Source organism: Allobosea sp. 05T439 (assembly GCF_056396005.1).
The window spans coordinates 1-57,671 of the sequence record NZ_JBFTKP010000030.1 but is presented as its reverse complement, the minus strand read 5'-3'; the positions used below and the strand labels follow the sequence as shown (position 1 = coordinate 57,671).

The window sequence follows — 57,671 nt, the reverse complement described above, 5'->3', positions numbered from 1 at the left end:
CAGACATATCAATGACGAGGGACGGGCGGTCGCCCAAGCGCGGTTTAATATAGTAGTCGAAAGTCGGATTCGGGCCAGATACCAACACAACGATTCGCGTTGCGCAGCCGGATCGAGGGTGTATCGGGCGAATTTCCGGATATTGAAATCCAATAACGTCCGGAAGGCTGCCGAACACAATGATCATTCCGCCGTTGAGCAACAAAAAAGAGAGCGCTAAACCTCACAACTCTGAGACTTCTCCCCCAATTTCCTCTTAATCGAGGAAGACATGGTGGTCCAGAGGCTCCATAGATTGTAGGTCTGGTTGGAAGGAAAGCGTGTGTGCGGGCCGGCACTTGGTCTAGCAATCGTGACTGGCGGATCGAGTGGAATCGGCAAGGCCTGCGCGGCTCGGCTGATTGATATCGGCCATCCTGTGGCCTTGCTGGCGCGCGATGCGGATCGGCTGGCCGTGGCCCAGGCTGAACTGCTATCGCGGCGTCCGAAGGCAGTTGTCGTTACGATATCGGTCGATGTCGGCGACCATGAAGCGTGTCAGCGGGCGATCGAGCAACTGATCGAGTCTTACGGCGCGCCGGATTGGGTAATTTGTAGCGCGGGGATCGCCAAGCCTGGATTGTTCCTCGAACAACCGCTTGAGGATCATACTTCTCAACTCAGAACCAACTATCTCGGATCGGTTCATGTGGTCAGGGCGGCCGCGCCAGCAATGGCAGCCGCGAGGAGGGGGCGAATCGTTCTTGTTTCCTCCGGTGCAGCCTTCTTGGGCATCTACGGCTACTCCGCCTACGCTCCTTCCAAATTCGCGGTTCGGGCTCTGGCCGAGGTCCTTCGCGTTGAACTTGCGGAGTGTGGTGTATCGGTAACGGTCGCCTGTCCTCCCGATACCCTCACGCCACAACTCGAAATGGAAACCCACAGTAAACCGGAGATTACCCGAAAAATAACGTCCGGAGGCGGGGTTTGGGCGGCTCAAGATGTTGCCAAGGCTATCATTGATGCTGCATCGCGCGGGCGCTTTTTCGTGGGGCCGGGGTGGTCAATTCGGGCACTTTGCAGCTTTCACAGCTTACTTGCGTCATTTTTTCGTTTGCGTCAGGTGCGCTTGATAAGGCATGAGCTGAAAAGCCGGTCTGCAGGCGATCGTCGTAAAAGAAAATAAACTCGAAGTCTTCTTGACGTGTCGCTGAGGTAAGGCTGAGGGGCTACGGAGCGTTTCAATACGCACCGGCGATTCAAGCGGGTTCGGGGAATACATTTCAATCATGCCTTCGGCGATTATTGGTTTGGCATCGCGCTTGCCGGGTGCGCGTGATCTAAACGAATTCTGGCAAATCCTAATTGACGGCAGGTGCACCGTCCAGGACGGGCCCGTTGGTCGTTGGTCGGTTGAGCGATTTCTGCATCCCAATCCGGCTGCGCTCGGATACAGCTACAGTTTCGCGGGCGGCTATCTGGACGACCCGCTCGCGTTTGATCCTCTCGCTTTTGGAATCTCTCCGCGCGAAGCCGCGCAGATCGATCCGCAGCAGCGCCTCCTGCTCGAGCTCGTATGGGAAGCCCTAGAGGATGCCGGCATCCCGCCCTCGAGTGTCGCGGGCGAAAAGATCGGTGTCTATGTCGGCGCCTCGAACGTCGATTACCAAGGTGCTGCGTCGATCGATCAGGCAGTGATGGAGAGCCATTTCATTACTGGCATTTCGCTGGCGATTGCGTCCAACCGCATTTCCTACACCTTCGACTGGAAGGGGCCGAGCATGACCGTCGACACGGCATGCTCATCCTCGATTGTTGCTCTCGACAAGGCGATTCAGGCGATTGATGCGGGCATCATCGACACGGCCGTCGTCGCCGGCGTCAACATGCTGCTGTCGCCCATCCCATTCATTGGCTTCTCGCGCGCTCGCATGCTCTCGCCAACTGGTCGAAGCAGGCCGTTCTCAGCCAAAGCGGATGGGTACGTCCGGTCGGAAGGCGGGGCTGCGCTCGTCCTGCGTCGCCTGGACGTCGCGCGACGGTCGGGAGATCGTGTCCGCTCCGTCGTAGTCGCGACTGGCGTGAATTCGGACGGGCGGACAGTCGGAGTCTCGCTGCCTTCGGTCGACGGTCAAGCATCACTCCTGAGGGAGGTGTATGCGCGTTCAGGCGTACCGCCCGACCGGCTGGCCTTTGTCGAGGCCCACGGCACCGGAACGCCCGTCGGGGATCCGATCGAGGCGCGTGCCATTGGCCAGGCACTCGGTGTCGGGCGGCGTGAGCCGCTGACGATCGGTTCGGTGAAGTCAAATATCGGCCATCTCGAATCGGCGTCCGGAGCGGCCGCCTTGGCCAAAGTAGTGCTGTCGCTCGAACAGGGAATCTATCCGCGGACGCTCCATCTTGACGAGCCTAGCCCGCATGTTCCCTTCGCGGAGCTCAATCTCCGGCCGGCCGCGCATGATCTCGTCCTCCCCGAAGCAAACGGCGATGTGGCGATCGCGGGCATCTGCAATTATGGCTTCGGCGGCACAAATGCGCATGCCATCCTGCGGGCTCCTACGGCTGAAGAGCGGGGCGAAGTCTCTGCCGCGCCAGCTTCGCGTGCCGAAGTGCTCGTTCTCAGCGCGCACACACGGGACGCCTTGTCGGCGGTCGCTTCGGCCTATCACGCGGCCCTGTTGGACGATGCATCCGAATTCGATCTCGTTGCCCGCGCCAGCGCCCGGCAGCGCGATCTGCTGACGCATCGGCTCGTGATGCCACTGTCTACGCGCGAAGAGGCTCTCTCCGCGCTCTCGCGTGTCGTGGCGAGCGACGATGATCCGAGAGTTAAGATCGCCGTAGCTGCGCCGGCGACACAGCTTGCCCTGGTTTTCCCCGGCAATGGCTGCCAATGGCCGGGAATGGGTGTGGCCGCCTATCGCAGCAATGCTGATTTCGCGCGCGAACTCCAGGCCGTCGATCGGATCTTCCAGCCGCTGGCCGGATGGTCATTGATCGAGGCTCTGCACGCTGACGACATCAAGGAGCAGCTTGCGAGCACCAGTGTGGCGCAGCCTCTTGTCTATGCAATCCAGTCGGCCTTGTTCGCCGTCCTGAAGCTCTATGGGTTGCAGGCCGATTTCGTCCTTGGACACAGCGTTGGCGAGGTCGCCGCAGCCGAGGCCAGCGGCGCGCTGACCCGTGAAGCCGCGGTGCGTCTCGTCATCGAGCGCAGCCAGCATCAGGAAAGCGTGCGCGGCCTCGGCGGCATGATGGCCATCTCGGCCGATGAGGCGACGGCGCGCGATCTGGTCGAGGCGGTCGATCGCGATCTCGAGATCGCTGCGGTAAACAGTCCCAGTTCGGTGACTGTGAGCGGCGACGAACTCGCGCTCAAGGCGCTGGCGATAGAGGCGCGTCGGCGCCGCATTGCGACGCTGAAGCTCGACCTCGACTATCCCTTCCACTCGGCGCTGCTTGAGCCGGTGCGAGAAGGCTTGCTCAAGGGCCTGAGCAGTATCGCGCTCCACAAAACCCGTATCCCCTTCATCTCTTCGGTCACGGGGGGCCCGATTGAGGGGGGGCGGCTCGACATTGCCTATTGGTGGAGCAACGTCAGGCAGAAGGTCCTTTTCAAGGATGCGACCGCTTTCGCAGCCGAGAACGGTGTCACGCTCTTCCTCGAGATTTCGCCACGCCCGATTCTGCTTGGCGCCGTTGCCGATACGTGTCGCAGCCTCGGATCGGCTGCGGCGGCCATAGGCAGCCTGAACGAGAAGGACGGCGAGGGCGAACGCGATCCGGTTCTGGCCCTGGTTTCTACGCTACTTGCGCGGGGCGCGCTCCCCATCCACGACAAGCTCGTTGGCTCGAATCCGAACATCCGGGTGCCGTTGCCGCATTACCCTTGGCAACGCCAACTTTGCGTGCTGCCGAAAACCAAGGAAGGCATTGAGGCCTTCGGCCGGATCGATGGCGGCAAGCATCACCCGCTGATCGGCACGCGCCTAGTGGATGAATCGCCTGAATGGCGGATGCTGCTCGATGCCGAGCTCGTTCCCTATCTGGCCGATCACCGTGTCGGTGGCGAGATCGTCGTGCCTGGTGCCGCGCTAGTGGAAATGGCTCTGGCGGTGGGGCGGGAGGTTTATGGCGACCTGCCGATCGAACTGAACGATGTCGATATCTTCCGCCCCATGATCATCCCCGAGGGCGGGATGCGCGAGATTTCGGTTCGCTTTGAACGCTCGCTGTCTCGCGTCGAAGTCTGGAGCAGGGCGCGTTTCGCGGATGACTGGACGTTCAATGCGGCCGGTCGTGTGGCGCCGGCACAGGGCCAAGCCGATGACCCCTCGAATGGGCTCGACGAGGCCAACATTACGACCCACACGCGCCAGGATGTCTATCGCGCCTCCGAACGGGCCGGGCTGCAATATGGGCCCTCCTTCCAGCGGGTCCGGGCACTCCGGCGCAGCGGTTCTTGGCTGGATGCCGAACTCTCCATCGAGCCGCCACCTCTCGGGCAGTTCCAGGATCGGCATCTCATCGATCCCTCGGCGCTGGATGCCGCGTTTCATGGTCTCTTCGTCGGGTTGACGCAAAAGGCCGGCGAGACCAAAGCTTTCCTGCCCGTGCGGATCCAGCGACTGAATTGCTGGCAGCCGGGTGCGCGGATCGCCCGGGCGCTCATCGAAGTTGTCAAGGAAACACCGCGTTCGCAGAACCTGCGTGGCTGGCTTCTCGATGGAGCCGGCGGAGTGGTGTGCGACTTCGAGGGTGTCTATCTGCGTGCCGCCATCCTGGGGCGGACGGATCATGAAAGCCGGATTTTCCAAACGCGCTTCGAGCCGTTGCACGCCATTGATCGGGCTGCGCTCCCCGCCCTTTCATCTGCCAGTGGACAACGCGACGCCGAGGCGCCGCCGGCCTGGCTCGTCACCCGAGCCGCAGTGATTTCGGCTGCGCACGCCGTTTTGCTGAAGCTCGCGGACGGCAGGCCTTTCGAACCGGGAGCGGCAATCGAGCACGGTCTGGTTCATCCGGATTCTGCCGCACTGCTCGGCGTTGCGCTCCGCTTGCTGGAATCGGCGGAACTCGCGACGGAGCGGGACGGAGTCTGGACGATCGTCGCGGAAAGTCCGTTCCCGCCTCCCGCTCCGCTGATTGCGACGCTCGCCGAACGGTTCCCGGAGGCACAAGCAGAACTGCTGTGCGCCAATTCCGTGGCCACGCGCTTGTCCGATCGGCTGCGCGCTGGAAAGGGTGAGTTGTTGGCCGATGCCGCTGCGCTGTTCTGGCAGTCTGCATCCTTCCTCAGCCAGACGGTGGACGCGATCGAGGACCGCGTTCGCGCGATAATCGCCGCTTCGGCACCGCGGCATCCGCGCATTGCTCTGATCGAGCCCTCGGCCCATGCGCTTTACGAGCGTCTTGAGGCGATGGCCGCGCGTGGGGAGATTCTGCTCCTGACGGCAGGCGATGCGCCGGCGGGAACTCGCCGGCGCATCGATCTTGCCAGACATCTCGACCTTTCGTCGGAGGACCGGGAGGCGAGCGGCACGCTAGCGGTGATCGATGCCGTCATTGCCCTTCCGAGTGGCAGGCTTCCGAGCGCCACCTCGCTTGAACGCTTGCTTCCCTTGCTGGCACCGGCCGCGCCGGCCGTTGTGGCGGCGCTGCCTCAGGACGATGCCCTCGACCTGGTCCTGGGCCTGGGGCAGGGCTGGCTCGAAGCGCAATCCGATCCCTGGTTGACGACGTCTGTCTCAGCCACGGCCGAAGAGATCACTGCCGCGTTGAAGCCGCTAGGTTTCGTGGTGCAGGCCGAGCTTGTCAGCGTCGCCKGGAGCACCCTGGTCGAGGCCGTGCGGCGGACGCCGCCATATAAGGCTGTCGGGACTCGTCCGCAGCTTATCATCTCTGGCAGCGCGCGAGACGCATCTTCGCTTGCCGCTGCGCTTGCCTCTGGCTCAGGGGAGGGCGGCCCCGTCTGGATCGACCTGCCCGCCGATGAAAGAGAAGGTGTCGAACTACAAGCCAGGGCTCTGCGCCTCACCGAGCGKCTGCAGGTCTTTGCGCGGAACAACGAGCAGGGCCCGCTCTGGATCGTCACGCGCGACGCCTTCGGCCTGGGAGGCGTCGCCAACCCCGCTTCCGATGCAATCTGGAGTTTTGGCCGTGTCGCGGTGAACGAGTTCCCGGAGATCGATATCCGGCTCGTCAGCATCGCCTCGTCCCTGCCCGCCGAAACAGCTGCGGAGCATCTGCTGTCCGCGATCGCCGGTGCCGGAAATGAGCGGGAACTTCTGATTACTGATCAGGGCTTCCTGGCTCCTCGAATTGGCGGCGCCTCAGTGACCCGGCACGCTGGAACGAGCGGGCAGCGTAGTCTGCTGAAGGCCGAGCCTGGGGCCGGCTTCGAGAAGTTCGAGTGGGAATGGAGCAATCGGCGTGAGCCCGCCGAGGGCGAAATCGAAGTCGAGGTTGAAGCCGTCGGGCTCAATTTCCGAGATGTCATGGTCGGCATGGGGTTGCTCGACGAGAACCTCTTGGCCGGAGGTATGAGCTCAGGGGTGCTCGGTTTCGAATGCGCCGGGCGGGTGACCCGAATCGGTCCCGGCGTGACGGAGCTTGCGGTCGGCGACCGGGTCATGGGTTTTGCGGCCGCGGCGTTCGCCTCGCATATAACTTCTCGTGCCGAGAGCTTCTGCAAGGTTCCCGGCTCGCTGTCGCTAGAGGCCGCTACGACCATACCAGTGGCGTTCGCGACMGCCCGGTTCGCACTCATGGAGGTCGCGCGCCTGAGGGCTGGTGAAGTCGTACTGATCCACGGGGCGGTCGGTGGCGTCGGCCTGGCGGCGATGCAGATTGCACGCTCGATCGGAGCGCGGGTGATCGCAACCGCCGGCAGCGAGGAGCGCCGGCAGCTCGCCCTCGCCCTCGGCGCGGAGGCTGCCTATGATTCGCGCAGCCTCGATTTCGCCGAGCAGATTCGATTGAACCATGGCGGCATCGACGTCGCACTCAATTCGCTCGCCGGCGAGGCCATGCGGGCAACTCTTCGTCTGCTGCGCCCGTTTGGGCGCTTCATCGAGTTAGGCAAGCGAGACTATCTCGAAAACACCGCGCTCGAACTTCGCCCCTTCGTTCGCAATCTGAGCTATTTCGGCGTCGATCTCGACGAACTGCTAGCCCATGATCCCGCGCTGGTCCGCCGAATGCTTGGCGATCTGGCCGACCGCTTCGAGGACGGCGAATTGAGGCCTTTGCCCTATCGGGTTTTCGACGGAGAGCACGTCTCCGACGCTATGCGGCTCATGCAGCGCTCTGGGCATGTCGGMAAGATCGTGGTCCGGCCGGCAATGAGGGCACGCGATCCCGACGTGATGCAGTCCTTCGTTCCGCGGCCGGGCCCATTCATCGTGCTCGGGGGCACGGGAGGCTTCGGCCTGGAGACCGCCTTCTGGTTGGCGGATCGAGGAGCGACGCGGGTTGTCGTCGCCTCGCGCCGCGGGATCATCGACCCCGCTGCAGCAGACCGTTGGGCCGCCTACGCGGATCGGATCAGCGTGGAGCAGGCTGACGCCACCGATGCATCCTCGGTAGGGTCGCTGATCGCGCGGGTACGCGAGAACTTTGGCGCGATCAGAGGCATCGTCCATACCGCGATGGTGCTGGAGGATGGGTTGCTCGAAGGTCTCACACCGGAGGCCCTCGATGCGGTCGTCGCGCCGAAGGTCAATGGGGTGATGGCGCTCGACGACGAAACCCGGGACGACCCCCTGCAGTGCTTTGTGGTGTACTCGTCGGCAACGACGCTGATCGGCAATCCGGGGCAGGGCGCCTATGTTCTCGCCAATGCCTTCATGGAAGGCGTCATGCGCAAGCGACGGGCCCGGGGTGTTCCGGCGCTGGCCGTCGGCTGGGGTGCGATCTCCGACGCGGGCGTCATCGCGCGTGACCGTCAGCTTGGCGAGCGATTGGCGCGAACCACTGGCGTGACTGGCGTTTCGGTGAAGGACGCTCTGAGCCATCTCGGGCGCCTGCTGGCACAGGGCGATTCCGTCGAGCCCGTCCAAATCTACAGTGCCATGGGCCGGAGTTCGGTCGCCAATAGCCTCGCTGTCCTGACAACGCCAGCCTTTGCGGCAATGCGCCAATCCAGTGATGGCGTTGAGCAGGGTGATACCCTCGACCTGCGCGCGCTCGTCGCGGGCAAGGACGCGATCGAGGCGCTGGAAATCGTGCTGGGTGTCACCAAGGGCGAGATCGGCCGTATTCTGCGCATCGACGTGGCGAGCATCGACGCACGACGCCCGCTCGCCGAGATTGGCATGGATTCGCTGATGGCGCTCGAACTGCGTCTTGGCGTCGAGAAGCGGATCGGCATCGAGCTCCCCCTGATGTCGCTCGGAGACAGAACGGCAGTTCACGTCGCGGAGAAGATCCTGGCCGGTATTCTCGGGGACGCCGAGGACACCGACGAGACGGTGCGCCTGGCTGGAGAAATGGCTGCGGCTCATGGCGCCGATGGTTCAAACCTCACCGAGATCACAGCCGTCGCCGAGGGGATGCAACTGCCTGTGCGGGCAAAGGACGGGGTGCTATGAGTGGGACGAAGCCGGGACCCCTCTCCAGAGCGGAAGTCTCATCGATCATCGATCTATCGCGCGCATCGCTTGGGGCGAGATCGGCTGCGCCGCAGCCTGCCCGCCGGCCAGTAAGCGTTCCTCCTGACTATGACGTTTCGTTCGAAACTTTGCCGGCCTATCAGCAATTGGTGATGCAGCGTGCGGTCGGCGATCAGCTCGGCCTGCACAATCCCTATTATCGCGTGCATGAGGAGCGCGCCGGCGCGGTGACGCAAATCGATCGCCGTGCCATCATCAACTTCGCTTCCTACGATTATCTTGGGCTCAACGGCGACGAGCGTATCACTACCGCGGTGCAGGAGGCCGTGGCACGCTGGGGCACGAGCGTCTCGGCCAGCCGGATCACGGCGGGTGAGCGCGAAGCCCATCGCGAACTTGAGGCCGAGCTCGCTCATCTTTACGGCGTCGAGGATGCGATTGCCTTCGTCAGCGGCCACGCGACGGCTGTATCGACTATCGCGGCCCTGCTCGATCACGGCGACCTCCTGCTTCATGATGGCCTGATCCATAATTGTATCGTCGTGGGGGGCCTCGCTTCGGGCGCATCCCGCCGGGTCTTCGCCCATAACGATCTCGATGCGTTGGAGAGCATGCTCAGGACCGAGCGCGCGCGCTTCCGGCGCGTGATGATCGCGACGGAAGGGCTGTTCTCGATGGACGGCGACGGCCCGGATCTCGCTCGCCTGGTCGAGATCAAGCAGCGTTATGGCTGCTGGTTGCTCGTCGACGACGCGCATGGGCTCGGAGTTCTTGGCGAGACCGGCAAGGGAATCTTCGAGCATGCCGGTGTCGCGCCAGAGTCGGTCGACATTTGGCTCGGCACCCTCTCCAAGAGCATGGTCAGTTGCGGCGGGTATGTCGCTGGCAAGCGGGTTCTAGTCGACCTGCTCAAATGCATCGCGCCCGGTTTCGTCTATAGCGTCGGCATGCCGGTTCCGGCGGCGGTGGCGGCGACCACCGCCCTGCGGCTCATGCTCGCGGAGCCCGAGCGCGTTGCGCGGCTCAAGGCCAATGGCCGGCATTTCCTGACTGGTGCTCAGGCGCTGGGGCTCGATACCGGAGCCAGCTGGGGTTTTGCCATCACGCCGATCATCGTCGGCGATACGCTGCGGACCGTAAAGCTCGCACAGCGCCTGCTCGATCGCGGAATCAATGCCTTCCCGGTCTTGCCGCCCGGCGTGCCCGAACGCACAGCGCGCCTGCGCTTCTTTGTGTCTAGCGAGCACAGTGCCGAGCAGATCGACGCTGCGCTTGTCGCGACGCGTGAAGAACTCGATCGGCTCATCGGCGAGAATTTCGGAATGGATGCGCTGCCGCGCCTGATCGCGTCGGCAGCACCGGGCTGATCGCCAGGCCACTTGTCGACGGTTTGAAAATGGGCGCGATCAACCGCACGGTCCTCATGCTGCAGGGGCCGCCCTCAGGCTTCTGGCGGCAGCTCGGCGATCGTTTTGGTCAGGCCGGCGCGACGGTTCTGAAGGTGAATTTCTGCGCGGGCGACCACGTCTATTGGGGACGGCGCCCGGCGTTTGCCTTTCGCGCGGCACGCGAGTGTTGGCCGGAATACCTGTCACGCCTGATCGAAGGGCACCGCGTAACCGACATCCTCTATTACGGCGACCGTATGCCCTATCATGCGCGTGCTGCAGAGGTCGCTCAACATCTGGGCGTCAGGACCTACGCTGTCGAGTTCGGCTATCTGCGACCGGGCTGGATCACGCTTGAGCGCGGTGGGATGGGCGTCCATTCGCACTTCCCGGCAGATCCAGATCTAATCCGATCCCTCGCAGTGACACTGCCGGCCGTCGACCCGACGCGGCGCCATGCGCATCCGTTCGCTGTCGAGGCCTTCAACGAGGTCGCCTTCAATCTGCTGAACACCTTCGATTGGCTCTGCTATCCGCGCTACGATCCTGACCGCTTTTATGCGCCGTTGCCGGAGTATTTCAGTTCGTTTCTTCGAAGCTGGCGCCGTAGTCGCGCGCGTGACGACGCTGAGCGGGTCTTGGCCGAGGCTGAAGCGCGCGCCTGGCCCTATGCGCTTTACGCGCTGCAACTGCAGAACGACTGGCAGATACGCGCCAATTCGCCGTTCACCGATCAGCGTGAGGTACTGGAGAAGGTGATCGCGTCGCTTGTGCGCGAGGCACCGTCTGCGATGCGGTTGATCGTGAAACTGCACCCAATGGATGTCGGGATGATCGATTGGGGCGCCGAAGTGCGCGCCATCGCGGCTCGCCATAGTGCTGCGAACCGCGTTCATTTTGTCGACGGAGGGAATCTCGATGCCCTGATGGCCGGAGCAGGTTGCGTGCTCGTCGTCAATTCGACGGTCGGGCTTCATGCGTTGCGTGCGGGACGGCCAGTGAAGACATTTGGGATGGCGGTTTACGACATGCCTGGCCTGACTCATCAGGGCGAGCTTGGTCAGATATGGACAGCACCTGAAGCGGTTGACCGCGCTCTGGTCGATGACCTCATCAGGGTCCTTGCCGCCACCATTCAGTCGCGCGGATCATTCTACGGGACCGAGGGCCGTGATGTGGCGGCTCGGGAGATCGCGCGGCGGGTTCTCTCCGATCAGGTCAATGAACCGGGCGCCTTCGTCGATCCGCCGCCGCGCTTTGCCTCCGCCCGGGCCTTGGGGATGAGGCTTTGAGGCGCCGCCGCGCACATTTGGACGCCGGCTCGCGTGCGGCCAGGCTCAGGACTTGTTGATCAGAGCCAGAAGACGACGGCTGCGGCGATACAGATGGCTGAGAAGAATGTGTGGGCGCATCGGTCGTAGGGTGTTGCGATGCGTCGCCAGTCTTTGAGCTTGGCGAAGAGGTTCTCGACCTTGTGGCGCTGGCGATAGAGCGCCTTGTCGTAGGGAAGGGATTTTGCGGCTTCTGCTCGACGCAATGCAGGGCTCGATGCCAGGCACTGAGCGCCCGGCGGAACGTGGCGCTATCATAGCCGCGGTCGGCGATGAGGGTTTGGCTGGCGGCAGGGCAGCGAGCAGCTGCGCCTTTCCGGCAGAAAAGCGCGTAAGGGAACCCTTAAATCCGCTCCAGAAGAAAGGTATTTCGTCACAGCATAAATCAAAATCTTTGTTTCGAAATTAAAGACACAATACACTCGATCCGAGACAATAACTCAATTATCTGATGCCTCATCACTTACTGTTTGCATGGTCATGAGTTCGTAATCTATAATTCGATCTCGTCCAACTCGTGGATATTTTCCGCAACTCACTCGCCGAGATCAAGTCGCATGCAGATTTCCCAGTCTCTCGCTCATCTGCCAACATCGGATCGCGTGACGCTTCTGGATAATGGCCAGACGATCATCCAGCACATTCGCAATCCTGGGCGCAAGAGCGATACGCTGGTCGTCACCTTCGCCGAAATACTGATGAACTATCCGTCGAAGGCGGGGTTCGGAGAGCAATTCTTGCTGAAGGCAGGGTACGACCTTGTCATCGTTCAGAAGCGTTCGGAGAGCTGGTATCAGGACCTGAAGGTCGAGGATTTCGCCGGTGCCGTTTCCGGAATCGCGGCGCATTATCGTGACGTCGTCTGCTATGGCATCAGCATGGGCGCCTTTGCCGCGCTGTATTTCGGCGGCTCCATCGATGCCTCGATTCTCGCCCTGAGCCCCCTGTGCTCGATCCATCCGCGCTATCCGCAGCTCGGGGGGCGGGAATACCGGAAACATGTCATCGCCACCCAATGCGATCTGGCGGACGTTCCCAAATCCCGACAGCCTGTCTTCATCGTCTTTGACCCCCGGCTCCAGCTGGATGCCCTGTACATGCGGGCGGAGGTCATGCCGGCCTTCCCCAACGCCACAATCGCGATCGCCCCTGGAGCCGGTCACCCCGTGAGCCGGTGCCTCAATGGCACGGGCCTGCTTGGCCCGCTGGTGCTCGACTTCCTTCAGGACCGCCGGACGCCGGACATCGCCGCGGCCCTGCGTCCGCATCGCGCAAGCTCGGCCTTCTGGCTGGCGAATCTCGCCGATCGCTGTGCCCGGCGGGCCCGCTTTGCCATAGCGATGTCGCTCTACGAGAAGGCCATCGATTTGGCGTCCGATCCGGCATTCTTCATCGCGAAACGCGATGCGCTCAGGAAGAAGCGCATCGGACCTGGCGCTTCGCGCGCGGCGGCTAGTCCCCTTCTGGTACTCATCGCGGAGGTGTTCGATGAATTCCTGCCATTGCTCCACGGATGCATCGCGTTTGGCTAGGCTAGTCCGACTTCGCCGCGTCGCGGCCGGCTACGGCCTAGACGGAGATCAGCTCGTAGCGTGCACCCGGCGCCGCGGGCAGTAGGAAGTTTGCGGGAGGTGGAAGCGAGATGGCCTGACAGTCGATCGGTGTTCCGCAAGCTTAATGCTCAAAATGGCACTCGATGCCGTCCCTTTTATGAGGCCCGGAACGCGCGGATCTCCATCTTGGCCAGGGCTCTGTCCTGAGACCGGATACGTTGACGCAGACTGCCTTTGCCAGATCGTAGAAACCGCTTGCAGACGGGGCGGGCCATACGTTTTAGCAGGCCTGCCGCCGTGCGATGGGCCTTGAGATGTGTCACATCGATCATGCGCTCGGGCTTGGGCCCTTGCCCGGTGAAGATCCGGTCGAAGACGCCGAGCCGGCTTCAGCGGATGAAGCGGTTGTGAGACGCGTCTTGTGGGGACCGTATCCCTTGGGCGCGTCCTTCCACTGCAGGCCGTTGCGGATGACGTAGACGATCCCGCTCACCACCCGCTGGTCGTCGACACGCGGCACGCCATGAGACAGCGGAAAATATGCCTCGATCAGCGCCAACTGGCGCGCTCAGCAAAAATAAGTCCTGAGCCTAGTCGATCGTGTTGTCGAGAAAATACCACTGATCGAGATTGGCGAGAACGATCGGCTCGATGACACCGTTCAAGAAGGCGGCGTCGCGAACCGCTCTCGTGCGCGGATCGCCACTGTCCTGCGGCAGCTGAAAGAAATCGGTCGCATCGAGGAAGAATCTGCTTTTGTCGAGCCGACGGCAGTGAAACACGATGAGACGGGCGTCGATGTCCCGAGCAAGCCAGGCGGCGACACCCAAATTGCCCTCCCGATGTGGCCGGCGGCCGAAGAAAGGCCCCACTGTAAACCCGCCGCGTGCCTCGTCGCAGAATATTGAAACGATGCGACCCTGTCGCAGCTCTCTACGTGCGTCCCTTAAGCCGCGAGTGTCGGGGTAGAGAATGCGGATTCCGAGCGCCTTCCGTGCCTTTGATGCGATGACCCGTTGGGCCCACGTCTCGGGAGGTATGGCAAATGTTGAGAGGGGAATCCGATGCTGGTGAAGTGCCGCTCCGCATACCTCCCAATTTCCGGTGTGTAGAACAATCGCGACTGTCGCCTGCTCCTTCGCGGTCTTAACGAAAGAGGCGCAACGCTCGCTGATCATAATGCGGCCTGCACCATAGAGGCGGTGTAGGACCACGAACTCCGCCATTAATCGCCCTACATTGTCGAGGAAGCGCTGGATCGCCGTTTCGATAGCCGCCTCATCGAGATCGGGGCGCAGGCGTCGAAGATTGTTGCGGGCGCCTTCGATGATCCAGGGCCGATTGCGCGGCACGCTCCAGCGCACGAACCGGCTGCCGAGGTCCGAGATCATGTCGATCGGCGCCCGCCGCAGCAGATAGTAGAGGGCGAAATGCACCCAGTCCTGCAGGCGCGACCCGAGCGTGTGCTTCGGCGGATTTTCGAGCAGGGGATCCATCACCGCCGCTCAACTGTCACCGGTAAACCTGACTTCGGACGCAGCGTAAGGCGGCAGACGGGTTCGACCCTGGTGCCCGGCGTGAGCCGCACCCGGAATCGTTGCGCAAGCGTCGCCAGGCAAAGAATCGATTCCGTAAGGCCGAAAGCGAGCCCAGCGCAAATCCGCGGACCGACCGCGAACGGGACATAGCTATAGGGACGCGGGCGGGGCGATTCCAGAAAGCGCTCCGGCCGGAAGTGATTGGGTTCGTCCCAGAGTTCGACGGCCCGGTGCAGCAGCCAGGGAATAACCAGCACGAGTGCGCCCTTCTCGACCTGAAGCGTGCCGATGCGATCTTCCTGGCTTGCTTGTCGCGAGAGTATTGGGACCGGCGGGTAGAGCCGCAAGGTCTCCTCGATGACGGCGCGCGTGTAATGCAACTGCGGAACATCCTCGACCCGGGGCGGACGGTCGCCCAGGACCCGCTGCAATTCCGAATGCAACGCTTGCTCTGCCCAGGGTGAGTGAGCCAGGCAGTACCAGCTCCATGTCAGCAACGATGCGGTTGTTTCGTGGCCCGCCATAAAGATGGTCGCTGCCTCATTGCGCAGGGCTTGGACATCGAGGCCAGCGGATGGGTTCTTGGCCTGGCGTCGGACAAGGAGCTGGATCATCGACCCCTCGTCGCCCGCACCGGCGATATGCTGCTCTACGACATCTTCGATGACGCGCTGAACCCGGGCTGCGCCGCGCTTCAGGCCGCGCGAACGACGCACCGGCCTACCTTCGTCGGCTCCCAGAAAATAGCCGAGATTAAAGCTGTCGACGTGCCGCTGATACTCGGTGAAGCCGGCGATAACCTCGCGCGCCGCCTTGGTTCCGAGATCTCGCCCGAAAACGGTGCGTGCGATGATCTCGGCAGTAAGGCTGGCCATCTCCGCCAGCATGTCGATCGGTTCGGCTGGCTTCAGGGACGACCAGCGCTCGACCATTTCGAGCGCTGCGTTTTCCATTGTCGGTGCAAAGCTAGGCAGCCGGTTCTTGTGAATGATGTCGGCGACCAGCGGACGGCGTCGCTGCCAGGTCGCTCCATCGCTAATGAACAGACCGTCGCCGAGTAGACATTCGAGGGCGCGCCGCATCTGGGGGCTCTTGCGCTCGTAGATGTCGTTCCGGGTCGCCATTACGTGTTTGATCGCGTCAGGCTCGTTCACAATCACGATTTGGCGCTTCAGAATCCGAAAGCTGTCCACAGAGGCCCGATAGTGGTGAGGCATCCAGTCGCCAATCAGGCTGTGCCGAGCGCCGAGGGCTACCCCTAAAATGTTGAGCGGCGCTTTACGAGGCTCAGGATGAGCGGGAATGAAATAACCGGCCCCGATCTCTTCAATAATCGGCTGCGGCTTATAGAATAGGCCGAGCATGCGCGCGCTTTCCTTGATCGTTTCTGCTCGCTGTCAGGCGCGCTTTAGGACAATGAGATCCTGAAAAGAATGAATGGCCCCGGGTACAAAATTCAGAACCGTGAAACGCCGACTAAACAATTTTTCGGCTTTACGTCGCGATATGAATGTTGTCCCGTAGCAGTAATTATCCTGGGTGAGATGCGTGTATTGTTCGATGAAATCGAACCCTGTTTGTTCAAGTGTCGCTTTCGCCTGTTCAAGACGTCCGGCTTCGATTCCCATTAAGCGTGCAACGGTCGTATCGTCTAGCCCGCGTTGCAGGGCTCTTTCGCCATGCAGGGTCAGGAGGGCGATGCCGTCGGGGCGCAGGAGCCGATGCAGTTCGTCGATGTAAAAAGCTGTAGTGGCTTCATCGATATGCGTGAAGACCGAAATGCTGATTGCTGCGTCGACCAAGCCGGATCCGATCGGAATCGCTGCATTTGGCTTGCTGCGGACCGCGTCGACCCAAGGCATTGTTTCAGCTATCCACCTCAGATTGTCGGGGTCGATGTCCAGGCCGATATACCGGCCCGCAAATCCCTTAAAGTAGCGCGCGACCCGCCCAACCCCCACTCCGAAATCAAGCACGGTGCCGAAGGTATTGAGCGGGTATGGGCTTGCTCCCGACAGTGCAGAGATGATGTCCGCGCCATGCTGCGCGAAATCCCGGTTCTTCTGCAGTCCTGTTGTCCGGTACATCAATTCAGCGGGCGGAAAGGGAGCAGCATAATCCGCGGCGCGCGCGCTAGTGAGTGCGCTCGTCAGATTGAATTCGAGCCATGGTTCGAGCGAACCGGCCATGCCAGCGAGCGCGGCCTCCGGGGCCGGCCCCGCATGCTGCTCGAACAAGCGAGTGACATGTCCAGCGTCCGGGGGGCGAGGCCGGCAAAGATAAATCACATTGTCGCAGAGCAACTCTCCGCTTTCGATGAGGTCTTGCTCGGTCCGATAAAGGGCGGCAACCAGCAGACGCCCCTCGTCGTCATCATTGATTGCGGGATCGATGCAGCCATGGGCAAAAAGCGGGCCGAGCAAGGCACCCCCATAGGTCGTCGTTGCGTCGATTTGGAAATACGCGCGCAAGGCTGCTTCAGCATACGGCCGCACGCCAAGGCTTGCCAGCCGAGTAGTTTGATCGAAAGGTTTACATCCTTCCGTCAATCGCCAGCGGGCAGGCACCTCTCGAAGCAACCGCTCTATGAGAACCTGTTGGTGAGGGCAACAAACTTCGGCGTCGCCTTGGCTCGGCGCAAAATGTAGCCACAAGCGTCCTTGTGGGGTGAGATTCTGTCGGACCTTTTTAAAGAATTGTTCCCAGTCGCGTGACGTTGCGGCATCGATCTCTATGAAGGCCGCATCGAATGCGGGGGGGCACCCATCGATCTGCCGATCGGCCAACGCCAAAGGCTTCCCGATTGGCGTTGTTTCGCGGCTCCAGTCCAACTGGTTGCTGGAGTGGATGGTCAAATTCGTACCTACGTCCTGCAGTGCGTTCGCCAGCCGGCTGTTGTCTGCCAAGACCAGGCAAGTTTCGATCGGCCCTTGCTCGCAAAGCACTCTGGTCGCCGGATGCAGATCGGGCTGGCCGGTTAGTCGCTCGTTGATGGCTGCGATCGTTGAGCTGAGTTGATCCCATCTTGGAATAACGGGCGCGATTGGGGCGGTCTTTTGTGAGGCAGGAGCCGGGACGCCCAAAATCCTTTCAGCAGCCCGGACCACCCAATTCATCGCCGCATCCTCTTCGTGAGGGCTCTGCTTAGCCGCCGGCCATGGTCTGAGCAACAACTCCGGGCACCGAATGCGGAAGAGACGAGCCTTTCTGTCGGAAAGGAAAGTGTGCCACGACAGGTCTTCGCCCACGACTTTACGCCGGCGACGATGACCATTCACGCCCTTGCTTTGAAGTCCGGTCCTATTTGGGTTCCAGAAGGCCGGAGAAACCTGATCTATTCAATTGCATGATTCGGCGTCAGGATGTGGATATCTCGTGATTGCCGGGGTGTTCGAGATTCTGGTGGGGGAACAGAGGAGCTGGGAGGTTGGATCGAACCACGCTGCCAGCCCGCTGGCTGGGGGAGGGCGGGGTGATCTTGTGCGAAGCCAAGCAAACGCTGCGGGCTGCGTTATCGTTCACGCGTCAGCGCATTCATGTCGATCGCATGATCAGCCTTGGTGGCCGCTGTGAGGTCGCCTATCAGCTCCGTCGCATCGGGACGACCGAACGGGCCTACCCTTTCGACTGGTGGATTACGCCTCTGGATGCGTTGCCGCGGATATTGTCAGGAGGCACCTCATCGCTCTTCGAGGCTGCGCAAATACACAAGCTACCCGACTATGGCGGGCGAGCGGGCGTCTACTCGCATTATGCTCGTACCGTCCATTTACACGAGTTCGCCCATGGCGAGGATGGATTGGCCCTCTCGATCGCAGAAATCTCGGAACGGCTCGGGAATAAATACGAAGCGCTCTACCGGCGGATGATTGGCGAGGTTGCCCAGGGGCGCACGCTTTTCGTCCGGCAGTTTCTCGATGGTCATGACCCGCAGTCGGCGCGGGGTCTGGAATCTCTCATCGACTACCTGGAAGTGGAGCTTGCGCGGCTGACTAGTGATTACCTGCTGCTTCTCGTMGGGTATTGCGAGATCAGCCCGCGACCGCGCGTTCTGCAATCCCGGCTCGGGCTGAGTTCTGCAAACGGACTTGGTTCGAATTGGAGCTGGACTACTATGATGAGAGCCAACGTAATTTCCTGCAGGCGGGGTACGAGATGGAGTTCGACCGATCTGTTTCGGACGCTGCCGAGAAGTGGCGCCAAACCTGAGAGATAAGCTCTGCGGCGACCGAGGGAAGGCGGTGTTTGCCAGAAGCTGCCGACGCGGCTCTAGCCGAGGTCCAAGCCAAAGAGAGCACCGACGTGAACATCCGCGCGAAGTGGCAGTTTAGGTAATGGCACGTCCCGATAGGCTAGCGCGTTGTGGCGCCAGCGCTGGATGGAGCGACACTGAATCTGATCTAAGGACKGGTAACGCGTTCCAGCCTGATCGTACCAGTGAGACCGTCCCCGCTCAGCGCCAGTGTATTATCGTCGAACAGGCCAATAAACTGCCTGCCTCCCGTTGAGAAAACCACCATACCGTCAGTGATGTTTCTAATGATCAGGGCGTCCCGCTGAAAAGGTCTGCCTGGGTCCAGGTTGGCGAGCAGGCGATCCATGTCCAAAACGATGACATATCCTTCTCCCTGCCACGTTCCATGCATGAAGCGAAGCGATTCTGGCGCGGCCGCAACGGGAGCCGCAAAGCATGCTAAGGCCGCCCAAGCACCGAATAAGAACGGCCTTCGAGTTGGAGTGGTCAGGCTGTTCGCTCCCGGTTGCAGTTCAGATGGGCCTGCCACACCATTACGATCTGTTCGCGAAGGCGCAACATATGCGACGTGCAAGCTGCGTTGCTTTCGCCTAGCTTGTCGCGAAGCGGATGGCGCGCCATCATCGATTCGGCCATGAATATTCAGCTTCCCCTAAACGACGTGATTCCTCCCGAGATGCGGACGCGGCTTAATGCAGCGCGCGTCTCTGCCGAGGCCTTTGCCGCCGAGCGGGAAGCTCTGGCGACATGCTGGACGTTCCTTGGCTTCGAGCATCAAATTCCTGCTGCCAATGACTGGTTTCGCACAATTCTTGGCGGGCGCTCCATCGTCGTGCAGAGATTCGACCGAAGCATCGTCGCCTTCGAGAACAAATGCGCGCATCGCGGCTATCCGCTGCGGCAACACGACAAGGGCAATGGACCGCTGGTTTGCGGGTTTCACCATTGGCGTTACAATCAGGACGGGCTTGCACTCGGCATTCCCAATTGTCCCGACATGTTCGGCAAGCCGCCTCGCGAACTCAATGCGCGGCTGAAACGCGTCGAACTGGCTCAGGTGGGCGGAATGATTTTCGGGCGCTTTGCCGATCCCGAAGGACCTAGCCTCGAGACTTGGCTCGGGCCAGCGTTTGCCATTCTCAAGCATACCTCCACCTTTATGCAGAAGGAGGCTAGCCGAATAGAGTACGAGGTGAACGCCCACTGGCGGTATATTCATGAGATTTCGCTCGATGATTATCACATTGTTGCAATCCATCCATCGACCTTCGGAAAGGACGGCTACATTCCCGGCGACGAGGCGCACTATGACCGGATAGGACCGCATAGTGTCTATTTCCGCGGCGGCAACCCAAAATCGCTTCCTGATATGGTGCGCCAATGTGAGAATGGGGAGTTCGTTCCGGAGCGTTACCGAATACTCCAGATATTCCCAGGGCTCGTGGTGAGCTTCGTCCACGCTACGCACTATCTCCGCGAAGGCTACTGGTACGCCGTCGTACTTCAGATATTGCCCTTAGCGCATGATCGATCGAAGTTGATCTCGTGCTCGTTCCGGATCCCGCAACCTGCATCCACGCAGGTCTGGCGCCGGGCCGCGCGCGCGCTCGCATGGCCAACGGTCGACCGCATCTTCGATTTTTTCACGCGGCGGGTGCTGGCGGAAGATAATGCCGCATGCGAACGCTTGCAGGAGCAGGCAGCTATCGACGATCCGCCCCCACGCCTCGCTCTCCATGAACAACGCATTGGCTGGTTCGAGGAGGCTTACGCCCTCGCAGTCTCGGGAGTGCGCAATGGCTCATTTCGTTGGGGTGAATGAGAGCGTTACGCCCGATATCGCGCACGGAGGCGGATCGTACCCAATACCGCAAGCCGCCGGCAACGGCGACGACGTCGTAGGGGCGGTAGCGCCAAGGGACACGAGCCGGTTAAACCGAGGGGCCGCGATCCGAGGGCTCGATCTCGGCGTAGCCCGCCAGCGCATCGTCGGCAACGGTGTCGCACTCGCCGAGGCACGCCACTCGGAGCCCATGTCGCTCAGGGATTTTCCGCGATTTCACGCGCGGCTGCTCAAGACGATAGATCGGAGGATGCGCGATCTCATCACTCGACCGCGTCGCACGTTGTCGATGCCGCCCGGTTGCAGTGCGCAGCCGGCATCGGAGGCCTCGCAGCGCCAAGCCTAGGGGTTGGCTGCCTTGCCATTACTTTCTGCCGGTCAACGGGAGGTGATGTTTCCTCATCTGCCGACGGGGGAGGCGCCGTCACTGACATCAACCGCTGCCGCTACGAACGATGTAACATCTTCCCCCAAGGTCAAATAGATCGTTCGTGACCAGGCGCCCCTCTTCGTTGCGAGGCAGTGTCTCAAAGACACGCAAAGGCTGCACTGCAGGCTACGATAGGGCTATACTGCTTCCCGAATTCGTGCGGTTCGATATCCATTATCGTCCCTCAATGCGTCGGATTCTTACGGCCTGGAAGGCCCAGCCGAGCGCGAGCGTCCGCCTCAATGTGATCGAGTAACCGATCGATGCGAGCGAAGAGGTCGGAGCTTGTGTCGATCTTGGCTCCGGTCGTAGCAGCTCCCTCTGCAGAAAGGCTGGCAGCACCTCTAGAAGCCGCCCTCCTAGCGTGGGTGACGCCGTCTTCCGGGGAGCCCTGATGCAATCTCGCGTGCTCGACCATCGACTCAAGCAGGGCAACGTACAGACCATTTCCGATGGCCTTTGCCCATATTTCCTCATTCGTCATCCCACCCCCCAATATCGCTGCGTAAGATGGCATGGCTGTACGGATGGCGTCGAGCCGAGATAATTAAACGGTCAACAAGCGTGCTCGAAACTGCGTCACCGTCACGTTCGATGCTAGCTGATGTCTTTTTGCACGCACCTCGTAGGGGCCGCTCCACTCGCGTGGCAGCTCAATGCGAAGATTTCCATATCGCTTGCGCGACTTCTCCGAGTGTGCCGTTTGAGCCACGGAATTCGATTGATCCCTCCTGAACTCCGCGTTTCCGCTTGTCGTACCGCTGCATTCGCGCAAGCCTACCGCGCCGAGTGAGGGAGTTGCCCATGAATGCGCAGTCTAGATCATCCGACGAGACGATGACCCACTGTCACGGAGTTCTAATAAGAACGGCAATCGTCGTGGTCATTGCAGCCGCAACACTGTTGCCGCTCATCCGGTGAGTGCCCAGCCGAAGTACKGGACGCGGCAGTATTTGGTGCCCTCAGCTTGGTTCCGATTTTCACTAACCGGAACAGCCGGGACATTCGGGTAGAAGGCGGACGGCGCCCCCATCTTAGGCATTTTGCGGAGATTTCCGTCGGCAGCTTGAACGGCGATGAAGTGGTTGGAAAGTTTTGCGGCCAGCGATGGGATTGGCGAGCTGGTTATCAATCATGGTCCGGTCGGCGGGGATGACGTCCCCATCCTTCACCCGGCAGCCAAACGCGAGCAACTCCGCGCCAATTATCGGAGCACGTTCATCGTGGATCGCGTCCGGTCGGCGCTTTCGGGCGTAATGCGATGCCCCAAAGAGCGTCGGCGATGATTGGAAGGGCGACCCGGACTGCGACGACTTCCCTTTCATTGGGCGGACAGGACGGGTTTTACGCCGCCCGCACCGCCCCAAACGCCAGCGCGTCACTGATGGTTCTACCACCGCCCTGCATACTGTGTTGGTTATGAATGTCCAATTGCGCCTGCCGACCGCGGCCCCAGCACGCTGCGCCCAAGCACTTTGTTCGGTATCGTCACAATATCAAGATATTAAGGCGAAAAGGGGTATGTGCCGCCGGAAAGGTTACGTATAGCATCCCTAAAGACGGCGTTCGAACTTTCGAGCGGCATAGCCATGAACCTATTGAATTCATCTTCCGCAGCGAAGATGCTGTGCCGGTTGAAAAGATTAGTCCGAAGGTAATGGATGTTCACGATATCCGCGGTATCTTGGGGGTACAGGGCCTCGGCGATCGGATCGTTCGGGAAATTGAACCGAATTGGCAACGTGCGAACTGGAAGGCCCGCCCTTTCGATGCCGAACGTCAACGCAATCTGTTCGTAAAAATCGTTGTCCAAAATCTGCCTTACCAGAGGAACAAGTGCCTTGTGCTCTCGATAGAATTCCCGGAAAAGAGCAGGTGTGCTCGCAAAGAAGCCGAGATTGATGTAGAAGGGGCAAGGCTCCGGCTCTTCGCGCAGTGTATAGGAAAACGGAAGATCAATCCTGCGGCCGAGTATCTTCCCTCCGAGTATGTCCCAGAGTTCGCGTGCGCTCCGAACGGGCGTCGGCGCCGGAGTGCGGAAGTCATTCATGGGCGGCGGATAATGGGCGATGCAGCCGGAAAGGGCAGGCGAGCGGATCATCGCGCTGACGAAATCTTCTGGGAATGGCTGCAACAGCAGCGTGTCCGCATCGCAAATGATCGAGATGTCCGCCGAAGGCTTCATGACCCGGTAGATCAAGTCGCTTTGCGCGAGATCGCCATGCAACCGGTACTCGTCCGCGTCCGCCCAAAACACCTCGATGCGCTCGAAGGGCTTTTGCCAACGCGCGGGTAACGGCATGCGCTCGGGTCCGCCCACACACAGGACCAGTCTCGCCTCTGCATAGTCTCTCCCAAGAGAATCCAGCATAAGGCGGTAGATGGCGGCTTGCGACAGGAACGCATCGGTGTGGTTGCCGCACATCAGAAACTCAAATTTCTGGTTGCTCATTATCCCCGGACTTCGACCTCGCCTTTAGAAGCAATTGCGATGTTGGCAGGCGAGCCTATTCGTATCTGTTTGACCGCGCGAGCTGCATTGCAGAGCCCAGATCAATTGAACCGCCTCAAATTTCCTTTTTACCCCAATACATGCCGATGTTGTGAGCATCGAACAATCCGGCATCCTTGTCGTAGAACGCCTTCAACCCCGCCTTTTCGAAGGCGCCAAGGTACTCCTCGTGAGTAAAAAGGCCGAGTTCCTCGCGCTCGATGAAATACTCAATGCCCTGCGGCGTGCCGACGAGATAGTGGATGTCATAAACTGATACCCTGTTCTCCACGCGCGTAATGAACATGCGAGAGATCTTGCGTTCAGGCTCTTCAACATATTCCGAGGAGAGTTTGCCTACCCAAAAATTCTCAGGATAGACCCAGGGCTCGATGAAAAGGACACCACCGCTGTTAAGATGACGCGCCATGCTCGCCACCGCCTGCTCCATGTTTTCCACCGTCCGCACGTAGCCAATGGCTAGGAAAAGGCAAGAGATCGCATCGAAACTCCGTCCGAGATCGAAATCAGTCATGTCGCCCTTGTGGATGGGGATATGGGGGCAGCGCTTCTTGGCGATTTCCAGAAACCCCTCGGAGAGGTCGAGGCCTTCGCAGTGGTAGGTGTGCTGCAAGTTGTCCAGATACTTGCCCGAGCCGCAGCCAACATCGAGCAGGCTGCGCGCGCCTGGATTGTGTTTCTGGATAAGCGACGTAAGGCGCCTCGATCCCTTTTCATAATCCGCGCGCGGAATATAACTGTCGTAGATGAACGTTGAACGACCGTAGGCGTCGTAGGTCTTGACTTGGCATTCACTCACGAATGTCTCCCTCGCATACTCAGAAATATGCTCCAGCTAGGGCGGCGGAGTGCTCGCAGATTGATGCGCTTGGGTTTGGTGGTTTTCAGAATTCTCGACCAACAGTGATGCAAGCTCCTTCCTTTCGCCTACCCAATTACCAACATCAACTGAATGCTCCGCTGCGATAGGCTGGAAAATAACTTGAACCCGTATGGGATGCGATGGCGGACAGTCGCGAGTAGTTCAGGGGATCGATAATCCTTCCGCAAAGATACGTTATCCTCGTACCGCTGGCCCAGCCCCGCTTGAAGGCCGTCAACCCGTCCCGCCCGTCGCCGAAGGCGCCTGCACCGGCTCCGATATTCAATGTTTTGATTCCCGCCTCGGCAAAATACTGGATGATCGACCAGACAAGCGCGTAGGATGCCTTGCCGCGATATCCGGCTTCGTTGTAGGCGCCGAGATGGAAATAGGCGCTATCGCCCTGCACCATGCACAGAATCATTCCGATCGTTGCGCCGTTGCAGCGCGCCCTAAACATGGAAAGACCCGGCATTTGTAATTGTAGGCGGAACGTCTGCTCGGTCATTCGGGCCGGGCCACGGATGTCATGACGGCGGACCAGATTGCCATAAAGATCGAGCCACTCTGCGATGTGATCGAGAGGATTTTCGCATAGCTCGACAGCGATTTTCCGCAGCGCGCGGCGGGCGCAGCCGCGATGGTGGGGATCGATGAACCTTTCCATTGGCGTTGTTAGATTGATGACAAAATGTGCCTTGTAGCGGCGAACCAAATGACTGAAGCTCTCCCGCAGCAAGCCTTCATCGACGTCCGCCATTGGGTCAGTGATAGCCGTGACACTGACGAGGGAACCATTTAGTTTGGCGATGTCGTCTTTCAGCCCGCGCCAGTCGTGACACACTAGAAACGGATAGGGGGCCATTGCATCTTCGAGTTCGATTCCGGGAATCCGCCGGACAACAAGGACGCCGCCGGATTTCTCGAGCGACGCCAGCTTTCCGTCCGCGGCCATTGATGTTGCATAGGCAGGATCAAGATAGCCGGATATTGGCATTCCGCCTCCTCAGGAAATCTTTGCGTCGAAGCGGTAGTGGCCGCCCGGTCGGCCGGCGCTGTAATCATCTATTTCACATCTGAGACCCAACTCATTGCAGACATCGCAGACTGAGTCCTTTTGCCACCATGTTCCCAACCGGTCTCGACCTTCCATCTGATAGCGCTCATACATCTGAAGCTTCTCCGGAGTGTCGAGGAAACGGAGCTTTCGTTCCACATCAAGCACGCCGCCGAGAACAACGATGCGATCCGCGCCCGTGTGCTTCAGGAAGCCAGTGAGCAGGCGCTTGAGATCATGTGGCTGGAAATGCTGGAGTGCAGCATACATCAGTACGCGGCTGAAGGGGCCTTTCGCCAGCGCTGGAAGACCGTCCAGTTCGAGGGCGTTCATCACCCGGTAGCCGATATTGTCTCTTGCGTTGAACTTTCGCGCGACAGTGATAAGTGGAACAGAAAAATCGACTCCGAGCGCGCTCTGGCAGTGCTTGGCCAATTCCACCGTCATCACGCCATTTCCGCAACAGATATCGATCAAGACATCGTCGGATCCAAGCTCCAACGCATCGCGGACGCTGGCGATCATCGCCTCAAATTGCGGTCTCGAGTAGGGCTTTCCATTGACCGTGTGACCAACCTGAACAAGAAATTCCTGCTCACCGATAGAAGCTGGGTATTCGGTCCAGAATTCTTTCCAAGATTGCATCAAAGTTCCTGGATTTTATTGCACGGGAGCGAGGAGCGACTGCACCCGCTATTTTACGCGGATCGCGATATAGGCTGGATTCTGAACCGAGCGACGCAGTTGGATTGACTTCTCAATTCCGCCTGATCGGGCGGCCGGAAAGAATCCGCAACCCGAGTCAGACTCACCGGAAGTTGCTGGCACTGCAGGGGCTTTACCCTCTTCCACGGTCAGGCCGAAATCGGCTGCGCGACCGGCAGTCGTGCTTGTGTTCTCGGGAGGCGGGGGCTCTCCGAGGCGCAATGGACGTCTTGCAGTCCGCGTGTCCGCAATGGTCCGACATATTATTTCTACTTGTTGGCTCGTCAGGTCTGGAGCCATTGGCAGCCCAATCAGCCGGTTCGCCAGGGCTGAGCAGACACTGAGGTTGTCATGGGGGCTGCTGCGGTAATGTGGGTGTGACTGCATGCCTGAGCCATACCAAAACCTGAACCCGATGCGCTGCCCGGCAAGGGCGTCCTGCATGCGGCGACTCTCCACCGCGCTCGCGAACAAAAATAGCGGGTAAATAAAATCCGTGCGCGGATAAAGAAGAAGATAGGGGCCTAGACCCCCGACGTTTGCTGCTCCGCGATAGAGGCGGACGACACGGAGGAAACGTTCGAGTTTGACGGGCCAGTTGTCGAGTTCCGCGAGGCCGACGGCCGCGTGGTACTCGCTCATCTTGCCGTTTGAACTGGAGGCGACGCTGAGCCGCGAACCATAAAACCCGAAGTTCAGGGCTTCGCAGAGCCGCCGCTCGGATTCGGGATCGGACCAGACGACACATCCGCCTTCCCCCACACCAAAGCTCTTCGTGGCATGGAAGCTGAGGGCTACAGGGACGGCGCCAATATAAGCGTCGGGCCTTATCGACAGGAGCTGGAATGACGCCGCTCCGTCGATCACCACGGGGATTCCCGTTTCTCGCATAAAGCGCAGCCACGGCTCCTGCGGCACGGGTCTGCCGAAAGCTGCAACAGGGATGACGACGCCGACCTCATGAAGGCGCCGATGATGCAGCAGCGCCTGCGGATCGAGCAGCCAGCTTTTGGGATTGACGTCGACGAGGTAGGGCTCGTAGCCGCAACGTTCGGCGGCCGCTGCTGTGGCGGGAAAAGTCAGGCCGGGGATCATCGCGAGCGGCCGTGACGTTCGGCCCGGACCGGCGGTAGCCAAAATGGCTCCTATCAAGGCTGACGTCCCGGAACTCGTGCAGATTACAGAATTTTCGCCTGTCCCAAACATCCCGGCGAGGCGGCCCTGCAATTCTTGCGAAAGGGGGCCGAAATTCGAGTAATTCCGAGTCGCATCGACACGCCTCAGATATGGCAATACTTGGTCCGCTGTCGGCAGCATCGGCCGCATCACCGGGATTTCCGGCAACGGATGCAATCCGTTATCCCMAGTCGAAGGCTCAATATTCATTCTTAGACCTAACGTAATTAAATTCCACAACGGATGGTTGTGAGGCGAGGAGGCCTAGTTTGATGATGATACGTAGTAACCTAAAAACGCGCAAGTAACTAAACTCACAAAATACCAAATTCTCGAAAGTGATGATCCGCGTCACTCGAATTGGTCCTCCATGAAGTACGTATTTTAGCGGCGTTGTCGCGTTAACTCCGGCGTAGCGGAGAGCTGCGTAGGTGGGTGGGACGATCCAGACACCCATCAGCTACAAGCGTCATCGATTTCCGCTTGCGATCATTGCTCATGCGGCTTGGTTGTACTTTCATTTTCTCTTGAGGCTTCACCTCGTGCTGGAGATGCTGCTGGAGCGCGGCATTGCGGTCTGCTACGAGACGGTGCGGCGCCGGGCGATGAAGTTCGGGCGGGATTACGCACGCCGGCTCCGGCGGAAGAAACCGGGTCCGTGCGACATCTGGCACCTCGACCCGAAGCACTGGCTGTGGCGCGCGGTCGATCAGGATGGCTATATCCTCAATGAGATCGAACGCCGATCGGGCCGCCGCCGATGTGGCAAAGCAGGCCGAGGCGCGACGCTTTCAGGCGGAAGGCACGGCTCGCTGCTCGGATTCGAGATCGGCCTGACCGCGCCGGACGCCGCAGCGCTGGCCGCGCTCTGGTTGACGCGCGAGGCCGAATGGCTTGCCGCTGCAGCTGAAATTGACGCCCCCCCCCGGCTCACAGCGAAAGCGCCGATCGACGCCGCGATCGAGGTGATTTCACCGTGAGGGCCCGGTCTGCGCTGTCGCTCGTCGATGCGGCTATGAATGTCGTCGCCGGGTCAAACGTGGATCTTCACGTCGGCGTTGGGCAGCGCTTGGAAGGCGGTGATATTGGAGATGAGACCGCTCTCTACAGCCATCTCAGGGCTGACCAGCGTTTCACCCTTGAACAGGTATCGGCAGTCGTCGGGCAGCCGTCCCATGCGATCGGCGATAATGTCGATCATGCGGTTGTTCCGTGCGCGGAGTGCCTCAAGGTTCAATTCCAGGCTGGATTGGTTCAGGATTCCGGCCTTGCTGAGATCGATACCGCCTCCATGAAAGCCAAAGTAGCAACCGGTATTGCTGAGCCTGAGCTTGCCACCAAGAAACATCAGGATCGCCGCTGAATTCACGTTGCCAATGTCGTGAGTGACGATTTCGAACGGCATTGACAACAGCAGATTGTAGATCGCCGCTCCGTTGTCGACGTTTCCGCCGCCGGAGTTGATCGCAATCGTCACCCTCTTCGCGCCGCTGGCGTGAAGCCCCCGGCAGATAACTCACCAACGAAGTGTGAGCGCGCTGATCGATGTCAGCCGCAAACACCAAATAGTGCTCGGACACGTCTAATCCCCCCAAGACGATTCACTCATCGCATCGCATCCGGAGCGTTTCAAACGATCTCGGGAACGGCATCCGGCTGATCGTTCTCAGGCGCAGCGACCAACCACGCGTCCTCCGACAGCCATTCGTGCGTCCTGCCGCAAGCGGGGCATGCATTAATGATTCCTCGCACCCTCATCGTGCGCAGGCTCGTCTCGGTGCTCGCCATGCCGGTTTGGACCGGCAGGCCCGTTCTCGGGCACCGAACAATCCACTCGCGCATGATCCCGGAACCCTTGTAGTGAAGCCAGTCAACATCTGTGCCCGGACCGTTGGTCAACACTGACAGGCCTCCCGGCGCCGACACTTCGCCCTTGGGGCGCCCCAGCCATTGCTACGACGTAACACGCCTTTCCCTAGGTCAAACAGAGTGGTCGTGACGAGGCACCCCTCTTCGTTGCGAGGCAGTGTCTCAAAGACACGCAAGGGCCCATGGCTACGACAGCGCTATACTGCTTCCCGAATTCGTCGGTTCGATATCCGTCGTCCGTTCCTCAATGCGCCGGACGTTTACGACCTGGAAGGCCCAGCCGAGCGCGAGCGTCCGCCTCAATGTGATCAAGTAACCGATCGATTCGAGCGAAGAGGTCCGAGCTTATGTCGATCTTGGCTCCGGTCGTAGCGGTTCCCTCTGCAGAAAGGCTGGCAGCACCTCTAGAAGCCGCCTTCCTGGCATTAATGACGCCGTCTTCCGCGGAGCCTTCATGCAATCTCGCGTGTTCGACCATCAACTCAAGCAGGGCAACGTACAGACCATTTCCGATGGCCTTTGCCCATAACTCCTCATTCGTCATCTCACCCCCCAATATCGCCGCATAAGCTGGCATGGCCGAACGGGGAGCGTCGAGCCGAGATTGCTTGATACACAGAGTAGAACTCCCGAATCTCCTGGCCTCGCAACCAAGGGCAAGCGACGGGATGTAGTCCCGTGTCATGCTTGGCCAACGACACGCCGCTATAAGATCTCTTCCACACTCTTTCGCCCTCGCCGCGTACCGGGTGCACAACCCATTGGCGCCAGGCTTAGCCGACGTGAAGCCAAAGCCGCGGGCTTCAGGTGGCACGTGCGTGCTTTTGCGCGTTCGCTGCGCCGCTGGAGCTCAAAACTGTGTAACCGTCTCGTTCGATGCTTGCTGTTCTCATCATGCATGCACTTCAGAGGGGTCGCTTCACCTGCTTGGCAGCTCAGTGTGAACGTTTACACATCGGTTGCGCGACCGCTCGGAGTGTGCCGTTTGAGCCACGGAATTTGATTCTTCGCGCCTGAACTCCGCGTTTCCGCTTGTCGCCCCGCTGCATTCGCGCAAGCCTAACCCACGAGTGCAGGAGTTGCCCATGAATGCGCAGTCAACATCTTCCGACGAGACGATGACCCGCTGTCACGGGGTTCTAATTAGAGCGGCGATCGTAGTGGTCATTGCTGCCGCAGCACTGTTACCGCTTATCCGGTGAGCGCCTAGGCGAAGCACCGGGCTCCGTAGTAGTGCGTGCCTCTGCTTGGCTCTGACGTTCCTTAAGCGGAACGGCGAGCACCTTAGGCAAAAGGTTGACAATCGCTTGGCTCGTATCCTTCGAGCCTTTGCCGCATCTGAGTTCTTGAGCMAACGCGCAAAGTGATTGGCCGAGACTTCAACGAGCAGCTTCGGCAGCAATCACAACTCGTCTGACGTGAATGTTAGGTGCGGTAAATCCGGTACCATCAGTTCCCAGGGCGTAGCGGTTTCGATGGTTTAGAAGTGAAGAGGCAGGCGAAGAAGCTGAGGCTGGGAACCGGCCTTCTGCGACAGCTGTGCGGGCGAGTTGCAACGATGCTAGAACTGCGCGACCGCGCTCGAAAGCGATCGCTTGGGTAAATCGCTTTGAAGGCACCAAGGGGGCACAGGAATTGTCACAGAGATTTTGGCGCGATGGTGAGTATTGAGCCAACCGTTGAGCACCGGCAAGGGATGAACCTCCAAGGACGCTTAATCATCCTCGAGCAAATCCTTACAGATTTGCTGACGATGAGCGAGTACCGTCCAAGCATACTTCTTAGGGCTTCCGATTATCTCGCGCACTTGAGACAAAATCTCAATGCTCAAGACCCAGAGAATGCTTATCTCAATGAGATGTTGGAGGGCGCACAAGGTTGCCTGGAACGAATCGAGAGGGCTTCTGACTAGGCCCGCGTGAACCCACCCGCGGCCTGAACGGTGACCAAGCGGCGGATGCTTCCTTGAGCCGAAAGTGTCCACCGTCCCGGCGATTCCTGGACCTATGTTCACACCGCGCGGAGGGCCTCGGCTACGCTTCTCCCGATCGCCTGTCCGGGACGAGCTCGTACGAGATCTTTTGTCCGTCGCGCATGCCCGCCAGCTCGAGCGCGCTGATATCAACGAAGGAGTCCTGGCCGCTATCATCTGGCCGGATGAAGCCAAAACCCTTGGTCGAATTAAACCACTTCACTGAACCTGGCGCCATGATCCACCTTTCAATCAATCGGTGAGCTAGGGTTGCATAGCGGTCAAATTGGGCAAGCCGACGTTTTGGCGCCATGTCGCCGCCAGGGCGAAACGCATTTTCTTGTTGGAACAGCGTATCCCTCGATTTTCGGAAGTCCGGATTGGCGTTAACGAGCTGGCAGCCGTCGCCACAGAGTGATGCAACTGGTCAAGCAACTTGTCGCCCCGTCGCTGCGAGACACCCCGACGGGGCGGAATCTTCGGTTGTGCTGAATTACGCTGTCCTAGAGCCCGGAAGGCCCGTCGTTCCGATGCGCTGAGGCTTGCCATGTTTTGAGCCCGGATTTTGGCACATCTCGGCCGCGCACCAAGCATTCAAGCGGATAACCTTACTGTGCCATCCGGAAAGCATCTGGACCAACGATAGGGAAATCCGTAGAAAACCGTCATTCATGCAGGCCCAAGTACGGGCGGTGCCAGTATCGAGCGATATCTACAGCAATGAAGCCGCCCAAGAAGCCTTTTATCGTTGAATTTAAACAGGCGCGTCGCGTCCACATGAAGCCGCGGCCCTCAATTTGGGGAACCATCGATCTGAACGGCTCTGAGGACGTTCCAAAGTCCCGAATGAATTTAAAGACGCAGCCATCGCCCAAGCCTGTCACTCTATCGGACTCGCCTGAACCTCCGATGGCTAGGCGAATCCTTCCCACGCTCCCAGTAGCTCCCGGCCCGGGCCCAATGGAAATACCGGCGGCCGTCGGATCAATACCCGAGCGTGACGACGACTTAGAAGCGATCGTTCAGGCTCCTGTGGCATCTAATTMGCTCGCCACGGATCTGCAGGGAGAGCCCGACAAAGATCCAAAGCCGCGCCTGCGCCGCGGAAAAACCGAGTCGCTGCCAGCGGGGCAACGTTGGAAACGGCGACTACCGCGCATCTTACGAGAGGAGTTCGCCCGGTGACGCGATCCCAGGCCGAGTCGCGAGTTTTTTGCCGGTGTTGTCACGTTAACTTCGGCGTGGCCGAAAGTGGTGTAGATGGGCTCGCGGGAGCCCGCCCTGTGTCAGCTACAGGCGCCATCGACTACCATCGGCGATCATCGCCCCTGCTATGTGGCTTTACTTTCGCTTTCCCCTGAGCCTTTGCCAGGTGGAGGAGATGCTGTTGGAGCTCGGTATTGCGGTCTCTACGAGACCGTGCGTTGGGCGTTGAAGTTCGGGCGGGATTGCGCCCACCGGCTCCGGCGGAAGAAAGGGGCCCGTGACATCTGGCACTTCGACGAGGTCGTCGTCACCATCGGCGGCCAGAAGCAGTGGCCGTGGCGCATCGCCCGATAGGTGAGCGCCACGACCGCTCCGGCCAGGCGCGGTCATCAGCCGCCGGCACACGGGATCCCGGCGAACCCATTCGAGCAGCATTTTGTGCACCCGCGCGAACTCCTGGCGCAGGACGCGCCGGACGGTGAGCAGCGGCCCCACGATCGCCGACAGAGCGGACATGCCTTCCACCAAGTTGTGGACGCGAGCCTCGAACCCGGCCGTGCCGACCACGCCGCCCTGAGGCCGAAGCTACGCAGCGTGCCGCGCAGGTCGAACTCTATGTCGAGCATCCTGCGCTGCAGGAGGTTCCGGCTGGTCAGCAGCATCCGCTTCTCCTCGCTCGCCAGCGTCTTGACGTGTACCGGTTTGAATGGGCCGACGCGCATCATCTGCGCGATGCCACCAGCGTCGTGACGGACCGACTTGTTGAGCTGTTGCGCCTTCAGAGCAGGTGAAGCGCACCAAGGCCCTCAACGAAAACGGCGCCGCCAGGCGGATCTGACGGGGCCGAGAAGATGTCCGATGCGGAAGGGTCCCGGCGCTCGACAGAATACCGATCATACATCAGGCTGCACCAGAGGACCAAAGTGATGTGGCCATTTCCGCGAAGCGCCGAACCAAAGCTGATCGTTGACCGCGTCATCAGCCTGGGGGCGCTGTGCGAAGTGGCATATCAAGCCAGGCGGCTGTCAAAGTCGAGCCGCGCCTACCCTTTCGACTGGTGGGATACTCCGTTCTCGGGCCTTCTCCGAGCCCTCGAGACAGGCTCACCCGAGGTCTTCTGCGTATCCCATATTTCCAAGCTGCCGATCGATGCTGGCTCGCTCCCCGCCTTTTATTCCAGCCTCTCCGGGACTGTTCATCAGCACGAGTTTCCCAGAGGCGAGAACTTTCTCGCGCTCGATKAGGTCGAAATCTCGCAGCGACTCCTGCCCAAATACAAAGCACTGCATGCGCGTCTCATCTCCGATTGTGCGAGCGGCACGACCTTATTTGTGCGGCAGCGCAAACCCGTCAATGACCCCGAAGGCGCAGATCTCGACGCTATGATCAGCGAACTTCAAAAGGCGCTTTCGGCGTTTGCGCCCGATTTCAATCTGCTTTTGGTCGACTACGATCCGATCGGCGCGGGGCCTTGGCTGCTCCAGGCGCATGTTCAGCGGCACCCGGACTGGACCGACCTCGGCTCGAATCGAGGCTGGGACGAAATGTTTCGCAGCCTTGGCATCGCCTGCCGCGGCACAGAGGATAAATTCCGTTTTGACGATCTTACCGAGACCTTTGCGAGGCCGTCGTCCATTCTAGCAGGCCTGCGCCAATCCTGGCAGAGGCGCCAGGAACTAAGGCGCCGGCGAGGTGCCGGCTGAGATCCGCACAGTGGGGCCAGAGCAAAAGGCCCGACTCGCGAGAAACCGGCCGGGCCTGAGTTTCAACCCAATCCGCCGGCACGTTAGACCGGCATGTTGGATCTCATCCAATCGCTGATGGCTTTGCCGGAGCCGGCGGACGCCCTGTCCGCCATCTCGACCCGCTAAGTAATTGAAGAGTTTGACTTTCATCCGATTCGACTGTGAAGCGGCATGCCGTTTGACCCCTGAATCGGCGCCCAAGGCTCACCCCATCAAATCGGCGGCAGGTTCCTGAATCGATTAGAGAATACTCGAGATACGCGGGGTCACGCAGGACGCCGATTCAGGGTCAAATTGGATGCCTATTCACACTTCCGACAAACCGCTGATAGACTTCGTCATGGACGGCACTCCTTCAGAGGGGTTGCTCAACGACAACCATCTTGGCACGGCCCCCTGAGAGCCAGATGCCGCCGCGGGCGCCGTCCACACCATCACGTTAACTCCGGCGTGCGCAAAGAGGTGCATTCGGCCTGGTGAGAGGCTCACGCGGTGACGCCGGCCACGGCTTTCCAGTGTGCCATGGCGCGCAGACGATGCAGATGGGTCGCCAGGGCGGAGCGACGGGACCGAGGCGGGACGAAGAGATTGCGGAGGGCGGAGAAGACGGCGACGAACCGCTGCAGGCCTCCCGGGGATCGAAAGCCCTGCATCGCCCGCTCTCGCTTTCGGAACGGCAGGTGCGAGTTCTCGGCCCGGTTGTTGAGACCCTTATGCGCGCGATGCTCGATCGCGGGCATGATCTGGCGCCGGGCGGCGGCATAGGAGCCGAGCTTGTCGGTGATCATGCGCCGGGGCGCACAGCCCTGCTTCTTCAAAAGACGCCTCAGCAAGCGCCGCGCTGCCTTGGTGTCGCGTCGCGTCTGCACGATCTCATCKAGGGTATAGCCGTCCTGATCCACGGCGCGCCACAGCCAGTACTTCTGGCCGCCGATGGTGACGACGACCTCGTCGAGATGCCAGATGTCGCGGGGTTCCGGTTTCTTCCGCCGGAGCCGGTGGGCGTAATCCCGCCCGAACTTCAGGGCCCAGCGACGCACCGTCTCGTAGGAGACGACGATGCCGCGCTCCAGCAACATCTCCTCCACCAGGCGAAGGCTCAACGGGAAGCGAAAGTACAGCCACACCGCATGGGCGATGATCGCCGGTGGGAATCGATGGCGCTTGTAGCTGATGGGCGGCAGGGTCATACCTGCGCATCTACACGGCTCCACGCCACGCAGCAGTTAACGTGACAACACCAGCGCCTGCGGATTTACTTTCTCAGCCGACGCGACCTGACCCTACCTCATCGGCCCTTCCGGCCCGGGACCACCTATCACCATATCCTTCGCTTGTATCAGTGCGACATGGAAATTCGCTCCGCCTGCTTTGCCGCAGTCGGCACTTTCGAGTTGCTCTTTCGCAACGCGTTGTCAGAAGCATTGAGCCAGGCCAACGGTAGTCACCCGTACTACGATCACTCCTTGTTCAAGGATGCTGCGGCCAATCTCGAAGCTCTTCGATATTTCATCGGTGTGTTCGAGAAATCGAAGGATCAGCGGGCCAGACATTATAAGCAGCGCTATGGCGCGCCTGTCTTGCCCCCGATCTGGACGATAAAGGAATTTCTGACCTTCGGAGCCGCTTCACGGCTCTATCAGTGCCTGGAAGGGTCTGTTCGCACGGCAATCGCGCGGCAGTTTGGTGTGGCATCAGATGCGATATTCAAAGATTGGGTCGAATGCCTTGTCGATCTTCGCAATATATGCGCTCACCACGACCGCCTCTTTAATCGCCGCTTCCAAAAACAGCCTCCGAATTACAGGCGAGCCGGAGTGCCGACCGCTTCCGTGCACACGCTCAAGGCTATCCTGGAATGCCTCGATCACCTCTTAGACTCGGCCGGCGCAAGCGCGCACATAACCAACAGGGTCGAAAGGATCATCCGGCGGTTTCCTGAAGTGCAGTTATCGGAAGCTGGTTACTGACGGTAGCTTCGCCGGGTTTCACCGCCGAAAGGGCATCGATGCCCCTTGGGGATCCGGAAAGACGCATTTCATCCGCGAGTATCTAAAGCAGCGCTATCCGGACAAATTGGGCGAGGCTCGCCCTTAATTGTTGGCATCCCTATTTGGGGCTCGCATGACTGAAGATCTGGACCGGCAGATAAGCTCCCAACTATTCAGTGCGTCCGACCGAGAGACCGGCGCGTTTCTGTCGTAAGCCATCACCGCGGGCGCGGCGTGGCTGAAGGCGGATAAATTAGCCTCGGACTTGTCGGAGAAGCGGCCATCTTGGAAGGCTCTCGCCGCGCAATATGTGCGAGTGCATTGAAGTCGCCGGCTGCCATGGATCGCGCGTTCATTCGTCACCCTCGACTACAACACCTTCGCCGATGTTTCGGCCTTCCCAGAGGTGGAATTTTCGGGCTTCACGAATAGCTCGCGCCCCATCGGGGCTGAGGAAAACAAACCCCAATCGGCGCGTTTCGCCAGGATGCATCCACGTCTCGTCGAGCATTAGACGGGCATCCCAACCATCCGAAGTACCTGCGGGAATGCAGGGGCAGCCATAACCCGGCGCGATGGGTCCGAGACGACCACCCGCGGCGGTCGTGTAAAGCCGCACGTCCGCGATGAGTTGTGGGCGCATGGTCTTCAATCGCTTGGCCAAGTCCTTCATAGCGATCTCCCGCTCTTGCGTGCGACGGTGTCCCCCGGATCAGAAGACAATGTATTTGCCGCAGCCGCCGATCTGCCCAGATTCATACGGGCCAAGTACGGAGAGGATTGCCAGTTGTGCCCCGTCCTCAAACGTCAGGTTCAGGCGAAAATCGGCGCTTGTCAGCGAGCAAATGCGTTTGCCAACGAGCCGATGAAGTTTCGTGGCCGGCGCTTGCGCAGCACCGACTATGAAGTTCCATGCCGTCCCATCCGGCTCAATGTGCTCAACGGTGTGTTCGGACGTAATAGTGCTTTGCTCGAACTGAAAGGTCACTGAAAAGGGGCCAAAATATACCAGCTGGAGGGTCTCCCCGATCAGATGCTCAATTTCGGATGTCGGCGGAAACTTGTCCATGCCGTAACGATGACCGATGTTTATCGTCCAATCAATCGAGGCGGTTTACGATGGATCATGACGGAGAGATCGTGGCCATCTCGGCTAGACCGGGGCCTTGTTGTTTCTGCGGGGAAGCCATCCGTGAGATTCGATGAGCTTCACAGTGAAGTTGGCCACTTTCCGCGCGTTCGAGGCGCCGCTACCGAAAGAGCTTCACGGATCCGCATGACGGTCTGACGGCTCACGTTGTAGTGCTTCGCCAGCGGCGCCACCTTTTGTCCATTTTGCAGTGCGGATTGAATTTCGGCGCGCTGCGAGGAGGTGAGGGCGGTAGGCCTTCCGAGTTTCCTTCCCTCTGACTTCGCGCGACGTAGTCCGGCATTGGTCCTCTCGATGAGAAGATCCCGCTCGAATTGCGCGACCGCGTTTATGACGTTCATGGTCATCTTGCCGGCCGGGCTCGCGAGGTCGACCCCTCCCAGCGCCAGGCAATGAACCCGGATACCAATTTCCTCGAGCCTATGTACGGTCGAGCTGACGTCGATCGTATTTCGGCCGAGGCGATCCATTTTAGTGACAATCAGAATGTCGCCGCGCTCGAGTCTATCTAGCAGGCGGGTGAATCCTGGACGTGCTGAGATCGCCACGCTGCCGGAGACCGTGTCGGAGATGATCCGGTGCGGCTCGATCCTAAAGCCGGCGGCCTCAATTTCCTGAACTTGGTTCTCGGTGGTCTGGCCGTTGGTGGAGACCCGGACATAAGCGAAGGTGCGAGACATGGATTTCCGTCCGAAAAGGGTAGGGCGAGAATCGGACATGTCCGGAATTATCGCAAGCTAAAGCACTCATGGTGGGGAAACCCGCGCGCAATAGTGGGGAAACCCGCGCGCTTCAGGGGGATACCTGAGCGTTGATCAGTTGAGGGCAGATCGATTTCGAGCGAAAATGCTGCGATTCCGTCGAAATTGCCGCCGTGCGACGCTGATATTTAGGTCGGCGGGCGTCTTGAGGCATAGATTCCAGGCTTAGTGGGGAAACCCGCGCGCCTTGGCAGGATCGGGCGCTGCGATGAATCCGGCTGCCGAGATAGGGAAGGCTACCGGATCAATCTGGCATTCGGATGTGATGAGGCCAGCGTCGAGCCTATCGGTCTTACTCGTCGATTGATCCGAGCCCATAGCACCAACTCCTCCGAGATGTGTAGTCGCGACTCGTGCCGCCGAGCCAGGACAGGTCATCGAGCACCGTCCCCAGCCCGCGGTCGTTCCGAACCGGCTCGACTTCCACGACTGATTGACGGTCACCGTCGGTCTGGTGAAACKAGAGGTCCCCCGCTTCCTGGTCGATCACAAGCACCGAAAGCCTACCCGACCAGCACGCAGCGGTGTCCATGGAGATTCGATTTTCGGTGACCATGGGACGCCCCTCTTCAATGACCGAATGGCCGTGCACGATGACGCGATCCAGTCTGCCGTGATGGGAAAAGAACGGTTCCTTGATCCACATCAGGTCCTTGGCGCTCTGGTCACCCAGCGGGACGCCCGGTCTGATCCCCGCATGCACGAACGCGAACGGTCCGTCGTCGATCATCAACGAGGAACGCCGGAGAAGCCCGAGGTGGCTCGAATGATCTTCAAGGATCAGCCGCCTCGCCTCGTCGACGTCGAGATTCGTGTAAGAGTCGAGGGTCTCCATTCCGCCGTTGTGAAACCAGGTGCGGACTTCGCGCCGATCACCCTCGAGGTAGCGGAGAAACCAGTCATCGTGGTTTCCGCGGAGGAATACCGACGTCGGATGGTCTGCAAGAAGGCGACCGACAACGTCGAGGCACCCCTTGCTGTCATGGCCACGATCGACGATGTCGCCGAGGAGCACAATCCGGGGCGGCCTTCCCCTGTGCGCGGCGTCGCGCTCCACGAAGTCGAGGATAGCCTGAAGCAGGTCGKAGCGACCGTGCACGTCGCCGATGGCGTAGGTGAGAGGCATGATAATCGATCGCTATTGGACATTATCTCCAACTTGCGGAGATTAGACCAGAGAATCGCCGCAGAATTTGCGGAGATTGAAGAGGCGGCCCGGTTATTACCACTTTCGCAGGAATGGTAATAACAACCGGTTCGACAGAAGCCCTGCCACCAAAAGTTTGCAGCTGCAAACTTTTGGTGCGAACGCCGCCGGCATAGAGCGACCGCAGTCGATGCGCACAGGCTGGGGGCGCCGCTCATTGTTTGCAGCTGCAAACTTCTTGGCGAGCTCGGGCTGACTTCCTCGGCGAGGTAAACCCCATAAATGACAAAGGGCCCGGAAATGATTGCGATCTCTCAGGAGATTCAGGAGGCATTGACTTCGAATTGGCATCGGAGCCGCCAGGACAAGAGTTTTGATCCGACGCCGGTGTTGAAGCTATTCCTGCCATGGGCGCCGGTTACGTGGCTCGTCTCTGAAATGAACCCGCGCGATCGAGACAGCCTATTTGGGCTCGCAATTTTTTCGGATGAGGCGGAGCTCGGCGACTTCAGTCTGGCCGAGATTGCTGCGCTGGAAGGTCCAGCAGATCTCCGCGTCGAGATCKATCAGCACTGGCGGGCTCAGAAGACGCTAAACCAGTACTTGGCCGAGCACTCAGCCTAGCTGCCGGCGATTTGCAGCTTCAAACTAGTCCTGGCCGGTCGGAGGGCGGTGGCCCGACCGATCGCACCGCGCTTGCTTAACGTACGTAATTGAGTACAATAGCGAGATGCGAACAACGTCCTACACCGACCTGCGAAAGAACCTAGCCACCATGCTCGACAGGGTGACGGAGGATCATGCGCCAATGCTCATCACCAGGGACAAGGGAAAACCTGCGGCGGTGCTGATGTCGCTCGAAGATTACGCCTCTTATGAGGAAACGCGCTATCTCCTCCGGAATCCGCGCAATGCCGACCGGTTGCTCAAGGCCGTAAAGGAGCTCGATGAAGGCAAGGGAACCGAGCGCGTCCTTGCCGAATGAAGCTCGTTTTCCACGAACAGGCCTGGGAGGATTACCTGCATTGGCAGGCGACCGATCCCAAGCTCCTGGTCCGGCTCAACGGGCTCATCAAAGAATGCATGCGCACGCCATTTAATGGCACCGGCAAGCCGGAGCCGTTGCGCGGTCCGCTGTCGGGCTGGTGGTCGCGACGGATCACACAGGAGCACCGCTTGGTCTATCGGCCGAGTGAGGGCGGTCTAATGATCGCGCAGTGCCGATATCACTACTGATGGCGCGTCCGCGAGGGCAGGTAGACGGGCCCGTGATACCTAAGAATGTATAAAGTGGAACGATACGCGCCTGAGAGTTAGGGGTCATCTGGCAGTGATCGACAAGAAGTCCATCCACCGGCTGTCTAAGCAGTTTGGCGCGCCTCAGAGCGAATTGGTCAAACTGATCGACGATATTACTAAAATAGTTGTTGAAATGCGGGGCTCCAAAAAAGAAGCCATAAACTGGTTCAAGAACCAACCTATTCCGGGGTACTCAGGGAAAACAGCGTACGATCTCGTTTGCGGGGGTGAAGCAAATCTCGTTCTAGAATATTTAGAGGCGGTGCGTGCAGGGGTATATGCATAAACCTGCTGATGGAGTGAATTACCCTTACAGAGATCATTCAATCATCGCGGCCTCCGTCAAAAGATTGGGCGATTTCAGACGATCGTAGTGCCTCTTTTACGCCGACTGTCGCGGCGCGTTGTAAAAACTCGGCCCGTTCAAGACCCTCAAATTTGGCAGACCGATCAATGCGAGTGAGATCCTCTGCGGAGAATCGTAGCTCGATTGTCACGGGTATGCGTTCGGTGGCGGGATCTTCCAAGCAATCACCATGAGAGAAGAGCGCAGTGAGAATCTGGATTCTATCCGATTTGCATCTTGAAGGGTTCCCATTTCCTTCGGCATTCGCTCCTCCCCGTCCGGCGTTCGATGTCCTGGTGTCGGCCGGCGATATTTGGCAGGGGAATATCCCGGCCGGATTCCAATTCCTGCGCCACCTGGCCGGAGACAGGCCCGTCATTGCAACGCTCGGCAATCACGAGCATTGGCGAGGCGAACCGAGTGCGACGATCGCCGCCGCTCGGCGCGCTGCCGAAGCCAATGACATCTCACTGCTCGAGGGCGACGCAACCAACCTCCAGGGCGTGCAGTTTCTCGGCGCTACGCTCTGGTCCGATTACAGTCTGGCAGGAGCCATCGATGCTACAATGCCGACTGGTGAGGACATTCGGTTTCGCGACGGAACGGGGGAGCGTCCCTTTCGCGTTCAGGATGCTCAGCAGCTGCATCACTCAAGTCGCGAGTGCTTGCGACATCTCATAGACCAGGAGACCTCTTTCCCTCGCGTGGTTGTAACTCATCACGCTCCGCACCCTGCCTGCGTAGCGCCGGCCGACACCGGAAAATGGATCGCCGGAAACTGTGCGTCTGACCTATCCGAGCTGACGGATTCTGGCTGCGCCGAGATGTGGGTGCACGGCCATGTTCATCACAGCATCGACATGCGCCGGCCAGGCGGAACACGGATCCTCTGCAATCCAGCCGGAGCCTTGTTCTCCAATTCGGCGTTTGACGAGAGCCTGGTGGTCGAGGTCGCCAACTAAGCCGGGTCGGTTCGAACTTTGACGTCCGCAAATCAGCTATTCTGTCTCCTCTGAGTGGCAAGCTGGGAGCACATTGATGGAAAGGTCACCTGAGGAACGAGCTCGCGTAAGCGCGCCGGCACTCCGCACGTTCTTGAACATCGCGGACCGCTGGGAATTGTCCTCGGCCGACCGGCTCGCGATTCTGCAGTGCGACGCGGCTCAGTTTCACGACTGGTCGACCATCGCGCGCACACACGGATCACTCGTCCTTGAAACTGCTGTCCTGATGCGGATCTCTGCGCTTCTGGGTCTCTATGCGGATCTGCAGCATCTTTTCGCATCACCGGATCAACAAAGGGATTGGCTGTTTGATGACCATAAGACGGCGCCATTCAACGGGCGGACAGCCCTGGATCTTCTAAGCGGCACACTCGACKACCAGCTTGCTGTGCGGAGCTACGTCGCAGCGATTAGATGGGGTGCGGGGATCGCGCCAAACGCGGTCGACGAGAACTTCACGCCATACACAGAGGCAAATCTGATCTGGCAGGACGCTACGCCGCAGATCCAGGCTGTCTGCTTCGATGGGTTCGGGACACTTGTGGAAATTGAAGACAAGCGCTGGCCGTTCAGAGCACTCATCGGCAGTGCCACTTCATCGAAGGCGGCAACCCAAGCGCTGACAACTCCGATGAGCCTGCGCGATCTTGCCCAGGATCTTGCGACGATCACAGACGATGCGCGGCTTGCCGAGTTGGAGGCTGACTTGTTGGCGGAAACCGCCTCGACACGGCTACGACCGGGAATCGATGCCATTTGGAACACCTTGGGGCAGCTCGGATTGAAAATTGGCGTCTGCTCCAATCTCGCTGCACCATACGCGAACGCTTTGCTCGATTGCCTGCCTGGTGCGCCGGATACGGTCGTTCTGTCGTTTGAGGTCGGCCTGATGAAACCTCAAGCCGAGATTTATCGGCTCGTTTGCCAGCGGCTCAATTTGGAGCCGCATCAGGTTCTTTTCGTCGGGGACAGCATCGAGGCAGACGTAATAGGCCCGCGGAAGGCTGGATTGTTCGCAATGCACATTGACGAATTCGAATCCGGACTTGCTCAGGGAACGGCGCCCGGGGCTCCGAAACCTGTCAACGAGCTCCTTGAACGCGCCGCGGTTGCGCCGAGCCATGTTTGAATGCGCGTGCACGTGCGTGCTTTATGACGCGATCTAACGCGTCATAAAGCGTTCGAACGCGTGTAGGCGCTACAGGAAAGCTTTCAGATTGCGTCATAACGCGTTCGAGCGCGTGTGGACGCTACAGGAAAGCTTTCAGACTGCGTCATAAAGCGTTCGAACGCGTGTGGACGCCGCAGGCTGCAGCTTGCTGGGTCCAAGCGCATCGCGTAGCGCTCCTCGGCGTCAGGCGGCTGAAGCGAGGCGCATTCCGCCAACAATGCCAGATAGATGAGGAAGGGCAGGATGCGCCTTTTGGTGATTTCCGATATGCATCTCGAATTCGGTCCGTTCCTGTTCGCCAAACCGATGCCGGAGTTTGATGTCGCGGTCTTCGCCGGCGATGTGCACAAGCCGATCAGTGCTGCGCTCGAGTGGATGGTGGAGCAGCGGGAAGCCGGGCCGCTCCGTGACCGCGAAATCGTCTACGTCGCTGGCAACCACGAGTTCTACAAGAGCGAGATGAAGGGCAGCCTGGCCGCTGGAAGCGACCTCGCTGACAAGGTCGGCATCCATCTACTGCATCGCCGCACCGTTATGATCGGGCAGGTCCGCTTCATCGGCTGTACGCTTTGGACGGACTACCGCCTTCTCGGGACGCCCAAGCCGTCGATGGTCTTTGCCGGGCAGGAGCTGAACGATCACCGCCTTATCCGCTACCGGGAGGAAAGCGGTCACTACAGCCGCTTTATGCCGTGGCATGCAGCGGCTGAGCATCGGCTCGATCTGGCGTTCATCCGTAGCGAGCTAGGGAAGCCGCACGATGGTCCTACGGTAGTGGTCACGCACCACGCGCCACACCCGCAATCGGTTCAACCGAGGCACCAGGGGAGCGAATTGTCGCCGGCCTTCGTATCGGACCTCGGCGCCCTGATCGAGGAATACCAGCCTGAGCTCTGGATCCACGGCCATGATCATGGGTCACATGACTACAAGGTCGGTCGGACGCGCATCCTGGCCAATCAAGCTGGCTACCCCAACCGCAATGGCGATCGCGAGAATCCATGGTTTGATCCCGGCTGTGTCGTCGAGGTTTGATCAATCCAAGGGCTATGGGCGCTCGTGCTGACAGTGCCTGTCGCCGCGACGTGACGATCTGGAGCGCCATCCGGTCGCCGAAGCCGGTCCGGCCCAGCGTGACATGGAAGAAGAAGCGCAGCGCCGTGCAGGCCTGGTTCATCCGCGAATAGCTCGCACCGAGCGAAGCCAGGTGAAGCTGATAGCGCCGCAGATCTTCCGGTTCGGCCCGGTCGGGCGAGACGCCCAGAAAGGCCGTGAACGCGCGGACCTGCCGAACATAGTCGCGCTGCGTGTGCTCACCGAACTGGCGGATGGTCATGTCCTCGATCATCCGCTGGCGCAGCGGGTTGACGGTGACGGGATCCGTCATGGAGGCCTCTGTGGCTGCCGGATCAAAACTCMTCAGAAGCGCCGTTTGATTTCTCCCCAGTTTAGCGCGCCGCCGGTCTCCCGGGGCGCGCCCCGGGAGACCGGCGGCGCGTCATCACCGATGCTTCTCCGTCGGGAGAGGGATTTCGGTGATCAAGCTMGGGGAGATGATGATGATCCTGGATCTTCATCGGCAGGGCCTGTCGGTGTCCGCGATCGCCAAGGCGACAGGTGCCGACCGCAAGACGGTGCGCAAATACATCGCGCGGGGACTGGAGCCGCCTGCTCGTCGGGAACCGCGCCTTGGTCGATATCCCGGCCGGGACCGCGATAACCTATGACATGATCGAGGAGCCCGCAGCCTCGCCGCTCTGGAGCCTGAGACGGCGGCAGGACCAGACCTTTCTGACGCAAGGTGAGGCCGTTTCTGCCCCCACGCTGGAACAGGTGTGATGGCAGCTCGCCCCCGGATCGTCCTGTTTCACGCGACGCCCGTCGCGATCGAGCCTGTGATGTGGGCGATGGCGCGGCTGTGGCCGGAGGCGGAACCGGTGAACCTGCTGGACGACAGCCTGACGACAGACCGTGCCAGGGATGGGGCGGATCTGTCTGAAGGGCTGACAGAGCGCTTCGTCGATTTCGGCCGCTATGCCCATCGCATCGGTGCCGACGGCATCCTTGTCACCTGCTCCGCCTTCGGCCCGGCGATCGAGCGCATGGCGCAGACGCTTCCCATTCCGGTGCTGAGGCCCAACGAAGCCATGTTCCGCCGCGCCATCGCCACCGGTGGCCGTGTCGGAATGCTGGCGACCTTCGCGCCTGCCGTCTCCACCATGACCCGCGAGTTCGAGGCCTTCGTGATGGAGGCACGGGCTGCGGCAACGCTCGATACGATCGTCGTCGACGACGCCATCGCCCTTTTGAACAGGGGCGACGCCGACAGCCACAATCGCTTGGTCGCCGAACGCGCGCGCGATCTGGGCGGCCACGACGCGATCATGCTGGCGCATTTTTCGACCTCGCGCGCGGCCGTCGCGGTGCGGGCAGTCGTCGATGTTCCCGTGTTGTCGGCCCCGGACGCGGCCGTTGCCCGAATGCGCGAGTTAGTCAAAGGGGGCTGATGCCGTTTGCCCCCCGCCGGGCCGCTTTCCGATGAAGACCGAAGCCAAGCAGCGCTATCTCGAGACCAAGACCTGATATCCCGCAGATCAAACATGGGGCTCCGATCAACGAGGGTTCCCGACCAAGGAGGAGATGCAAATGCCCGGCTTTTTTAAAGACGACCTGTGCCGCGATGGCCCTGGCTGCTTTCGCGGAAACAGCGGCGGTGGCTCAAACGACATCAACCACCTATCCGGCCGCCTACGCGGACGTGGTGGCGGCGGCGAAGAAGGAGGGCAAGGTCGTCGTCTACTCGCCGACTGATTCCGGGCAGGCCAACGCGCTCATCAGTGCGTTCCAGAAGAAATATCCCGGCGTCACGATCGACTATAACGACCTCTCGAACACCGCGATCTACAACCGCGTGGTCAGCGAGTTCGCGGCAAAGCAGGTCGGTGGCGACGTGGTCTGGTCGGTCGGCCTCGATCTCCAGGTTCGCCTTGTCGAGGATGGCCTCGCGGAAAGCTATGTGTCGCCCGAGGCGCCGAACCTGCCAGGCTTCGCGAAGTACAAGGACGCCGCCTATCTGACCTCGATCGTGCCGGGCGTGATCCTCTACAACAAGAAGCTCGTGCCGGCACCGATGGTGCCGAAGAACCTAGCCGACCTGACCCGGCTCCTGAAGGAGCATAAGGAGGTCTTCCAGGGCAAGGTCGCAAGCTGGGATCCGGAGAAGTCTGGGCAGGGCTATGTCGCCATGCAGGACGACATGCGCCACAATCCCGGCTTCTGGGCCTTGATGTCGGCCTTTGGCGAGTCCGGCGGCAAGATCTACTCCAATTCCGGGCAGATGCGCGAGAAGGTGGTGTCCGGAGAGGAGATCATCGCCTTCTACGTCAATGGCGCCTACGCGACCGAATGGGTGAAGGCCAATCCGACGCTGGGCATCATCTATTCCGACGAACGCACGAGCGCTGTCTCGCGTGCGGCGCTGATCGCGAAGAACGCGCCGCATCCCAATGCAGCCAAGCTCCTGATCGACTTCATGCTCTCCAAGGAGGGGCAGAAGGTGATGGGTGAATCGGGACTTCCCTCTGTGCGCAGCGACGTTGACGGCGTGCCCAATTTCAAGAGCCTGAACGAGCTMGCGAATGGCAAGCTGCAGCCGATCGCGCTCGATGCTGCGCTGCTCGAGAATCTCGATAAGACCAAGCGCGCGGATTTCTTCACCCGCTGGAAGCAGGCGATGCGCCGCTGAGCGGCGCCATCACGCCAAGGCAGAGAAGGACTATTTCATGCGTGCCAGGGGCGATGCCTTGGGTTTTCGCGGGATCACGATCGGCCTGCTCGGATTGCTGGTTCTCGCCCCTGTCGGGCTCATAATCTACCAGAGCGTTCTCGACGGTCCGTTCTTCTACGCGACCGCGGGATTCAGCTTCTCGTCCTATGCCTATGTCTTCGCCGACCCGGATTTCTATCGGGCGCTGTGGACGACACTTGCTTTCGCCGTCGGCCTCGTCGTCATCGCGGTGCCGCTCGGGGCGGCGCTCGCCTTCCTGCTGACGCGCACCGACATCAAGGGGCGTGCCTGGATCGAGCCCGTCGTGCTGGTGCCGATGTTCCTGTCGGCCCTGGTCCTCGGCTTCGGCTACACCGTCTCGGTCGGGCCCTCGGGCTTCGTCTCGCTCGCGGTGCAGGATGTGCTGGGTTTCGTGCCGTGGAATATCTACGGGCTGCCGTCGCTCATCGTCATCGGCGGCCTGAGCCATGTGCCTTACGTCTATCTCTATGTCTCATCGGCGATGCGGAACCTTCCGGCCGATCTGGAGGAGGCGGCGCGCACGATGGGCGCCGGCCTGCCGCGGATCGCGCTGGAGGTGACGCTGCCGCTGGTCCTGCCGGCGCTGGTCTACAGCGCGGCGTTGAATTTCCTGCTCGCCTTCGAGAGCTTCGGCCTGCCGCTCGTCCTCGCCGATCCCAGCGGCGTGCTCGTCCTGACGACCTATCTCTACAAGCTCACGACACTGCTCGGCGTGCCCTCCTATCACCTGATGGCGGCGGTCGCCGTGCTGCTGCTGATCGTCACCTTGCCGCTCGTGGCGATCCAGCGCCGCCTCCTCGACCGTTCGCGCCGCTATGCGACCGTCGGTGGCAGGGGCGGCCGGCCGACGCGGATCAAGCTCGGGCGCGCGGGCCAGGTCGTCGCCCTCTCCCTGATCGGGCTGTGGCTGCTGATCTCGGTCGTCCTGCCCATCAGCGGGATTGCGGTTCGGGCCTTCGTCGACTCCTGGGGGCAGGGCGTCGATCTGCGGGAGCACCTGACGCTCGCGAATTTCCAGCAGCTGTTCCGGATCTCCAGCCTGTCGCGCGGCCTCGTCAATACCGGGCTGATCGCGGTTGTCGGCGGTGCGATCGCGGTTGCGGTCTATCTCGTCGTGGCATTGGCGGGGCATCGGAATACGAGCTTTGCCGCGGTGGCGCTCGACTACATGATCCTGCTGCCACGGGCCTTGCCGGGGCTCGTCATCGGCCTCGCATTCTTCTGGCTGTTCCTGTTCGTGCCGTTCCTGTCGCCGTTGCGCGCGACGCTGGTGAGCCTGCTCGTCGCCTATGTCGTGGTCGGCCTGTCCTATGGCCTGCGCCTGATCCAGAGCACGCTGCTCCAGGTCTCGCCCGAGCTCGAGGAAGCGGCCCGCACCAGCGGGGCGAACCTGCGGCGCACCTGGACCGAGGTGGTGATCCCGATCGTCCGTCCCGGCCTCTTCGGCGCCTGGGCGATGATCATGATCATCTTCCTGCGTGAATACGCGACGGGCGTCTATCTCATGACCAGCGGAACCGAGGTGATCGGGTCGCTGATCGTCTCCCTTCTGGCCAGCGGCGATCTCGCCACGATCGCTGCCCTGTCCCTGATCAGCGTCACCTTCACGGCCCTTGGCCCGGCGGTGGCCTTCCGCTTCGGAGCCTATGCCAAATGACGGATCTGCGCGTCGAGAACATCGAATTGAGTCTCGGGGCGACCCCGGTCCTCAAGGGCGCGACCTTCGAGGGGCGCCGCGGCGAGATCGTCGCCTTGCTGGGCGCCTCCGGCAGCGGCAAGACCACGCTGCTGCGGTMGATCGCGGGGCTCGAACACCCGTCAAAGGGACGCATCACCATCGGGGGGAAACCTGTCCTCGATGTCGAGCGCCGCTTCAGCCTGCCGCCGGAGCAGCGCGATATCGGACTCGTCTTCCAGTCCTATGCGCTCTGGCCGCATCGCACGGTGGCGGAGAATGTCGCCTTCGGCCTGAAGCTTCGCGGCGTTGCGGCAGCCGACATCGGCCGGCGTGTCGCCGAGATGCTCGGGCGGCTCGGGCTCGGACATCTGGGCGAGCGCTATCCGTTCCAGCTATCGGGCGGGCAGCAGCAGCGCGTCGCGATCTGCCGGGCACTGGTCTACGAGCCGCGTGCGATACTGCTCGACGAGCCCTTGTCCAATCTCGATGCGAAGCTGCGTGACGAGGCCCGCTATTTCATCCGCAAGCTGATCCTTGACCTCCAGCTCTGTGCCGTCATCGTGACGCATGACCAGAGCGAAGCGCTGGCGATGTCCGACAGGGTGATCCTGCTCAAGGACGGCGCCATCCTTCAGGAGGGAACGCCGATCGATATCTATGAGAACCCGCGCAACCGCTATGTCGCGGAGTTCCTCGGCGCGAACAACCTGCTTCATGGCGAGGCGCGTACCGGGCCTGGCGGGGTGACCTCCATTCATGGCGCAGGCTGGCAGCTGGCCGGCTCCGCGCAGGACGGGGTGACCTCTCAGGCCGCGGTCGCGGTCGTCCGCGTCGACAAGGTGCGGGTCGCCGATGGCCCCGGCCAGAATCGCGTTCCGGTCGAGATCGAAGCCAGCATCTATCTCGGGCAGCACTGGGAATACCGGATGTCGCTGGGCGGCGCGCATCTGCGTGCGTTCGGGCCGCACCCCATCGCTCCCGGGCCTGCCTGGTGCGAGTTTCCGGCCGAGAGCGTGTGGATCTTCGCCGACCGCGCGTCGGCCTGACCCCAGCGTTCAAGCAGGCCGCTTCCAGTGCCGGACGAGCCGCGCGCGGCGAAGGGAACACTGTAGCCAAAGGACGGAAAATGAGATGAAGATTGCAAGCATCAACGCCGTTCTCCCAGTTGACCAAACATCGCCCAGGGACCTCCTTCCCGGCACACGTCGAACGGCTCCGAGAACCGTCAACTGCTTGAACGCCTCGCGATCAGCTGCTCCGATCTCATGCAGATCCTCCGGAACGCATCAGCAAACTGCCTCAAAGGTTACCGCGATCTCGATGGACCCAAGCGTGGCATCGCTTGCTCTCCGAGGACCGTCGCATCAAATGCATCCATCAGCTCGAAGTCGTTGCCCCCCTCCGGAGCTCCTGAATTTMGCGAGCCGCTTGCGATGATTCCTCACACATTGCGCTAAGTCCCCAGCAGCCTGCCGGAAAGCGGACGTCGCCAGCGTCAACAATGGGGCATCCTTCACCGTTTGGCGGGCTGCCGCGAACGTCTTACTTGGGTCGATCCTGGCCTTTCGATCTCGGTCCGAAAGCTGATTCGGTCGAGCCCTTCAACTCGGTTGCTTCCCTCGTATCCTCGCAACTGATCAATCCGGCGCCCTCGGCAGCACGCCCACGACCGCCCGCCCGCGCTCAGTTAGAGCGTAGGTGCTAAAGCCCGCCCACGCTGGCGCGGGCGCCCATTCGATCAGACCCTTGCGAATCAGTTCGTCGCGCGACTTGCTCGGCCGCAAATCGACGCGGCCGGTGTCTGGCCGAAACAATTGCAAAATCCAGATTTCATCGCGCGTCAGCATCCGCCTTCGGTCCACTCTCGGCGAGCGCCTACCAGCAATTTCGTTAGCGGAGCATCGAGCGCCGCGGAGGACTTGCTACTCCGGAGACCCCTCGCTCCGAAGTTCCTGTCCTAACGGGGCGTATCGACCGGCAACTGGCCGGTGTCTCCCACACCTCAGCGGGTGCGCACCGTGCGGAAATAGCTGGCGACATCACCGCCTCTGCCGGCCCACGAGGTGCATAGATTCCAGGCGACATCGCCGCTCGATCCGACATACTGGATATCGGTCTCGAGACCTAAACCAGCACATGAGTCGCCTGCGCCGCCTGCTGTGGATATCGTCACATCAATACAATCGATAGAGGCATCGGTATGGAGATCAATCCGATCTTTAAAGTCATTGACCCCAACAACGTGGCCGAGATCCTCGCAGTCGGTCCCTACAACTGCTCCTGTGCCGGTGGGCTCACAACCTTAACATTCACCCATGTCCAGCTAGATGCCGCCGCACTGTTCCAGTCTACGCCTGCCATGGAGCAGGTCGCGGTGGTTCGTGCTCGTATCGTTCTTCCAACGGAGAGCCTCCGGAATCTTCGTGATTCCCTCAACCAATTAATAGCTGGAGCTGATGCGCAGAACTCCCCCGGATACTCGGAAAGCGCAAATTGACCAAAGCAATCAGTTGCGCAGTCTGGTCCGACTGACCTGGCTTGCGATTGTCCAGAGGTCTCAGTCCGCTGTAATCCAATACTTACCCGGAAAACTTGACGCCGATGCGTCCAGGTGGGGGCGTTGAACTTGCTTCAGCGCTAGCGGTGGCGGGGCTGAAGTCCACGCCGCGTATGGGGCCATAGTCAGTCCCTAGCTATGAGCGCGAAAGCGCGAAGCGAAGAGCCGCACGCCATGGTGTGTGCGAGCCCACGGATTAGGGTATCTGGCTTCACGGCTGGGCGAGGAAGGCTCAAGTTGGCGCCCGGAACTAATTCGGCCAGATTGGATCAAAGGGCGGAGGGATGATCCGCCGAACGTGATCTGCAAGTATTTGAAATTACATTTTAAAATCCGATGCGATGTTCCGTATCCCAGCATTTGCCCCAACGCAGATGACATTCCGGGCCGAGCGCGCCGCCTTTCGAACCTTCGGACAGCTAGCTGTCGTTTCCAAGAAGGTTGTTCAGTCTTGTCCATGGCGACTTTCCGCCGAGGGCTCAGTGAGGGCGGGAGAGGTTGTAGTTGTCGGCCCATGGTCCGATGGCGGCCTGGCGCTCTGCCGAGCTCTGATAGGGTCTTGCATAGGCCCATTCGCGCAGGCTGGTCTGGATGAAGCGCTCGGCCTTGCCGTTGGTTCGCGGGGTGTAGGGCCGGGTGCGGAGATGGCGGGCGCCGGCCTTTGCGAGCGCGGCTGCGAAGAGCTTCGAGCGATAGGCCGAGCCGTTATCGGTCATCACCCGTTCGACCGTGGCGCCGAGACGGCCGAACCAGGCGAGCGCGCGTTCGAGGAAGGCCGTCGCGTCGTCCCGGTCGAGGCTTGGCAGAACTTCGACGAAAGCCAGCCGCGAGGCATCGTCGATCGCGACATGGAGGAGCCGGTCAGCCTGCCCGAACGTAGCTTCCAGGTGCCGGTTCGATCGGTTTCAGCCCGCCGGTACCGGGCCGGTAGGCGGGAACCTCCTCGGCGCCACGATGGGCCTCCATCCAGGCCAACCAGTGAGGCCACCACGACCCCTCGTGTTTTTCGGCGCCAGCCAGCCACTCCTGCGGGCTTTCGGGATAGTCGCTCCGTGTCCAGTAGCCATACTTTGACCGATTGCCCGGCGGATTGATTACCCCCGCGATATGGCCTGAGCCCCCCAGCACGAAGGTCGTCTCGCCGCCCAGAAGCTGCGTGGTTGGATAGATCGAGGTCCAGACCGCGATGTGGTCTTCCTTGGTGGCAAGCACGTAGAAGGGAACGTCGCTCTTACCGAGGTCGATGGGCGTACCGTCCATGGTCAAATGGCCGGGCTTTCGCAAGCCGTTCTCGATATACATCTTTTCCAGGTACCACAGCAGCATCGCGGCGGGCAGCCGAGTACTGTCGCTGTTCCAGAACAGTAGATCGAACGCGGGCGGCTTGCGGCCCATTAAATAGTTCATCACATGGAAAGACCAGATCAGGTCGTTCTCGCGAACCATCGAGAACATGTCCTGCAGGTGATGGTTTTCCAGGTAACCATTCTCAGCCATGTGCTCGCGCAGAACCTGAAGGCGGTCGCGGTCGATGAAGACGCCAATCTCGCCCACATCAGTGAAATCGACCATCGTGGCCAGGATCGTCGCTGTCGCGACACGCTTGTCGCTGCGCGCCGCCATCCAAGCCATTGTGGCCGCCACCAGGATCCCGCCGATGCAGAAGCCGAGGATGTCGAACTTTATTTCGCCGGTCGCCTTACCCATCACGTCCAGCGCCGCGAGTGGGCCGAGGCGCATGTAATCCTCGAAGCTCAGATGGGCGTGCGCACTCGTGGGATTCACCCACGAGATCAGGAAGACACTGTGGCCCTGCGCCAGCATGTAACGGACCATGCTGCTGTCCGGCTTCATGTCGAATATGTAGTATTTGTTGATCCAGGGCGGCACGAAGAGCAGCGGGCGCTTATGCTGCATCTCCGTCAGCGGCTCGTAATGGATGAGCTGCATCAGTTCGTTTTGCCAGATCACCTGGCCGGGTGTCGACGCCAGATCGCAGCCGACGTGGAAGGCTTTGGGGTCGTGGGTGGCGATGTCGAGCCTCCCCTCTCCGCGTTCCAGATCGTCCAGCAGGTTGCGGAATCCATCTAGCAAGCTGCGTCCTTCAGTTTCCAAGAAACGGTCACGCGCCGCCGGGTTCAACGCCAAGTAGTTGCTGGGCGAGAGAGCGCTGAGCAATTGCCGGGTATAGAAGCGGACGCGCAGGTTGTTCTTGCCGTCATGGGGCAGCGACCCGAGAAACTTCTCAGCCGCCCGTTCGATTGCCAGGTGGACGTCGCGCAACCCTCGGCTGAACGGTTCCGAACTCCAGCGACCGTCGCGGAAGCGTCGGTCACTGCTGTCCTCGCCCGGGCCGGACCAAGCTTCGAGCCAGGCGCTTGAGGCGTCCCTCCACAAGTTTATCTGGAATTCGGCCAGCGCCCAGGGATCTTTCAGGAGTTGCAGCGCCACCTGGGTGTAGGCGTTGGCTACCGTCTTGGCATCGACCACTGAGTAATCCTGCCCGGCAGCTTGTGCGACCGCCTTGGCGTGGCTCCACAGCGAAAGATCCAGCGCGCGCTGCATCAGCCMGACGAATTCGGCGGTTTGGTCGGCCATTCTCGACTGGTCCATCCCGTTCCCCTTGTCCACAGCCATGCTGCGCTCGGAAGCTTCTGCCTCAGTGCGAACAGAGTGGCAGAAAGTGCCCGATCGAGCGCGGCCCCGAATTCAGTTCATCAAGAATTCCTAGTCGGCCTCCTCGAGTTACTTGGGCGGCAGGGTGGCGCAATATCGGGGCGAAAATACAGGGACGTTTCATCAGAGGCCCGCGGGCTCCCAAGCTCAGAGGAGTCCGCGGCAATCTCGCCTCGGTGGCGGCGGGCTCGTCGGAGATCGGCGAATCGACGCAGCGCTGATGCCACTCATTGCGCCGCCTTCAATGCGCCAGTGATCCGGGAGCTATTCGTTCGTCTTTATTGGCACCTGGCCCTGCTCCATCACCAATGGACTGCGGGACAAGCCTCCGATGCGATCACGATCTTCGATCAGGGTATGGTCCAGGCGGTGGCCTCGCTCATCCTGCTCAGCGGCATAACCGACCGCGACCCTGTCGCACGCGCGCTCGACATCGTGCCGAAACCGGACCTGCTCATCCGCTTCGAGGCGCCACGCCCCCTCCTGGAGGTGCGCCTTCGGGATCGCTGGCAGAAGATCGGTCCGCTTCAACGCTACTTCGAAATCGATCTGCAAGGCAGCCTGGACCATGTGGACCATGTCGATCTGATTTCGGACATGGTCAGCGCACGCGGGCTCCCCATGAGCCGCATCAGCAGCATCGATGCCCCAAGCCGCAATCTGTCGATCGATCGGATCACCACCGAGGTGCAGGCCAGGATCCGCTGTCGCGGAGGAGCCTACAGCACGCGGTTATCCGGCGCTCTCACATTAAGGCATCGGCCCGAAAGGCGGCTTGCTGTTTTCGCGCGATGGCGAGGGCTCGGTGCTTCCATATTCTATCACGCCTGAGGACGCACTGCGTAGCATKCCGAAATAGTGGGAACGAAAGGCGGGGACGAGGGCCAGCGTCGGATAGAGCGGGTCTGTGAGTGTGCCGAGCCGGTAGGCGATGGGAGGAAGCAGCGTTTTCGAGGTCAGCTCAATCTCGAAATCAGGAAACAGGTCCTGGATGCGGCGCCGTGTCATGGCCCTGACATTGCGGTTCCAGGGATTGGGATAGCGCAGGTCATACCAGATGATCACTCCGTCCGGCGTCAGGACGCGGGTGATCTCGCGCGCTACGTTACTGGCCATGCCGGGGCTCAAGATCGAGGAGAACACCGTGAAAACCAGGATGAAATCGAAACGCTGGTCGGGAAACGGCACGTGCTCGGCATTCGCTTCCGTGAACGATACGTCCGGGCATTTCCGTTTGGMGGTTGCGAGGCTTTCCGGGAGCAGGTCGACCCCGAACAGACGGTCGTTGGGAAAGCCGTAGCGCTGCAACTGGTGGATCAGATCCCCTGTCCCGCAGCCCAGATCCAGGACCCGATAGCGCTTGAGGGGAGGGGTCGTTTCGCGATCAAGCAACCGGTACAGGGCGATATCGCGATCGCGCACCATGCGCAGGCGTCCGGGGCGTTTCTCCTTCTCCGGGTTTACGCGATCCCTGTCCGCATATTTCGCATAGGCGGATTTGAGGCGATCGACCTCGGCCGCCGTCGTGTGATCGCAGACATCGTCAGTGTGTGGACGCATTTGAACGACCGGCATTGCAATCTCCCAGGCTGAATCGCCGATTGCCTCTCGCCAGCAGATGCGCTCGGGGCCATGCCACCCTTTCCAGGCGTGGGGATCAATTGGAACCCTACCGACAACACAGCGAGCGGGACGACCGAACCGGCATCGTGCGTACCCATCGAGGCCTGGTCGCCGCCGAGCTCGAGCTCCCGCCTCATCCGGCCAGACGGTCATCGAGACGCCTGCGAGAGTTTGGAGGCCGCGACGCCCACGGTCGGCATCCAGGTCGCACGCTATGCGAGGGCTCCATTTGCCCGGGGCTTCGGTTTCAAAGGTCAGCTGCGCCCAAGCGAGCCAAGACTGTCTCTGGTAGGCGCGAGGCAAAGGCTCGACATCCTCCGAATGGAGGATGACCCGGCATTTCCAGGCCGTCCGAGTGAACATTCTCCCGTGGCACCGAGACGCCGTCCTGGCGCAATCGCTGCTGGCTTCGTTCATGCGAAGGATGATCAAGGCGGTCGCCGAATGTGCGGTGGCGATCGACGCCAACACCTATTCGGTGCCGTGGCGCTGATCGGCCAGCGGGTCCGGGTCACGGCCGGCGATGAGATCGTGCGCATCCATCATGGCGGGCGGGAGGTGGTCAACCATGCCGAGTTAAAGGGGCGTCATGGCCGGATCGTCGACGATGCTCATCTGGCCGCCTTAGTCGGAACGGCCGAGTGGCTCGTCTCGCTCCGCTAAGATCACTTCCGGATCGACGAGGCCGGCCGCCGCGAACTCAACGATCCGGGAGGCGCTGACGCTGTTTTGCGAGCGGGAGGTCGTGCGCTGCGATCAGCGCCGGATCGACATGTCCTTCGGGCTCGCGCGCTTTCCCTACGTGCGCGATCTCACCGGACTTCGACTTCGGGGCACACTTCTCGCTCGACAAGGCGCAGATCCGCGAGATCGCTACGGGACGATTCATCGCCAATGGCGAGGCGGTCCTGCTTCGGGGCCCGCCGGGCGTGGCCAAGACCCATCTGGCGGTCGCGCTCGGACGCGAAGCCATCGTCACAGGCTACTCGCTTCACGCCGGCGACGACGTTGGTCGCGCAACTAGCCAAGGCCTATGCCGAGGGGCGCCTCGAGGAGAGGCTCAGCCACTACGCCAAGCCGAAGCCACTGATCGTCGTTGAACGTGGCTATCTGCCGTTCGAGCTCGACGCCGCGCATCTGTTCTTCCAGCTGGTCAGCCGTCGTTAAGCTGGGCGCGATGCCGGTAACCTCCAACCGGGCCGTCAGAGAATGGGGCTCGGTCTTCGGCGATCCGATCGTGCGACAGCTATCCTCGATCGGCTCCTGCACCACAGCCACGTCATCACCATCCGCGGAGACAGCTATCGGCTCCGTGAAAAGCGTCGCAGCGGCCTTTTGCAAAAGGCTGCTGCGACGCATCAACCCGCAACCTCCTGAGAGGAAACGGCTTGGGGGTCAGTTCTTTATGACGGAATGGGGTCAGTTTCGGATGGCGGTGGACAGCATCGAATTTCTCGCGCGGTCAGCCGGCTCGAGTAACATGGGGCCGGCGGTCCACCTCTAGTGCAGCACGCCCGCGAGAGCTTGCGGGCCACCGCGACGATCACGCGCCTGCGGCCCTTCAGCCGGGAAAGCCGCGCGCCGAACTTGCGCAGTGGCGACGATTGTCCTCGACCGTTCATGATCGTGTTCGCGGCCAGGAACAGCGCCGAGCGCACCTCGGCATCGCCGGCTTTCGATGTCCGCCCCGGGTTGTCGCGCTCGCCTGACTGGTCGTGGTGCGGCGTGAGCACGAAGTGGGCCGCCACTGTTTTTGACCGCCGGAGCCGTGTCGGATCGTAGACGGCGGCCTTGAACGTCAATGGTGCGATGGAACCGACGCCTGACAGCGTCATCGCCCGCCTGGTTGCGGCACCGAGAGAGCCGAACGAACCGGACCATGGTCGCAGGTTTCGCTGCCACGCCCTCAGACCAAGGTCGGAGGTTTCGGCCCCAATGGGCACAGACCAGCGGCCCCCCAAAGGCACGCGCTGGTCCCGAAAATACCGTGACCTTGTCCTCTAACCACCTATACGTTGGTGGAGTTAATGTGCCCCTAATATTAATCCGCGTTTTGCAATTTGGGGTCCATCATGGCTTCGAGCTTTGTTGTCAATCTCGCCGATCTGAACAAGATTCTTGAGCAGATCAAGGTTGCAGAGCGTAACGTTGCGGGTGAAAGTCTTGTCGATATTATCGGTCAAGATGCATCCTTGCTGCCAATCGGCCTTAGAACGGTCGATGGCAGTAACAATCATCTCCTGCCAGGTCAGAGCCAGGCCGGCGCTGCGGACGAAATCTTCCCGCGGCTGCTGACCCCGACCTACATCAATGATGCCGATGGCGACATGATGCCGCTCGGCCCCCCCGGAGCACCGGTCGTCACCAATACMAATTACGACCCCACCATCACCACCTCGAGCAACCAGCCGGGTGTGAACGTCC

At 60.7% G+C, this 57,671-nt stretch carries 46 protein-coding genes and 8 pseudogenes (1 of these 54 running past the window's edge); 29 read left to right on the top strand and 25 right to left on the bottom strand.

From position 1 onward, the window contains the following. Positions 1-187: the 5' portion of a glycosyltransferase gene (locus tag AC1DIO_RS26185; RefSeq protein WP_476854322.1), read on the bottom strand. Its footprint begins 2,201 nt before the window's first position; the window shows 187 of its 2,388 coding nt (coding positions 1-187); its start codon is at positions 185-187; its stop codon lies off the left edge, out of view. 165 nt (positions 188-352) lie between these two features. Here AC1DIO_RS26185 and AC1DIO_RS26180 point away from each other — a divergent pair, with 165 nt between their 5' ends. The 4 genes from AC1DIO_RS26180 to AC1DIO_RS26165 all read left to right on the top strand — a co-directional run bounded on the left by AC1DIO_RS26180 (position 353) and on the right by AC1DIO_RS26165 (position 11,274). Beyond that, positions 353-1,165 (top strand): SDR family oxidoreductase, encoded by an 813-nt coding sequence (locus AC1DIO_RS26180; protein ID WP_476854321.1) that lies wholly within the window; start codon positions 353-355, stop codon positions 1,163-1,165. A gap of 103 nt (positions 1,166-1,268) precedes the next feature. Continuing rightward, complete coding sequence (locus AC1DIO_RS26175) at positions 1,269-8,573, top strand: type I polyketide synthase (protein WP_476854320.1); 7,305 nt, start codon at positions 1,269-1,271, stop codon at positions 8,571-8,573. Between the two features lie 173 nt (positions 8,574-8,746). After that, positions 8,747-9,961, top strand: a complete 1,215-nt coding sequence (locus tag AC1DIO_RS26170) for an aminotransferase class I/II-fold pyridoxal phosphate-dependent enzyme (protein WP_476854319.1) — start codon at positions 8,747-8,749, stop codon at positions 9,959-9,961. Between the two features lie 29 nt (positions 9,962-9,990). Further along, complete coding sequence (locus tag AC1DIO_RS26165; protein WP_476854318.1) at positions 9,991-11,274, top strand: capsule biosynthesis protein; 1,284 nt, start codon at positions 9,991-9,993, stop codon at positions 11,272-11,274. A gap of 59 nt (positions 11,275-11,333) precedes the next feature. Here AC1DIO_RS26165 and AC1DIO_RS26160 read toward each other — a convergent pair whose 3' ends face one another. Further along, positions 11,334-11,519: a transposase gene (locus AC1DIO_RS26160; protein WP_476854317.1), complete on the bottom strand. Its 186-nt coding sequence runs from the start codon at positions 11,517-11,519 to the stop codon at positions 11,334-11,336. 396 nt (positions 11,520-11,915) lie between these two features. Here AC1DIO_RS26160 and AC1DIO_RS26155 point away from each other — a divergent pair, with 396 nt between their 5' ends. After that, entirely contained in the window at positions 11,916-12,845 is a 930-nt protein-coding gene (locus AC1DIO_RS26155; RefSeq protein ID WP_476854316.1) for a hypothetical protein, read from the top strand. Between the two features lie 413 nt (positions 12,846-13,258). Here the strand turns inward: AC1DIO_RS26155 and AC1DIO_RS26150 are convergent. The 4 genes and pseudogenes from AC1DIO_RS26150 to AC1DIO_RS26135 form a co-directional block, all read right to left on the bottom strand. Next, positions 13,259-13,425: pseudogene (locus AC1DIO_RS26150) on the bottom strand (transposase); the annotation flags it as partial. 31 nt (positions 13,426-13,456) lie between these two features. Further along, complete coding sequence (locus tag AC1DIO_RS26145; protein WP_476854315.1) at positions 13,457-14,362, bottom strand: lysophospholipid acyltransferase family protein; 906 nt, start codon at positions 14,360-14,362, stop codon at positions 13,457-13,459. Continuing rightward, a complete protein-coding gene (locus AC1DIO_RS26140; RefSeq protein ID WP_476854314.1) occupies positions 14,362-15,768 on the bottom strand; it encodes a cytochrome P450 in 1,407 nt (468 codons plus the stop codon). Before AC1DIO_RS26140 ends, AC1DIO_RS26145 begins: the two co-directional genes overlap by 1 nt. Positions 15,769-15,801: 33 nt before the next feature. Then, positions 15,802-17,520, bottom strand: a complete 1,719-nt coding sequence (locus tag AC1DIO_RS26135; protein WP_476854313.1) for a class I SAM-dependent methyltransferase — start codon at positions 17,518-17,520, stop codon at positions 15,802-15,804. Positions 17,521-17,831: 311 nt separating this feature from the next. On the opposite strand from AC1DIO_RS26135, the gene AC1DIO_RS26130 reads away from it, so the two are divergent. Further along, positions 17,832-18,620 carry a DUF1796 family putative cysteine peptidase gene (locus tag AC1DIO_RS26130; RefSeq protein ID WP_476854312.1) on the top strand — a complete coding sequence of 263 codons (789 nt, stop codon included), beginning with the start codon at positions 17,832-17,834 and terminating at the stop codon, positions 18,618-18,620. A 673-nt stretch (positions 18,621-19,293) separates the two neighbouring features. Then, complete coding sequence (locus AC1DIO_RS26125; protein ID WP_476854311.1) at positions 19,294-20,481, top strand: aromatic ring-hydroxylating oxygenase subunit alpha; 1,188 nt, start codon at positions 19,294-19,296, stop codon at positions 20,479-20,481. A 1,955-nt stretch (positions 20,482-22,436) separates the two neighbouring features. Here AC1DIO_RS26125 and AC1DIO_RS26120 read toward each other — a convergent pair. From AC1DIO_RS26120 to AC1DIO_RS26100, 5 genes are all read right to left on the bottom strand, one after another. Then, positions 22,437-23,384 (bottom strand): hypothetical protein, encoded by a 948-nt coding sequence (locus tag AC1DIO_RS26120; protein ID WP_476854310.1) that lies wholly within the window; start codon positions 23,382-23,384, stop codon positions 22,437-22,439. Between the two features lie 115 nt (positions 23,385-23,499). Continuing rightward, a complete protein-coding gene (locus AC1DIO_RS26115; RefSeq protein ID WP_476854309.1) occupies positions 23,500-24,243 on the bottom strand; it encodes a class I SAM-dependent methyltransferase in 744 nt (247 codons plus the stop codon). A gap of 145 nt (positions 24,244-24,388) precedes the next feature. Then, complete coding sequence (locus AC1DIO_RS26110) at positions 24,389-25,303, bottom strand: GNAT family N-acetyltransferase (protein WP_476854308.1); 915 nt, start codon at positions 25,301-25,303, stop codon at positions 24,389-24,391. A gap of 9 nt (positions 25,304-25,312) precedes the next feature. After that, the gene (locus AC1DIO_RS26105; RefSeq protein ID WP_476854307.1) at positions 25,313-26,008 is read right to left on the bottom strand and encodes a class I SAM-dependent methyltransferase; all 696 of its coding nucleotides are present in this window, start codon (positions 26,006-26,008) and stop codon (positions 25,313-25,315) included. 48 nt (positions 26,009-26,056) lie between these two features. Then, complete coding sequence (locus AC1DIO_RS26100; RefSeq protein WP_476854306.1) at positions 26,057-27,412, bottom strand: DegT/DnrJ/EryC1/StrS family aminotransferase; 1,356 nt, start codon at positions 27,410-27,412, stop codon at positions 26,057-26,059. 265 nt (positions 27,413-27,677) lie between these two features. Here AC1DIO_RS26100 and AC1DIO_RS26095 point away from each other — a divergent pair. After that, positions 27,678-27,981: pseudogene (locus AC1DIO_RS26095) on the top strand (IS6 family transposase); the annotation flags it as partial. A 296-nt stretch (positions 27,982-28,277) separates the two neighbouring features. On the opposite strand, the gene AC1DIO_RS26090 reads toward AC1DIO_RS26095, so the two are convergent. Both AC1DIO_RS26090 and AC1DIO_RS26085 read right to left on the bottom strand, forming a co-directional pair. Continuing rightward, the gene (locus tag AC1DIO_RS26090) at positions 28,278-28,721 is read right to left on the bottom strand and encodes an ATP-dependent Clp protease proteolytic subunit (RefSeq protein ID WP_476854305.1); all 444 of its coding nucleotides are present in this window, start codon (positions 28,719-28,721) and stop codon (positions 28,278-28,280) included. A gap of 2,425 nt (positions 28,722-31,146) precedes the next feature. Then, positions 31,147-31,323, bottom strand: coding sequence for a cold-shock protein (locus AC1DIO_RS26085; protein ID WP_476854335.1), 177 nt, complete (start codon positions 31,321-31,323; stop codon positions 31,147-31,149). Between the two features lie 1,095 nt (positions 31,324-32,418). On the opposite strand from AC1DIO_RS26085, the pseudogene AC1DIO_RS26080 reads away from it, so the two are divergent. Beyond that, positions 32,419-32,633 (top strand): annotated as a pseudogene (locus tag AC1DIO_RS26080) (IS6 family transposase); the annotation flags it as partial. A gap of 5 nt (positions 32,634-32,638) precedes the next feature. On the opposite strand, the pseudogene AC1DIO_RS26075 reads toward AC1DIO_RS26080, so the two are convergent. Continuing rightward, a pseudogene (locus AC1DIO_RS26075) lies at positions 32,639-33,076 on the bottom strand (transposase); the annotation flags it as partial. 141 nt (positions 33,077-33,217) lie between these two features. Here AC1DIO_RS26075 and AC1DIO_RS26070 point away from each other — a divergent pair. Then, positions 33,218-33,994: a DUF1796 family putative cysteine peptidase gene (locus AC1DIO_RS26070; RefSeq protein ID WP_476854304.1), complete on the top strand. Its 777-nt coding sequence runs from the start codon at positions 33,218-33,220 to the stop codon at positions 33,992-33,994. Positions 33,995-34,521: 527 nt separating this feature from the next. On the opposite strand, the gene AC1DIO_RS26065 is transcribed toward AC1DIO_RS26070, so the two are convergent. After that, positions 34,522-35,226, bottom strand: a complete 705-nt coding sequence (locus tag AC1DIO_RS26065; protein WP_476854303.1) for an IS6 family transposase — start codon at positions 35,224-35,226, stop codon at positions 34,522-34,524. 57 nt (positions 35,227-35,283) lie between these two features. On the opposite strand from AC1DIO_RS26065, the gene AC1DIO_RS26060 reads away from it, so the two are divergent. After that, entirely contained in the window at positions 35,284-36,006 is a 723-nt protein-coding gene (locus tag AC1DIO_RS26060; protein WP_476854334.1) for an Abi family protein, read from the top strand. Between the two features lie 373 nt (positions 36,007-36,379). Here the strand turns inward: AC1DIO_RS26060 and AC1DIO_RS26055 are convergent, their stop codons facing one another. The 4 genes from AC1DIO_RS26055 to AC1DIO_RS26040 all read right to left on the bottom strand — a co-directional run bounded on the left by AC1DIO_RS26055 (position 36,380) and on the right by AC1DIO_RS26040 (position 39,064). Continuing rightward, positions 36,380-36,700, bottom strand: a complete 321-nt coding sequence (locus AC1DIO_RS26055; protein ID WP_476854302.1) for a hypothetical protein — start codon at positions 36,698-36,700, stop codon at positions 36,380-36,382. A gap of 39 nt (positions 36,701-36,739) precedes the next feature. Beyond that, on the bottom strand, positions 36,740-37,096 hold the full coding sequence (locus tag AC1DIO_RS26050; RefSeq protein ID WP_476854301.1) for a hypothetical protein: 357 nt from the start codon (positions 37,094-37,096) through the stop codon (positions 36,740-36,742). A 140-nt stretch (positions 37,097-37,236) separates the two neighbouring features. Then, entirely contained in the window at positions 37,237-37,857 is a 621-nt protein-coding gene (locus AC1DIO_RS26045) for a recombinase family protein (RefSeq protein ID WP_476854300.1), read from the bottom strand. Positions 37,858-38,230: 373 nt separating this feature from the next. Further along, entirely contained in the window at positions 38,231-39,064 is an 834-nt protein-coding gene (locus tag AC1DIO_RS26040) for a metallophosphoesterase (protein ID WP_476854299.1), read from the bottom strand. Between the two features lie 303 nt (positions 39,065-39,367). Here AC1DIO_RS26040 and AC1DIO_RS26035 point away from each other — a divergent pair, with 303 nt between their 5' ends. The 7 genes from AC1DIO_RS26035 (at position 39,368) to AC1DIO_RS26005 (ending at position 43,940) form a co-directional block, all read left to right on the top strand. Beyond that, positions 39,368-39,709 carry a DUF2958 domain-containing protein gene (locus AC1DIO_RS26035; RefSeq protein WP_476854298.1) on the top strand — a complete coding sequence of 114 codons (342 nt, stop codon included), beginning with the start codon at positions 39,368-39,370 and terminating at the stop codon, positions 39,707-39,709. 106 nt (positions 39,710-39,815) lie between these two features. Continuing rightward, positions 39,816-40,070 carry a type II toxin-antitoxin system Phd/YefM family antitoxin gene (locus tag AC1DIO_RS26030; RefSeq protein WP_089173402.1) on the top strand — a complete coding sequence of 85 codons (255 nt, stop codon included), beginning with the start codon at positions 39,816-39,818 and terminating at the stop codon, positions 40,068-40,070. Then, positions 40,067-40,321, top strand: a complete 255-nt coding sequence (locus tag AC1DIO_RS26025; protein ID WP_476776442.1) for a Txe/YoeB family addiction module toxin — start codon at positions 40,067-40,069, stop codon at positions 40,319-40,321. Before AC1DIO_RS26030 ends, AC1DIO_RS26025 begins: the two co-directional genes overlap by 4 nt. Positions 40,322-40,415: 94 nt before the next feature. After that, a complete protein-coding gene (locus AC1DIO_RS26020; RefSeq protein WP_476776441.1) occupies positions 40,416-40,670 on the top strand; it encodes a hypothetical protein in 255 nt (84 codons plus the stop codon). Between the two features lie 266 nt (positions 40,671-40,936). Continuing rightward, positions 40,937-41,692, top strand: a complete 756-nt coding sequence (locus tag AC1DIO_RS26015) for a metallophosphoesterase (RefSeq protein WP_476770977.1) — start codon at positions 40,937-40,939, stop codon at positions 41,690-41,692. 76 nt (positions 41,693-41,768) lie between these two features. Further along, the gene (locus AC1DIO_RS26010) at positions 41,769-42,863 is read left to right on the top strand and encodes an HAD-IA family hydrolase (protein ID WP_476854297.1); all 1,095 of its coding nucleotides are present in this window, start codon (positions 41,769-41,771) and stop codon (positions 42,861-42,863) included. Between the two features lie 285 nt (positions 42,864-43,148). Continuing rightward, the gene (locus tag AC1DIO_RS26005) at positions 43,149-43,940 is read left to right on the top strand and encodes a metallophosphoesterase (protein WP_476770979.1); all 792 of its coding nucleotides are present in this window, start codon (positions 43,149-43,151) and stop codon (positions 43,938-43,940) included. A gap of 100 nt (positions 43,941-44,040) precedes the next feature. On the opposite strand, the pseudogene AC1DIO_RS26000 reads toward AC1DIO_RS26005, so the two are convergent. Then, positions 44,041-44,253, bottom strand: a pseudogene (locus AC1DIO_RS26000) (phage integrase N-terminal SAM-like domain-containing protein); the annotation flags it as partial. 187 nt (positions 44,254-44,440) lie between these two features. Between AC1DIO_RS26000 and AC1DIO_RS25995 the strand changes: the two are divergent. The 5 genes and pseudogenes from AC1DIO_RS25995 to AC1DIO_RS25975 form a co-directional block, all read left to right on the top strand. Continuing rightward, a pseudogene (locus AC1DIO_RS25995) lies at positions 44,441-44,593 on the top strand (helix-turn-helix domain-containing protein); the annotation flags it as partial. A 150-nt stretch (positions 44,594-44,743) separates the two neighbouring features. Continuing rightward, on the top strand, positions 44,744-45,412 hold the full coding sequence (locus tag AC1DIO_RS25990; RefSeq protein ID WP_476854296.1) for an aspartate/glutamate racemase family protein: 669 nt from the start codon (positions 44,744-44,746) through the stop codon (positions 45,410-45,412). Between the two features lie 206 nt (positions 45,413-45,618). Then, positions 45,619-46,650 carry an ABC transporter substrate-binding protein gene (locus AC1DIO_RS25985; protein WP_476854295.1) on the top strand — a complete coding sequence of 344 codons (1,032 nt, stop codon included), beginning with the start codon at positions 45,619-45,621 and terminating at the stop codon, positions 46,648-46,650. A gap of 37 nt (positions 46,651-46,687) precedes the next feature. Continuing rightward, positions 46,688-48,370, top strand: coding sequence for an ABC transporter permease (locus AC1DIO_RS25980; RefSeq protein ID WP_476854294.1), 1,683 nt, complete (start codon positions 46,688-46,690; stop codon positions 48,368-48,370). Further along, positions 48,367-49,437, top strand: a complete 1,071-nt coding sequence (locus AC1DIO_RS25975) for an ABC transporter ATP-binding protein (protein WP_476854293.1) — start codon at positions 48,367-48,369, stop codon at positions 49,435-49,437. Before AC1DIO_RS25980 ends, AC1DIO_RS25975 begins: the two co-directional genes overlap by 4 nt. A gap of 591 nt (positions 49,438-50,028) precedes the next feature. On the opposite strand, the gene AC1DIO_RS25970 is transcribed toward AC1DIO_RS25975, so the two are convergent. Then, positions 50,029-50,238 (bottom strand): hypothetical protein, encoded by a 210-nt coding sequence (locus tag AC1DIO_RS25970; RefSeq protein ID WP_476769850.1) that lies wholly within the window; start codon positions 50,236-50,238, stop codon positions 50,029-50,031. Positions 50,239-50,591: 353 nt separating this feature from the next. Between AC1DIO_RS25970 and AC1DIO_RS25965 the strand changes: the two genes are divergently transcribed. Further along, positions 50,592-50,888, top strand: coding sequence for a hypothetical protein (locus AC1DIO_RS25965; protein WP_441508957.1), 297 nt, complete (start codon positions 50,592-50,594; stop codon positions 50,886-50,888). A gap of 542 nt (positions 50,889-51,430) precedes the next feature. On the opposite strand, the pseudogene AC1DIO_RS25960 reads toward AC1DIO_RS25965, so the two are convergent. Then, positions 51,431-51,835, bottom strand: a pseudogene (locus AC1DIO_RS25960) (DDE-type integrase/transposase/recombinase); the annotation flags it as partial. Beyond that, the gene (locus AC1DIO_RS25955) at positions 51,810-53,585 is read right to left on the bottom strand and encodes a PHA/PHB synthase family protein (RefSeq protein ID WP_476854292.1); all 1,776 of its coding nucleotides are present in this window, start codon (positions 53,583-53,585) and stop codon (positions 51,810-51,812) included. The pseudogene AC1DIO_RS25960 and the gene AC1DIO_RS25955, both read right to left, overlap by 26 nt. Before the next feature lie 396 nt (positions 53,586-53,981). Between AC1DIO_RS25955 and AC1DIO_RS25950 the strand changes: the two genes are divergently transcribed. Beyond that, positions 53,982-54,455: a hypothetical protein gene (locus tag AC1DIO_RS25950; RefSeq protein WP_476854291.1), complete on the top strand. Its 474-nt coding sequence runs from the start codon at positions 53,982-53,984 to the stop codon at positions 54,453-54,455. Here AC1DIO_RS25950 and AC1DIO_RS25945 read toward each other — a convergent pair. After that, the gene (locus tag AC1DIO_RS25945; RefSeq protein WP_476854290.1) at positions 54,375-55,400 is read right to left on the bottom strand and encodes a class I SAM-dependent methyltransferase; all 1,026 of its coding nucleotides are present in this window, start codon (positions 55,398-55,400) and stop codon (positions 54,375-54,377) included. The two genes, AC1DIO_RS25950 and AC1DIO_RS25945, sit on opposite strands and share 81 nt — an antisense overlap. A 175-nt stretch (positions 55,401-55,575) precedes the next feature. Between AC1DIO_RS25945 and AC1DIO_RS25940 the strand changes: the two genes are divergently transcribed. The 3 genes and pseudogenes from AC1DIO_RS25940 to AC1DIO_RS25930 all read left to right on the top strand — a co-directional run bounded on the left by AC1DIO_RS25940 (position 55,576) and on the right by AC1DIO_RS25930 (position 56,624). Then, complete coding sequence (locus tag AC1DIO_RS25940; RefSeq protein ID WP_476769845.1) at positions 55,576-55,740, top strand: hypothetical protein; 165 nt, start codon at positions 55,576-55,578, stop codon at positions 55,738-55,740. Next, positions 55,731-55,910: a Mu transposase domain-containing protein gene (locus AC1DIO_RS25935; RefSeq protein WP_476769844.1), complete on the top strand. Its 180-nt coding sequence runs from the start codon at positions 55,731-55,733 to the stop codon at positions 55,908-55,910. Before AC1DIO_RS25940 ends, AC1DIO_RS25935 begins: the two co-directional genes overlap by 10 nt. Before the next feature lie 92 nt (positions 55,911-56,002). Beyond that, positions 56,003-56,624 (top strand): annotated as a pseudogene (locus AC1DIO_RS25930) (ATP-binding protein). A gap of 26 nt (positions 56,625-56,650) precedes the next feature. Here AC1DIO_RS25930 and AC1DIO_RS25925 read toward each other — a convergent pair. Next, complete coding sequence (locus AC1DIO_RS25925) at positions 56,651-57,082, bottom strand: transposase (RefSeq protein ID WP_476833218.1); 432 nt, start codon at positions 57,080-57,082, stop codon at positions 56,651-56,653. Positions 57,083-57,319: 237 nt separating this feature from the next. Here AC1DIO_RS25925 and AC1DIO_RS25920 point away from each other — a divergent pair. Next, the coding region (locus AC1DIO_RS25920) for a hypothetical protein (RefSeq protein WP_476854289.1) at positions 57,320-57,671 on the top strand (352 nt) is incomplete at its 3' end.

Coding starts and splice junctions, on each gene's coding strand:
- AC1DIO_RS26170 (WP_476854319.1), top strand. CDS start 8,747: ATGCAGCGTGCGGTCGGCGATCAGCTCGGCCTGCACAATCCCTATTAT.
- AC1DIO_RS26165 (WP_476854318.1), top strand. CDS start 9,991: ATGGGCGCGATCAACCGCACGGTCCTCATGCTGCAGGGGCCGCCCTCA.
- AC1DIO_RS26145 (WP_476854315.1), bottom strand. CDS start 14,362: ATGGATCCCCTGCTCGAAAATCCGCCGAAGCACACGCTCGGGTCGCGC.
- AC1DIO_RS26140 (WP_476854314.1), bottom strand. CDS start 15,768: ATGCTCGGCCTATTCTATAAGCCGCAGCCGATTATTGAAGAGATCGGG.
- AC1DIO_RS26135 (WP_476854313.1), bottom strand. CDS start 17,520: ATGAATTGGGTGGTCCGGGCTGCTGAAAGGATTTTGGGCGTCCCGGCT.
- AC1DIO_RS26125 (WP_476854311.1), top strand. CDS start 19,294: ATGAATATTCAGCTTCCCCTAAACGACGTGATTCCTCCCGAGATGCGG.
- AC1DIO_RS26120 (WP_476854310.1), bottom strand. CDS start 23,384: ATGAGCAACCAGAAATTTGAGTTTCTGATGTGCGGCAACCACACCGAT.
- AC1DIO_RS26110 (WP_476854308.1), bottom strand. CDS start 25,303: ATGCCAATATCCGGCTATCTTGATCCTGCCTATGCAACATCAATGGCC.
- AC1DIO_RS26105 (WP_476854307.1), bottom strand. CDS start 26,008: ATGCAATCTTGGAAAGAATTCTGGACCGAATACCCAGCTTCTATCGGT.
- AC1DIO_RS26085 (WP_476854335.1), bottom strand. CDS start 31,323: ATGGCGCCAGGTTCAGTGAAGTGGTTTAATTCGACCAAGGGTTTTGGC.
- AC1DIO_RS26055 (WP_476854302.1), bottom strand. CDS start 36,700: ATGAAGGACTTGGCCAAGCGATTGAAGACCATGCGCCCACAACTCATC.
- AC1DIO_RS26050 (WP_476854301.1), bottom strand. CDS start 37,096: ATGGACAAGTTTCCGCCGACATCCGAAATTGAGCATCTGATCGGGGAG.
- AC1DIO_RS26045 (WP_476854300.1), bottom strand. CDS start 37,857: ATGTCTCGCACCTTCGCTTATGTCCGGGTCTCCACCAACGGCCAGACC.
- AC1DIO_RS26030 (WP_089173402.1), top strand. CDS start 39,816: ATGCGAACAACGTCCTACACCGACCTGCGAAAGAACCTAGCCACCATG.
- AC1DIO_RS26025 (WP_476776442.1), top strand. CDS start 40,067: ATGAAGCTCGTTTTCCACGAACAGGCCTGGGAGGATTACCTGCATTGG.
- AC1DIO_RS26005 (WP_476770979.1), top strand. CDS start 43,149: ATGCGCCTTTTGGTGATTTCCGATATGCATCTCGAATTCGGTCCGTTC.
- AC1DIO_RS25990 (WP_476854296.1), top strand. CDS start 44,744: ATGGCAGCTCGCCCCCGGATCGTCCTGTTTCACGCGACGCCCGTCGCG.
- AC1DIO_RS25980 (WP_476854294.1), top strand. CDS start 46,688: ATGCGTGCCAGGGGCGATGCCTTGGGTTTTCGCGGGATCACGATCGGC.
- AC1DIO_RS25970 (WP_476769850.1), bottom strand. CDS start 50,238: ATGCTGACGCGCGATGAAATCTGGATTTTGCAATTGTTTCGGCCAGAC.
- AC1DIO_RS25965 (WP_441508957.1), top strand. CDS start 50,592: ATGGAGATCAATCCGATCTTTAAAGTCATTGACCCCAACAACGTGGCC.
- AC1DIO_RS25950 (WP_476854291.1), top strand. CDS start 53,982: ATGGTCCAGGCGGTGGCCTCGCTCATCCTGCTCAGCGGCATAACCGAC.
- AC1DIO_RS25940 (WP_476769845.1), top strand. CDS start 55,576: ATGACCCGGCATTTCCAGGCCGTCCGAGTGAACATTCTCCCGTGGCAC.
- AC1DIO_RS25925 (WP_476833218.1), bottom strand. CDS start 57,082: ATGACGCTGTCAGGCGTCGGTTCCATCGCACCATTGACGTTCAAGGCC.